The sequence below is a fragment of the Thermosynechococcus sp. genome, from assembly GCF_046299655.1.
Classification (GTDB): domain Bacteria; phylum Cyanobacteriota; class Cyanobacteriia; order Thermosynechococcales; family Thermosynechococcaceae; genus Thermosynechococcus.
On record NZ_JBKBHZ010000004.1, the window covers coordinates 54,831 to 110,331 of the forward strand.

57 protein-coding genes and 2 tRNA genes (2 of these 59 only partly in view) are annotated in these 55,501 nt (G+C 54.4%); 36 read left to right on the forward strand and 23 right to left on the reverse strand.

Going from position 1 to position 55,501, the window contains the following annotated elements:
• Nucleotides 1–679: the start of an ABC1 kinase family protein gene (locus ACK4HN_RS04055; protein WP_409868277.1), read on the reverse strand. The gene continues 965 nt to the left of window position 1, outside the view; 679 of the gene's 1,644 nt are visible here — the first part of the coding sequence; the start codon lies at nt 677–679; the stop codon falls past the left edge of the window.
• A gap of 136 nt (nt 680–815) precedes the next feature.
• Between ACK4HN_RS04055 and trxA the strand changes: the two genes are divergently transcribed.
• Both trxA and ACK4HN_RS04065 read left to right on the forward strand, forming a co-directional pair.
• The gene (gene trxA, locus ACK4HN_RS04060) at nt 816–1,130 is read left to right on the forward strand and encodes a thioredoxin (protein WP_409849629.1); all 315 of its coding nucleotides are present in this window, start codon (nt 816–818) and stop codon (nt 1,128–1,130) included.
• A gap of 39 nt (nt 1,131–1,169) precedes the next feature.
• Nucleotides 1,170–2,414, forward strand: a complete 1,245-nt coding sequence (locus ACK4HN_RS04065; protein ID WP_409868278.1) for a DUF445 domain-containing protein — start codon at nt 1,170–1,172, stop codon at nt 2,412–2,414.
• Here the strand turns inward: ACK4HN_RS04065 and ACK4HN_RS04070 are convergent.
• Nucleotides 2,411–3,001 carry a DUF3318 domain-containing protein gene (locus ACK4HN_RS04070; RefSeq protein ID WP_409868279.1) on the reverse strand — a complete coding sequence of 197 codons (591 nt, stop codon included), beginning with the start codon at nt 2,999–3,001 and terminating at the stop codon, nt 2,411–2,413. The two genes, ACK4HN_RS04065 and ACK4HN_RS04070, sit on opposite strands and share 4 nt — an antisense overlap.
• A 120-nt stretch (nt 3,002–3,121) precedes the next feature.
• Here ACK4HN_RS04070 and ACK4HN_RS04075 point away from each other — a divergent pair, with 120 nt between their 5' ends.
• Nucleotides 3,122–4,393: an FAD-dependent hydroxylase gene (locus ACK4HN_RS04075; protein WP_409877268.1), complete on the forward strand. Its 1,272-nt coding sequence runs from the start codon at nt 3,122–3,124 to the stop codon at nt 4,391–4,393.
• Nucleotides 4,394–4,472: 79 nt separating this feature from the next.
• Nucleotides 4,473–5,792: a class I SAM-dependent methyltransferase gene (locus tag ACK4HN_RS04080; RefSeq protein WP_409877270.1), complete on the forward strand. Its 1,320-nt coding sequence runs from the start codon at nt 4,473–4,475 to the stop codon at nt 5,790–5,792.
• Here ACK4HN_RS04080 and ACK4HN_RS04085 read toward each other — a convergent pair.
• Genes ACK4HN_RS04085 through dapF form a run of 4 tightly spaced genes read right to left on the reverse strand, consistent with a single transcriptional unit; the run spans nt 5,784 to nt 9,391 of the window.
• Nucleotides 5,784–6,899 carry a DUF819 domain-containing protein gene (locus tag ACK4HN_RS04085; protein WP_409868282.1) on the reverse strand — a complete coding sequence of 372 codons (1,116 nt, stop codon included), beginning with the start codon at nt 6,897–6,899 and terminating at the stop codon, nt 5,784–5,786. The genes ACK4HN_RS04080 and ACK4HN_RS04085 overlap by 9 nt on opposite strands.
• Entirely contained in the window at nt 6,892–7,611 is a 720-nt protein-coding gene (locus ACK4HN_RS04090; protein ID WP_409868283.1) for a peptidase, read from the reverse strand. Before ACK4HN_RS04090 ends, ACK4HN_RS04085 begins: the two co-directional genes overlap by 8 nt.
• Before the next feature lie 9 nt (nt 7,612–7,620).
• Complete coding sequence (locus tag ACK4HN_RS04095; RefSeq protein WP_409877271.1) at nt 7,621–8,523, reverse strand: vWA domain-containing protein; 903 nt, start codon at nt 8,521–8,523, stop codon at nt 7,621–7,623.
• Between the two features lie 7 nt (nt 8,524–8,530).
• Complete coding sequence (gene dapF / locus ACK4HN_RS04100) at nt 8,531–9,391, reverse strand: diaminopimelate epimerase (protein ID WP_409868285.1); 861 nt, start codon at nt 9,389–9,391, stop codon at nt 8,531–8,533.
• Between the two features lie 29 nt (nt 9,392–9,420).
• On the opposite strand from dapF, the gene ACK4HN_RS04105 reads away from it, so the two are divergent.
• Entirely contained in the window at nt 9,421–9,639 is a 219-nt protein-coding gene (locus tag ACK4HN_RS04105) for an Hfq-related RNA-binding protein (RefSeq protein ID WP_409849612.1), read from the forward strand.
• Here ACK4HN_RS04105 and larC read toward each other — a convergent pair.
• Both larC and ACK4HN_RS04115 read right to left on the reverse strand, forming a co-directional pair.
• Nucleotides 9,631–10,830 (reverse strand): nickel pincer cofactor biosynthesis protein LarC, encoded by a 1,200-nt coding sequence (larC, locus tag ACK4HN_RS04110; protein ID WP_409868286.1) that lies wholly within the window; start codon nt 10,828–10,830, stop codon nt 9,631–9,633. The genes ACK4HN_RS04105 and larC overlap by 9 nt on opposite strands.
• A gap of 20 nt (nt 10,831–10,850) precedes the next feature.
• Entirely contained in the window at nt 10,851–11,276 is a 426-nt protein-coding gene (locus ACK4HN_RS04115) for an MGMT family protein (protein WP_409868287.1), read from the reverse strand.
• A 325-nt stretch (nt 11,277–11,601) separates the two neighbouring features.
• Between ACK4HN_RS04115 and ACK4HN_RS04120 the strand changes: the two genes are divergently transcribed.
• The 8 genes from ACK4HN_RS04120 (at nt 11,602) to ACK4HN_RS04155 (ending at nt 18,372) form a co-directional block, all read left to right on the forward strand.
• Nucleotides 11,602–12,339: a V4R domain-containing protein gene (locus ACK4HN_RS04120; RefSeq protein ID WP_409877273.1), complete on the forward strand. Its 738-nt coding sequence runs from the start codon at nt 11,602–11,604 to the stop codon at nt 12,337–12,339.
• Nucleotides 12,320–12,916: a hypothetical protein gene (locus tag ACK4HN_RS04125; protein WP_409877274.1), complete on the forward strand. Its 597-nt coding sequence runs from the start codon at nt 12,320–12,322 to the stop codon at nt 12,914–12,916. The genes ACK4HN_RS04120 and ACK4HN_RS04125 overlap by 20 nt, the downstream gene beginning before the upstream one ends.
• Before the next feature lie 9 nt (nt 12,917–12,925).
• The gene (locus ACK4HN_RS04130) at nt 12,926–13,411 is read left to right on the forward strand and encodes a phycobilisome protein (RefSeq protein ID WP_409877276.1); all 486 of its coding nucleotides are present in this window, start codon (nt 12,926–12,928) and stop codon (nt 13,409–13,411) included.
• Between the two features lie 50 nt (nt 13,412–13,461).
• On the forward strand, nt 13,462–14,133 hold the full coding sequence (locus ACK4HN_RS04135) for a V4R domain-containing protein (protein ID WP_409868291.1): 672 nt from the start codon (nt 13,462–13,464) through the stop codon (nt 14,131–14,133).
• A gap of 56 nt (nt 14,134–14,189) precedes the next feature.
• Nucleotides 14,190–14,672, forward strand: a complete 483-nt coding sequence (locus ACK4HN_RS04140; RefSeq protein WP_409868292.1) for a 2Fe-2S iron-sulfur cluster-binding protein — start codon at nt 14,190–14,192, stop codon at nt 14,670–14,672.
• Between the two features lie 37 nt (nt 14,673–14,709).
• Nucleotides 14,710–15,495 carry a tetratricopeptide repeat protein gene (locus ACK4HN_RS04145; RefSeq protein WP_409877277.1) on the forward strand — a complete coding sequence of 262 codons (786 nt, stop codon included), beginning with the start codon at nt 14,710–14,712 and terminating at the stop codon, nt 15,493–15,495.
• A gap of 94 nt (nt 15,496–15,589) precedes the next feature.
• Nucleotides 15,590–17,380 carry a serine/threonine-protein kinase gene (locus ACK4HN_RS04150; RefSeq protein ID WP_409877278.1) on the forward strand — a complete coding sequence of 597 codons (1,791 nt, stop codon included), beginning with the start codon at nt 15,590–15,592 and terminating at the stop codon, nt 17,378–17,380.
• Between the two features lie 44 nt (nt 17,381–17,424).
• Nucleotides 17,425–18,372 (forward strand): metal-binding protein, encoded by a 948-nt coding sequence (locus ACK4HN_RS04155; RefSeq protein WP_409868295.1) that lies wholly within the window; start codon nt 17,425–17,427, stop codon nt 18,370–18,372.
• Here ACK4HN_RS04155 and cobT read toward each other — a convergent pair.
• Genes cobT through ACK4HN_RS04175 form a run of 4 tightly spaced genes read right to left on the reverse strand, consistent with a single transcriptional unit; the run spans nt 18,339 to nt 21,620 of the window.
• Nucleotides 18,339–19,439, reverse strand: a complete 1,101-nt coding sequence (gene cobT, locus ACK4HN_RS04160; protein WP_409868296.1) for a nicotinate mononucleotide-dependent phosphoribosyltransferase CobT — start codon at nt 19,437–19,439, stop codon at nt 18,339–18,341. The genes ACK4HN_RS04155 and cobT overlap by 34 nt on opposite strands.
• A gap of 1 nt (nt 19,440) precedes the next feature.
• A complete protein-coding gene (gene pgeF / locus ACK4HN_RS04165) occupies nt 19,441–20,205 on the reverse strand; it encodes a peptidoglycan editing factor PgeF (RefSeq protein ID WP_409849642.1) in 765 nt (254 codons plus the stop codon).
• Entirely contained in the window at nt 20,205–20,882 is a 678-nt protein-coding gene (locus tag ACK4HN_RS04170; RefSeq protein ID WP_409868297.1) for a DUF1345 domain-containing protein, read from the reverse strand. Before ACK4HN_RS04170 ends, pgeF begins: the two co-directional genes overlap by 1 nt.
• Nucleotides 20,883–20,906: 24 nt before the next feature.
• Complete coding sequence (locus ACK4HN_RS04175) at nt 20,907–21,620, reverse strand: phycocyanobilin:ferredoxin oxidoreductase (RefSeq protein WP_409868298.1); 714 nt, start codon at nt 21,618–21,620, stop codon at nt 20,907–20,909.
• An 87-nt stretch (nt 21,621–21,707) separates the two neighbouring features.
• On the opposite strand from ACK4HN_RS04175, the gene shc reads away from it, so the two are divergent.
• A complete protein-coding gene (gene shc / locus ACK4HN_RS04180) occupies nt 21,708–23,636 on the forward strand; it encodes a squalene--hopene cyclase (protein ID WP_409868299.1) in 1,929 nt (642 codons plus the stop codon).
• 6 nt (nt 23,637–23,642) lie between these two features.
• Here shc and ACK4HN_RS04185 read toward each other — a convergent pair whose 3' ends face one another.
• Together ACK4HN_RS04185 and ACK4HN_RS04190 are read right to left on the reverse strand one after the other, a co-directional pair.
• Nucleotides 23,643–24,500, reverse strand: a complete 858-nt coding sequence (locus tag ACK4HN_RS04185) for a M48 family metallopeptidase (RefSeq protein WP_409868300.1) — start codon at nt 24,498–24,500, stop codon at nt 23,643–23,645.
• 69 nt (nt 24,501–24,569) lie between these two features.
• The gene (locus ACK4HN_RS04190; RefSeq protein ID WP_409868301.1) at nt 24,570–25,559 is read right to left on the reverse strand and encodes a cysteine synthase A; all 990 of its coding nucleotides are present in this window, start codon (nt 25,557–25,559) and stop codon (nt 24,570–24,572) included.
• A 148-nt stretch (nt 25,560–25,707) separates the two neighbouring features.
• Between ACK4HN_RS04190 and ACK4HN_RS04195 the strand changes: the two genes are divergently transcribed.
• A tRNA-Ser gene (locus ACK4HN_RS04195) sits at nt 25,708–25,794 on the forward strand.
• A gap of 317 nt (nt 25,795–26,111) precedes the next feature.
• On the opposite strand, the gene pyrR is transcribed toward ACK4HN_RS04195, so the two are convergent.
• Entirely contained in the window at nt 26,112–26,654 is a 543-nt protein-coding gene (gene pyrR / locus ACK4HN_RS04200) for a bifunctional pyr operon transcriptional regulator/uracil phosphoribosyltransferase PyrR (protein WP_409868302.1), read from the reverse strand.
• A gap of 371 nt (nt 26,655–27,025) precedes the next feature.
• On the opposite strand from pyrR, the gene uvrB reads away from it, so the two are divergent.
• The 3 genes from uvrB to ispF all read left to right on the forward strand — a co-directional run bounded on the left by uvrB (nt 27,026) and on the right by ispF (nt 30,247).
• The gene (gene uvrB, locus ACK4HN_RS04205) at nt 27,026–29,035 is read left to right on the forward strand and encodes an excinuclease ABC subunit UvrB (RefSeq protein WP_409849578.1); all 2,010 of its coding nucleotides are present in this window, start codon (nt 27,026–27,028) and stop codon (nt 29,033–29,035) included.
• 159 nt (nt 29,036–29,194) lie between these two features.
• Complete coding sequence (apcB, locus tag ACK4HN_RS04210) at nt 29,195–29,704, forward strand: allophycocyanin subunit beta (protein ID WP_409849576.1); 510 nt, start codon at nt 29,195–29,197, stop codon at nt 29,702–29,704.
• Between the two features lie 60 nt (nt 29,705–29,764).
• Nucleotides 29,765–30,247 (forward strand): 2-C-methyl-D-erythritol 2,4-cyclodiphosphate synthase, encoded by a 483-nt coding sequence (gene ispF / locus ACK4HN_RS04215; RefSeq protein ID WP_409868303.1) that lies wholly within the window; start codon nt 29,765–29,767, stop codon nt 30,245–30,247.
• A gap of 8 nt (nt 30,248–30,255) precedes the next feature.
• Here the strand turns inward: ispF and ACK4HN_RS04220 are convergent, their stop codons facing one another.
• Entirely contained in the window at nt 30,256–31,002 is a 747-nt protein-coding gene (locus tag ACK4HN_RS04220; RefSeq protein WP_409868304.1) for a pentapeptide repeat-containing protein, read from the reverse strand.
• Between the two features lie 95 nt (nt 31,003–31,097).
• Between ACK4HN_RS04220 and ACK4HN_RS04225 the strand changes: the two genes are divergently transcribed.
• A complete protein-coding gene (locus tag ACK4HN_RS04225) occupies nt 31,098–32,054 on the forward strand; it encodes a LysR substrate-binding domain-containing protein (RefSeq protein WP_409868305.1) in 957 nt (318 codons plus the stop codon).
• A 1-nt stretch (nt 32,055) separates the two neighbouring features.
• Nucleotides 32,056–32,700, forward strand: coding sequence for an alpha/beta hydrolase (locus ACK4HN_RS04230; protein WP_409868306.1), 645 nt, complete (start codon nt 32,056–32,058; stop codon nt 32,698–32,700).
• Here the strand turns inward: ACK4HN_RS04230 and ACK4HN_RS04235 are convergent.
• Both ACK4HN_RS04235 and wecB read right to left on the reverse strand, forming a co-directional pair.
• On the reverse strand, nt 32,687–33,337 hold the full coding sequence (locus ACK4HN_RS04235) for a diacylglycerol/polyprenol kinase family protein (protein ID WP_409868307.1): 651 nt from the start codon (nt 33,335–33,337) through the stop codon (nt 32,687–32,689). The genes ACK4HN_RS04230 and ACK4HN_RS04235 overlap by 14 nt on opposite strands.
• A 5-nt stretch (nt 33,338–33,342) precedes the next feature.
• On the reverse strand, nt 33,343–34,482 hold the full coding sequence (gene wecB / locus ACK4HN_RS04240; RefSeq protein ID WP_409868308.1) for a non-hydrolyzing UDP-N-acetylglucosamine 2-epimerase: 1,140 nt from the start codon (nt 34,480–34,482) through the stop codon (nt 33,343–33,345).
• A gap of 125 nt (nt 34,483–34,607) precedes the next feature.
• On the opposite strand from wecB, the gene ACK4HN_RS04245 reads away from it, so the two are divergent.
• Both ACK4HN_RS04245 and ACK4HN_RS04250 read left to right on the forward strand, forming a co-directional pair.
• Entirely contained in the window at nt 34,608–35,123 is a 516-nt protein-coding gene (locus ACK4HN_RS04245; protein WP_409868309.1) for a bifunctional nuclease family protein, read from the forward strand.
• A gap of 1 nt (nt 35,124) precedes the next feature.
• Nucleotides 35,125–36,246, forward strand: a complete 1,122-nt coding sequence (locus ACK4HN_RS04250) for an aldo/keto reductase (RefSeq protein WP_409849562.1) — start codon at nt 35,125–35,127, stop codon at nt 36,244–36,246.
• 18 nt (nt 36,247–36,264) lie between these two features.
• On the opposite strand, the gene ACK4HN_RS04255 is transcribed toward ACK4HN_RS04250, so the two are convergent.
• Nucleotides 36,265–36,390: a hypothetical protein gene (locus tag ACK4HN_RS04255; protein WP_409868310.1), complete on the reverse strand. Its 126-nt coding sequence runs from the start codon at nt 36,388–36,390 to the stop codon at nt 36,265–36,267.
• A 94-nt stretch (nt 36,391–36,484) separates the two neighbouring features.
• On the opposite strand from ACK4HN_RS04255, the gene alaS reads away from it, so the two are divergent.
• From alaS to ACK4HN_RS04270, 3 genes are read left to right on the forward strand one after another with little or no spacing between them, the layout of a single operon-like run.
• On the forward strand, nt 36,485–39,160 hold the full coding sequence (alaS, locus tag ACK4HN_RS04260) for an alanine--tRNA ligase (protein ID WP_409868311.1): 2,676 nt from the start codon (nt 36,485–36,487) through the stop codon (nt 39,158–39,160).
• Nucleotides 39,161–39,193: 33 nt separating this feature from the next.
• The gene (locus ACK4HN_RS04265) at nt 39,194–40,429 is read left to right on the forward strand and encodes an LL-diaminopimelate aminotransferase (protein WP_409868312.1); all 1,236 of its coding nucleotides are present in this window, start codon (nt 39,194–39,196) and stop codon (nt 40,427–40,429) included.
• A 3-nt stretch (nt 40,430–40,432) separates the two neighbouring features.
• Entirely contained in the window at nt 40,433–42,925 is a 2,493-nt protein-coding gene (locus ACK4HN_RS04270) for an O-antigen ligase family protein (protein ID WP_409868313.1), read from the forward strand.
• Between the two features lies 1 nt (nt 42,926).
• On the opposite strand, the gene ACK4HN_RS04275 is transcribed toward ACK4HN_RS04270, so the two are convergent.
• Nucleotides 42,927–43,000, reverse strand: a tRNA-Met gene (locus ACK4HN_RS04275).
• A 194-nt stretch (nt 43,001–43,194) separates the two neighbouring features.
• On the opposite strand from ACK4HN_RS04275, the gene ACK4HN_RS04280 reads away from it, so the two are divergent.
• The 3 genes from ACK4HN_RS04280 (at nt 43,195) to leuS (ending at nt 47,202) form a co-directional block, all read left to right on the forward strand.
• Nucleotides 43,195–43,800, forward strand: coding sequence for a hypothetical protein (locus ACK4HN_RS04280; RefSeq protein WP_409868314.1), 606 nt, complete (start codon nt 43,195–43,197; stop codon nt 43,798–43,800).
• Between the two features lie 51 nt (nt 43,801–43,851).
• Entirely contained in the window at nt 43,852–44,550 is a 699-nt protein-coding gene (locus tag ACK4HN_RS04285) for a response regulator transcription factor (protein ID WP_409868315.1), read from the forward strand.
• An 84-nt stretch (nt 44,551–44,634) separates the two neighbouring features.
• Nucleotides 44,635–47,202 (forward strand): leucine--tRNA ligase, encoded by a 2,568-nt coding sequence (gene leuS / locus ACK4HN_RS04290; RefSeq protein ID WP_409868316.1) that lies wholly within the window; start codon nt 44,635–44,637, stop codon nt 47,200–47,202.
• Here leuS and ACK4HN_RS04295 read toward each other — a convergent pair.
• Nucleotides 47,199–47,786: a CpsD/CapB family tyrosine-protein kinase gene (locus ACK4HN_RS04295; RefSeq protein ID WP_409868369.1), complete on the reverse strand. Its 588-nt coding sequence runs from the start codon at nt 47,784–47,786 to the stop codon at nt 47,199–47,201. The two genes, leuS and ACK4HN_RS04295, sit on opposite strands and share 4 nt — an antisense overlap.
• Before the next feature lie 238 nt (nt 47,787–48,024).
• On the opposite strand from ACK4HN_RS04295, the gene ACK4HN_RS04300 reads away from it, so the two are divergent.
• Genes ACK4HN_RS04300 through nagA form a run of 6 tightly spaced genes read left to right on the forward strand, consistent with a single transcriptional unit; the run spans nt 48,025 to nt 52,859 of the window.
• The gene (locus ACK4HN_RS04300; RefSeq protein ID WP_409868317.1) at nt 48,025–48,246 is read left to right on the forward strand and encodes an adenylyl-sulfate kinase; all 222 of its coding nucleotides are present in this window, start codon (nt 48,025–48,027) and stop codon (nt 48,244–48,246) included.
• Between the two features lie 60 nt (nt 48,247–48,306).
• Complete coding sequence (locus ACK4HN_RS04305) at nt 48,307–48,513, forward strand: DUF2839 domain-containing protein (RefSeq protein ID WP_181494553.1); 207 nt, start codon at nt 48,307–48,309, stop codon at nt 48,511–48,513.
• Between the two features lie 7 nt (nt 48,514–48,520).
• A complete protein-coding gene (locus tag ACK4HN_RS04310; RefSeq protein WP_409868318.1) occupies nt 48,521–49,768 on the forward strand; it encodes a D-alanyl-D-alanine carboxypeptidase in 1,248 nt (415 codons plus the stop codon).
• Between the two features lie 3 nt (nt 49,769–49,771).
• The gene (locus ACK4HN_RS04315) at nt 49,772–51,403 is read left to right on the forward strand and encodes a helicase HerA domain-containing protein (RefSeq protein ID WP_409868319.1); all 1,632 of its coding nucleotides are present in this window, start codon (nt 49,772–49,774) and stop codon (nt 51,401–51,403) included.
• A gap of 50 nt (nt 51,404–51,453) precedes the next feature.
• Nucleotides 51,454–51,681 (forward strand): indolepyruvate ferredoxin oxidoreductase subunit alpha, encoded by a 228-nt coding sequence (locus tag ACK4HN_RS04320; RefSeq protein ID WP_409852451.1) that lies wholly within the window; start codon nt 51,454–51,456, stop codon nt 51,679–51,681.
• Complete coding sequence (nagA, locus tag ACK4HN_RS04325) at nt 51,678–52,859, forward strand: N-acetylglucosamine-6-phosphate deacetylase (protein WP_409868320.1); 1,182 nt, start codon at nt 51,678–51,680, stop codon at nt 52,857–52,859. The genes ACK4HN_RS04320 and nagA overlap by 4 nt, the downstream gene beginning before the upstream one ends.
• Here nagA and ACK4HN_RS04330 read toward each other — a convergent pair.
• Nucleotides 52,800–53,069 carry a CD225/dispanin family protein gene (locus tag ACK4HN_RS04330; protein ID WP_181494557.1) on the reverse strand — a complete coding sequence of 90 codons (270 nt, stop codon included), beginning with the start codon at nt 53,067–53,069 and terminating at the stop codon, nt 52,800–52,802. The two genes, nagA and ACK4HN_RS04330, sit on opposite strands and share 60 nt — an antisense overlap.
• 193 nt (nt 53,070–53,262) lie before the next feature.
• On the opposite strand from ACK4HN_RS04330, the gene ACK4HN_RS04335 reads away from it, so the two are divergent.
• Both ACK4HN_RS04335 and ACK4HN_RS04340 read left to right on the forward strand, forming a co-directional pair.
• Nucleotides 53,263–54,129, forward strand: coding sequence for a tetratricopeptide repeat protein (locus tag ACK4HN_RS04335; RefSeq protein ID WP_409868370.1), 867 nt, complete (start codon nt 53,263–53,265; stop codon nt 54,127–54,129).
• Nucleotide 54,130: 1 nt separating this feature from the next.
• Entirely contained in the window at nt 54,131–54,658 is a 528-nt protein-coding gene (locus tag ACK4HN_RS04340) for a GNAT family N-acetyltransferase (RefSeq protein ID WP_409852444.1), read from the forward strand.
• Here the strand turns inward: ACK4HN_RS04340 and recA are convergent.
• A protein-coding gene (recA, locus tag ACK4HN_RS04345) for a recombinase RecA (RefSeq protein ID WP_409868321.1) crosses the window boundary here: on the reverse strand, nt 54,625–55,501 show its 3' portion. 182 nt of this gene lie beyond the right edge of the window; the window shows 877 of its 1,059 coding nt (coding positions 183–1,059); the start codon falls outside the window, past its right edge — the gene reads right to left on this strand; it ends in the stop codon at nt 54,625–54,627. The genes ACK4HN_RS04340 and recA overlap by 34 nt on opposite strands.

Here is a 55,501-nt window from a genome sequence, read left to right on the forward strand (position 1 = left end):
AATAGACCTTGGGGATGCGAATATGGGGGTCTTGGGCAAAGTTGGCACGAAAGCGATCGGCATTTTGCCCCTCTTGAATGTAATCAATTTCCCGTAGCAGAATACTGAAGAATTCTTCATAGATCTCCTGAAGGGCATAGGGGCGTAGCCAGGGCAGCCAGCGATCGCCCCAATGAATGAGTTCCCCAATGGCCAGATAGTCCAGATACAGTTTCGCCTCTAGGTGTGGCCGTTGCACCTTCACCACCACCTCTTCCCCACTGTGGAGCGTTGCGCGATGCACTTGACCTAGACTGGCGGCGGCAAGGGGCTTGGGATCAAATCTGGCGTAGAGATCCCCAAGGGACTGCCCCAAGTGCTGCTCAATGAGGGCGATCGCCAGCTGCGAGTCAAAAGGCGGCACCTGATCCTGTAGTTTTCTCAAGGCCTCGATATAGGCGGGGGGCAACAGATCAAACCGCGTCGAGAGAAATTGGCCAATTTTAATAAAGGTCGGCCCTAAAACCAGTAATTGCCGCACCAGCCAGCGGGCACGTTGAGCTTGGGCGCGATCGCCCCGCCGCCAGACAGAGTCCCACAACAGTTGACCGCCAAAGCGCCCCACAACCCCCAGAATTTGGCTCACACGGCGCAACAGTAACCAGCAACTTGGACGATAGGGAGAGGCAGTCCTCAGCATGCAGCAGCCATCACAACACAGAGCCAACCTCAACAATACCCCCTTTCTTAGGGGCGTTCAGAGTGGCTTTGCCCGCCTCTCCCCGGTTGCCTTTGCCGTGTCTATGATGAGGATAGAGTCCTAATGGGAATTTGCTATGGCGACAACACGGCAATTCAGTAGCTTTAGCGATCTGTTGGCCACCACAGAGAAGCCGCTCCTCGTTGATTTTTATGCTGACTGGTGTGGCCCCTGTCGCATGATGGCGCCGATTCTGGAGCAGGTCAAACAAGTCTTGAAAGCAGGCGTTGAGGTCGTCAAAATTGACTCGGAGCGCTATCCCCAACTCTCCAGTCAGTACCGTGTGCAAGCGCTGCCCACCTTGATCCTCTTCCAGCGTGGGCGTGAAGTTCGCCGCTGGGAAGGGGTTCAACCGCCAGAAGTTCTCATTGATGCCATTCGCCGCCTGTAAAATGCTTCACAAGTAAGCGGTTCGAGGAATCACTCAGGATTGGCCGATATCAACTATTGGACACTGCTTGTACCACCGTTGGCGGGGGGCGTCATCGGCTACTTTACAAATGACTTGGCAATTACCATGCTCTTTCGCCCCTACAAGCCGATTTACGTGGGGGGCAAGCCTCTTCCCTTTACCCCCGGTCTTATTCCCCGCAATCAGGAGCGGCTGGCACGGCGTATTGCGGATGCCATCTTGGGTTCTCTGCTCACCCCAGAGGAGCTGCAAAACCTAGCGCGGCGGCTGTTGCAAGTACAACGAGTCAAGGCAGTCATCCACTGGCTGCTCCAAACCAGCCTGAGTCAAATTCAAGAGCAAAGCGAACAGCGATCGGCGCAAGTCTTGGCCAATATTCTGCGGGATTTTTTTGGCAGTGCCTTGCCCCGTTTAATCAAGGTGTGGTCGCGGCGGGAAGATTTTCTGGAGCTGCAACTGAATCAACTTTTCGATCAAGTCTTGGTGGAGCTGCAACTGAGTGAGGAACAGGCAGAGAAACTGGCAGATTGGTTGTTGTCGGTGATCTTACCCCCCGATCGCCTGCGACTGGCCATCATTGACTTTCTCACCGATCGCACGATTAATGTCCTCGATCAAGAGTTGCGGCAAAATACGAGTGGCACCTACTGGGTGGTGGCTAATCTGGTGGGGGTGCGCAATACTTTGATTCGCCTGCGGGAATATTGCCTCAATGAACGGGAGGCCTGTAACCGTCGCCTTGGAGAATTAATGACGGCATTGGCACTGCGGCAACGCTTGGTGGAAGCGCTGCAGAATATCACCCTGCAAAGTTTGCCCCTCGGTACGGTGCGGGAGCTACGGCAATTCTTTCGGCAGACAGTGCGCAGTTATCTTCAGGAGCAGGGCTATAGTGTCATTGAAACGGTGAGTCAAACGGTGGAGTGGGAAACGATTTCCCTGAGTATTTTGCGACGCCTGCGGGATTCGGCGAGTCTGGGTGCCTCCTTGGAAGTGGTCAGTGATGAGTTGGCTTTAGTACTCGATCGCTATCTGGAGCGGGATATGGAGGTGATTATTGAACGAGCCATCCCCATCTTGGATTTGGATCGGGTGATTGTGGATCGGGTGAAGGCCACCTCCCCGCAAAATCTGGAACTGGCGATTCAGGGGATTGTGCGCAGTGAGTTGCAAGCGATTGTCCGCTTGGGGGGGATTCTGGGCTTTTTAATTGGCCTCGTCCAAGCCGGCTTTTTGTACTGGCAAAGCCTGCAAGCCCCCTAAACCGAAACTTTGACCTCCGATTCCCCCGCCAACTGGCGCAGGTTTTGGCAGCGAATGAGTTCGGTGACATCGAGGAGGGGACGGCGTTCCAATTCTGCCACCTGAGCAATACCGGCAAGGAGGGCTTTGGCAGCCTCTTGTTCGCTATAGCCGCGCCGTTGAGCCAATTGCAGGGCTTGGCGATCCGCTGCCACTTCCACGGGAATGCCCCGCGTATTTTGCCACACTTGAAGGCCAGAAAAGGTGGTTAGCCCCCCTGCGACTACAATCCCTACGGGGTCTGCTTGGAGAACTTGCAAGATGGTACCCAGCAAGCCTGCCACCGTGAGTCCTTGGTAGAGGTCAAGTTTGATCAAACCAGTGGTGTTAAACCAAGCCACTGCCCGCAGCAATAAAAGATCACGCTCTGGGGTATCGAGATGCTGCCACAGGCGAAAGTTAATTTCAATCGGGCGATCGCCCCAAGGGAGAGCGGGCTGATAGCGCAGGACTTGGCTTTGTTGTGGACGCGAAACCAATTTACAGCGCATCCGTGCCGACGCCGGCATTAGATCAAGCAGACGACGAATCTCAGCCTCTGGGGTCATAGGGATAGTTACGCAATCAATGCTCTGCCCCTAGTCTGCCATTACGGTACCTTTTCGGCAATCTTCTGGATTCCTTAGAATAAAGGGGCATGTGTTTTTTGCGCCCAAATCAAAATGGTGATGACATCGACCTTTGCCCCCTCAGAACAATCGCTGGTTGCTTCTCCTCAAGAACTGCCCGCCGTGGATGTGGCGATTGTGGGCGCAGGGATTGTGGGTCTGAGTTTGGCCTGTGCTCTACGCAACAGTGGCCTAGCGATCGCCCTCATTGAGGCCATCCCCTACGCGCGGGAAAATACGAAAGGTCAAGCCTACGCCCTGCACCAAGTCTCCCGCCGCTTCTTTGAGTGGATAGGGGTGTGGAATCAGCTGCTACCCCATGTGCAGCCCTTTGAGCTAGTGCAACTTTCCGATGGGGAGTATCCCTTGCAGGTTTACTTTCATCCAGAAGATTTGGGCACAGAGGCCGTGGGTTATGTGGGTGAACATGCAGTAATTGCCGAGACCCTCCAGGGCATTTTACAGTCTGCTAGGAACGTCACATTTTACTGCCCGTGGCGAGTGGTCACTAATGAGGTGAAGGGTGATCGCGCTGAGTTGACACTGATCTCTGGTGACCCTGCCGCACCCAAAGTGGCTTACTTGACCACACGTTTAGTGGTTGGGGCAGATGGTGGTAAGTCTCCCCTGCGGCAGCAAATGGGCATTGAACCCAAGGGCTGGCAATATGGTCAGTCCTGTGTGGTGGCCACCCTCGATGTTACCCATCCCCAACCCGTGATTGCCTATGAACGCTTTTGGCCAACAGGACCCATGGGGGTACTGCCCCTACCGAGAAATCGCTATCGGGTGGTTTGGACGCTGCCCCACCCAGAGGCGCAAGCCGTTGCTGCCCTCGACGATCGCGCCTTTGTAGCGAAACTTCAGCCCTATCTTGACCCACGGATGGCGGAGATTACCGCTGTGAGCGATCGCTTTATTTTCCCAACGCAACTCATGCAGGTCACCTCCTACGTGGGCGATCGCTTTGTGGTGATTGGTGATGCGGCTCACCGCTGTCATCCGGTGGGAGGTCAGGGGCTAAATTTAGGTCTGCGGGATGTATGGGCACTGGCGCAACAGATTCTCGCCACTCCTTCTGAGAGACTGGGCGATCGCTCTTCGTTGATGCAATTTCACCGCCAACGCTGGTGGCAAAATGCCTTGACCCTTGCCTTTACCGATATGCTCAATCGGCTCTTTTCTAATGCGTGGTGGCCTGTGGTGGGGGTGCGCCGCTGGGGTTTGTGGCTGTTGCGAACTGTTTCCCCCCTCAAGCATCTGGTGCTGCGGTTTATGGCCGGTCTCCTGCTGCCTTTGCCGAGCGATTGTAAACTCCCCAGAGCGCGTTAAAACTTTCTACGCAATTATCTTCGGTGCAATCATTCTGTAGTATCAATTTGACAAAGAAATAAGCGCTTTGGAGAAAGGAATGGCTGCTACCGATGAGCTAGAGAAAGTTCGCCGCCAGTTTGACTACGGCCCCTATCCGCGGATTCCTATTGAGAAAACCCCCAAGGATGACCCCAATGTGCTTTTTGTCCACGATTTGGTCACTGCCTTTTATCGGCGAGATCATCGGGTGTCTGAAACAAAGGGGCGGCGGATTCTGGATGCCGGGTGTGGTACGGGCTATAAGTCTTTAGTACTGGCGATCGCCAACCCCGGCGCGGAAATTATCGGTATTGACCTGTCCCCTGAGTCGGTAAAGCTGGCAAGGGAGCGGATAAAGTTTCATGGGGTTGACAATGCCCACTTTGAAGTTCGCTCTATTTTAGATCTGCCCAGTTGGGGGGAGCAGTTTGATTACATTAACTGCGATGAAGTCCTGTATCTGCTCCCCGATCCTGTCGAGGGTCTTCAAGCCCTTAAAAGTGGGCTCAAACCCCATGGAATTCTTCGAGCCAATCTCCACAGTGCGCTGCAACGCTTCCCTTTCTTTCGTGCCCAAAGTCTTTTTAAGTTGATGGGCTTGATGGACGACAATCCCGAAGAAATGGAAATGGACATCGTCCGCGAGATTATGAAAGAACTTAAGGATGGCGTGGATCTCAAAGCTCGCACCTGGAACCCCCGCTACGAACAGGAGGAGAGCAATGAGGCCCTCTTGGCCAACCATCTGCTAGTGGGAGATAAAGGCAGCACGATTCCCCAACTCTTTCAATACTTAGGGGCAGCTGGTCTAGAATTCATTTCCATGGTTAACTGGCGCCACTGGAATCTGGTGGATCTCTTCAAAGACCCAGACAATCTGCCCACCTTTTTGGCGCTGAGCTTACCCGATGTGCCGCAGTCGGTGCAGTTGGAGATGTATGAGCTGCTGCATCCGGTACATCGTCTCTTGGATTTTTGGTGTAGTCCGCAACCCCGTGCCACTGTACCCGACCTAGGGGAATGGTCTGAGGAGCAGTGGAATCAAAGCACGATTTATCTGCATCCGCAACTGCGGACGGAAACTATTAAGGAAAAATGGCTGGGATACCTCAATGACCGCATCATTGTGGATCTGGGCACGTTTATGTCCTTCTCTAGTCCCGGCCCGGTCTATATTGATCCCCTTGGGCTGGCAACACTGCTGCCTCTGTTTGATCAGCCCTTGGCCTTTTCAGCGTTGTGCGATCGCTACCAACGCCTAGCCCCCCTTGACCCTGTCACACTGGAACCCATTGAGCCAAAAGTCGCACGGCAACAACTGCAAGCCCTCTTGACCCGCTTGGAATTGAGCTTATTTGTCTTGGTCAGCCTACCCTAGGCCGATCCAGCGAAGAGCTTCAGCCAGCGCCAGTCCCAAATAGTTGGCGATCGCGTAGCCAACCAGTCCCAAGGTAATCCCTACTCCCATTAACTGGGGCTGATGCCGACCCGTTGCTTGGGCAATGGCTGTGGTTGGTCCCCCGACGGCGGCTTGGGAGGCAAGGGCAATCAGTTCCACATCCAACTTCAAAAGTGCCCCAAGGCTGAAGGTGACAAGACCGTGGGTAAAGACAATCACCGTGGTAAAGAGAATCATTTCCAGTCCCACTGGAATCAGGGAGGGCACATGGGTACCGGCACCAATCACCGTAAAAAAAAGATTCAGGCCAAACATTCCCAAAGCGCCCGTACCCCGCAGATAGCGCATCCACTTAAATTGCGCCAACGCCAAGCTGAGGGTGGTGAGCCAGACAACAGTGGGAATCAGCGGCCAAAACTGATGCAGTGCCGTTGCCAGTACCAAGATAGCCACAGCCAAGCTGAGGAGAATAGCTAAATCTAGGGGGGTGATCGCTGAGGCCGTCGGCAGAGGGGTCACAGTAGCAGCTTCCTGGGCTTCGGCTTGGGGATAAAATCGCAATAACACTGAGGGTAGAGCTAGGGTTGTGCCTAACCAAATCGCCGTGAGCAGGTTGTCCGCCGTCGTAGCCGCACTAAAGAGTAAATCCGAAAGGTTGAGGGCACGCCCCACCCCTACAAAGTTGATGCTGCCGCCAATGTAACTCGCTGCCAGACTGCCCGCCAAGCGAGGGGTATCCTCTAGAAAGCGACTGTGAAACAGCACACTGGCAAGGAGAGCACCTACCAAGGTTCCAAAGCTGGCAAGGGCAAAGGCCAACAGGGCTGATCGCCCCAAGCGCCGCACATCCTGCAAATTCACCAGCAGCAGTAGCCAGACGATCGCCAAGGAGGTAATCGTGCCGTAGATCGTGTCATAGACCGGCGATTGTTGGGGAATAAGACCCAAATTTGCACAGAGGGCCGCCAACATCAAAATGATCAGTGAAGACCCCAAGCGAGCGGCCCAGCGGAAGCGATGCTCTAGCCATAGCCCTAGAGCTGTCAATGTCAATAGAATGCCCCAGAGGGTCAAGGATTCATCCATGGGGCGTTAACTCCGGTAGCCGCTGTCCCAACCGTGTGGGTTGCTCATAGACCCGCCGCAGGGTATTCACATCCCGCTGCGAAATCGGCGGTGGATCCGCCACTTGGGCAAAATAGAGGGCATCAGTGGGTAAAGGGCTATGTCCCCAAATGCCGAGGGCATGACCCAGTTCATGGCGCAGTGCTGCAAGGACAAACTTACGTGCTTGACTAGGACGCACCACAACACGGCAGCGATGGCGCAGCACGCCTTGACTATCCACAAAGAGTTCGTAGCTGGTTTCCGCAAAGCGGGCGCGGCGGTTGTGTTGATCCGTGGGTCGCTGCGAGAGCAGGCGAATATTGGCCGGTAAATGGGCATCCACAACTTCTAGGGGCAAATAGGCGGACCACTCCCGAATGGCCTGCTCTGCTGCTGCTTGCCACACATGGTTTGGATCCCACTGCGGCGGTTCAATGGCAACGGTGACTGGGAACTCTGTCCACAGCAGATAGCCTACTTCCACTGGTTGAACTTCATCAAAATAGTCTTCGCCTTTCCTAGGAATCTCAGCTAGGGAGGGGGGCAATGGATAGTGTACTGCCGCTGGCAATTGGATATTCTGGCGGGTCAGATTTGCGGTGCCTGCCAAGGACTCCCAATTCCCTTGGGTACCGCCCAGCATCAGTCCTAGAGCAACTATGCACACCAACAGCCACCAGCGATGCTTCATACTTGCTCCTCAACAGGTCTGTAGAAAGGGCCAGCCCGGAAATCGCCAGAGAATAATGGGAATTGCCACTGTCCAGAAAAAGGCATTGAGTAGGGCAATTTGACCCGCGAGATTCATCGGCAGATGCAACCATCCCTGCAACACCCAGCGATCCAAGGGCAAGACCAAGAGCCACATGAAACAAATGACGGCCATTCCGCCCCAAAAGATCGGCCAGCGGGCATTACTATTGAAGCCCTCAAAAAAGGTTTGACCCACCAGTTCTTCGAGAATGGCGACGGGGGCAGAGCGGTATTGCCCACCCGTGATTTGGGTGGCGGCAGCCAGTTGGGGGGCATGATCACCGACAACAATGGCATTGATTTTCACCCGCTGTTCGCGGGCATTGGCAACGACATCTGGATTGACTGGCGCTTCACCATCGGTAATGAGGAGCAGTTCGCGGCAGCGATTGGGAATCTGTTGCAGTTGTTGGGTGGCCATGGCGATCGCCCCCGAAAGATTGGTTTCCGTGGGATCGACTTGGGCGAGCAAGTCACTGCGATTCAGGGCTTGATCCAGTTGAGTGAGCAGGAGATCACCATTGGTCTCAAATCGGGGGGTGAGAAACACCACATTGCGGCCAAAGCCGTGGATCATCACCTCGTTAGGGTTCTTCAGCTCCCGTTGGTTGCGTTGCAAGTAGAGCTTGGCAGCAAGCACTTGCTGCGCCATCACGGTTTGCGGTTGATTAAATTGCAACGGATTATTGCCAAATGTGTTGCCACTAAGATCAAGGGAGAGCACCACGGCAACACTGGGGCGTCCCCAATTCAACAATGAAAAGAGCAGCGCTAGGAGCACACAGCCAATGAAAAGAATGAGGGGAATCTGAAAAAGAGGGTAATACCACAGTTGTTGCCGACGGCTCATAGCTCACCTAGGGCAGGGTACCACTAAAGACTGCGAGGGCAGGCCCAGTCATATACAGATGTTGGCTAGGTAAATCCCAGCGAATATGGAGGTCACCCCCCGGCAGTTCAACCGTGGCTTGGGCTTGATTGCCCACAGGACTGAGGCGATTGGTCAAAACGGCAGCGACCAAGGTGGCACAGGCGCCCGTTCCACAGGCAAGGGTCATACCAGCTCCCCGTTCCCAGACGCGCATCCGCAGGCGATCGCTCCCTAGGACTTGGACAAACTCAGTATTAGTACGCTGGGAAAAGACGGGGTGATGCTCAAACTGCGGGCCAAGGGTGGCTAGATCAACTGCCGCCACATCTTCAACAAACGTGACACAATGGGGATTTCCCATACTGACGCAGGTCACCAACCACGAGCGATCGCCCACCATTAGGGGCACATCAATCACCTTTTGATTTGCAGCTGACAAGGTGGTGGGAATCTGCTGCGCCAAGAGTTGGGGTTTGCCCATATCCACCGTCACCTGACCATCCGCCTGCACCTCGGGCACAATGAGACCGGCAAGGGTGTCAATGCGGTAGCGCACAATTTCGCCAGCAGCGCGCCCCTCAAGGGCAAAAATAAACTTGGCCAAACAGCGAATGCCATTGCCGCACATTTCGGCCACTGAGCCATCGGCATTGTACATCCGCATGCGGTAGTCACTTTCCCCTGTCCCTGCCAGCAAAAAAATGACGCCATCGGCGCCCACGCCAAAGTGGCGATCGCACCAGTGCTGGGCTTGTTCTGGGGTTAAGAGCAGCTCTTCCTGATGGCGATTGTCAATGAGTAGGAAATCGTTCCCTAACCCTTGGTACTTCTGAAAAGAGAGGCGCATAGAATTGAAAAGGTACAAGAGGGAAATCCATGACCGACGAATTCAATACGGCATTGCCCAGTATTCGCCAGTTGCAAACCTTCATTAAAGATAGCACTGAGGTTGAAGTCAAGCTCAGCACCAGTGATCTTGTCGTCGGCAAGGTGCGCTGGCAAGATGCGAATTGTCTTTGTGTTGTGGATCACTACGATCAGCCCACGATTATTTGGAAGCAAGCCATTGTTTTTATTAAACCCAAGCTAGCCTAGGGGCCACAGTTGCAGTGCCACTGCCAAGGCCTCTTGATAGACCACCTGCCAAGGTTGCTGATGCTGGCGGGCAAGGGCAGCACAGTCTTCGTATTCGGGCTGCACATTCAGCCACTGTCCTTGGTGTTCGGCCACTTTTACCCGTACTTCCCCAAAGGAGGTGGCGATGGTTTTGATTTGGCGTTCAAGGATATATCGCTCCTGTACCTGCCGCCGCAGCCCCAGTGTTGTGGTTTCCCGAAAGAGGGTCTGGACACAGGCGGCCTCAGCACTGGGGGGACACAATACCGTGAGTAAAGCCCCCAAGCGGGACTTTTTCATCGTAATGGGTTGATAAAACACTTCAATCGCACCAACGGCATAGAGTTGGTCGAGGGTATAGCTGAGGGCTTGGGGTGTCATGTCATCCAGTTGGGTTTGCAGTTCGATAATGGTTTTTGCTGTTGCTGTTTCCACTGAATCTGGCAGCCTGCCCAACCAGAGACGCAGGAGATTCGGTAGGGGCAACTCCTGACTGCCGGCGCCTAAACCCACCCGTTGCAATGTCATCGCTGGCGGCGCCCCAAAGCCCTCACTCAGGGCACAAACTAAAGCAGCCCCGGTGGGCGTGACCAGTTCTTTTTCAATACCATTGCTGTAGAGGGGGACTTGGTACATTTGGCACAGTTGCAAGACAGCGGGAACGGGGACTGGCAGTTGACCATGGGCGGCTTTGACCGTGCCGCCGCCGGTGGGTAGAGCCGAGCAGTAAATGTGACTAACATCGAGGTAATCTAACCCCAAGCAGGTGCCGACAATATCCACAAGGGCATCTACCGCCCCCACTTCGTGGAAATGCACTTTTTCTGGCTCAATGCCATGCACGGCTCCCTCAGCAATGGCCAAGGCCTCAAAGACCTTAAGACTCCAGTCGCGGGCGCGATCGCTCAGATCGGCAGCACGAATTTGCTCTGCAATGTCCGGCCAATGGCGATGGTGATGGGAGTGGCGATCGCGCAAATGCACCTGTGCTTTTAACCCCCGCTGTCCCTTGCGCTGCACCGTTTCCGTCGTCAACTCAAACTCATCGGCAATTCCGAGCTTTGCCAACTGGCTTTGGAGATAGTCGAGGGGAACCCCCAGATCAAGCAGAGCACCCAAGCACATATCCCCCGCCACCCCAGCAGGGCAGTCAAAATAGGCAACAGTCATGGTAGATTCTAGGCGCAACACTAAAAGTTATGGTAGCAAGGCGGGATTAAAAGTCTGTCTCTAGGAATTTTCTTGGGAGGAGGGGCAGTCTCAAATAACGGTTGATAAAAGGTTGCTGACGGTTGCCACTGGTAGCGCCTTAAGTCAATGCGATCGCCCGCCTCAAAAATAATCCCCTCTGCCTCTAGGCGCCAGCGCTGCAATTCATCCGTGCCTCGGCGTTGGGGCGCGTAGGAAATTTTGCCTTGGGCATTGACCACCCGATGCCACGGAATCTTAGAATTTGGTGCCACTTGATAAAGGGCATAGCCCACATAGCGCGCATGACGCGGCCAACCACAGAGAGCGGCAATTTGGCCATAGGTGGCCACACGCCCCAGGGGAATTTGCTTCACCAGCCAATAAATTTTTTGTTGAAACGTGAGTGTTTGAGCTGCCTGCGTCATAGGAAAGTAAATTTTTGCATTTTAGACTACATCCAGCCGCAGAAATCCGTATTTCCACGGAAAAAGTTTCAAGGGTAATCCTCTAGGAGAAACCTTAGATTTAAGGTTAAGGGCAGTAACAGAATTACTAAATTCAGTTAAGAATCTTTGCCGCCTCAGAGGAAGATGCGTCATGATTTAAGCAGTGATACTGTGGCGGCAAAAAGTTCAGTTCTCACCTGTTTTTTTATGCAATTCATTTTTTGTAAACGATACACTCCTATGCTTTTTTGAGGTTCAAATTGTCTTTGCCGACATCCTTGATGCTACTTGATGGAGTCGCCCTATGACCATAACTACTGCCCGACCCCAAGCCACTACTGGCGATCGCTACGGTGTGAACCATCTCCTCCGCAAAAAATACCCGAAACGTCACCATCACTACGCTTTTTGGGACTTCTTTCACTTCGATAGCGATCGCGGTACCTACACCGATTGGAACAATGCCCGTAACCTCTTGGTGACCGAAGATTTCATCATTGGCCTCATTGAGGGTCTTGAAGAGGAAGTTGGCCCTGCCGCCAGCGTCGTCATGTACAAAATTGGTGAAGAATGGGGACGGCGCGATGCCCAGTTTTTTGCTGAGTGGTTTCCCAGCGAATATGGCTATGAGCAGGGGATCAAGCAGATGCGGCTCCCCTACGTTCTTGAAGCTTGGTGGTGGCCCTGCACAACCCAAGGCTGGGGCAACTGGGAAGTGGATCTCAGCGAGCAAAAACACGGCTTCATGTTCATCAACATCTTTGATTCGGTGGTGGCGCGTACCTTGGGGGATGTGGGTCGACCCGTGTGCCACCTCTATGCAGGACTCTTTGCCGGTTTCTTCAGTGGCCTGATTCACAAAGAACTCAGTTGTATTGAAATCCAGTGCTACGCTATGGGAGAAACCTATTGCAAATTCCTGCTCGGCAAGCAGGAGCGCATTGACGCTGCGGCCTTCTGGCAAAATGAGGGCGCTTCCGCCAAGGATATTGAAAAACGGCTCCGCAGTGGAGAACTGGTCTATGAAAAACCTAAACGGTAATTGGCACAAGCAAGCTGTTGCCCAGTTTTTTGAGGGGTTGAACTGGCTGGGCTTGGTGCACCAGCAGCCGGTGGCAGAAGCGCGGGTGCTCAATTGGCAATCCCTGAAAGTGGGGGAATTCTGGCAGCGGGTCAATTGGCTGGGGCTTGAGGTCAAAGGGGCAACTGCCTACGGCACGCTACGCGAACGCCCCACTAGCCCTACAGAATGGCCCAGCTACCGCGTCAAAGACTTCTTTGGCCGCATGAACTGGGAAGGGATTGGGGGCATCTTGCCTGCCCTCTCAGCCCCTCCAGAGGGAGAAATTGTGGCTCCCCCGGCTGCTGCCCCTGCCACTCCTTGGGCAGCATGGTCTGTTGAAACTTTTTTCCGCCAACTCAATTGGGAAGGCCATCCTGAGCACGCCGTTTCCCTTCAACCGAACCTCTCCCTCTGGCGCCTATCGGTCAAAGACTTCTGTGCCAGTCTGCCTTGGGTCGGTCAGCCGGCGATCGCCCAAGTGAGTAAAGTAGAACCCGCACCACCGCCCCCCGTAGAACCGCAAGTTACCCTCTCAGACTTATCAAATCTGTTTTAGGAGATCCCTATGCACACCGAATTAATGAACCTCTACTACAAAGCCGAAGAAAACTACCTCAACAATGTGGACATCAAAGTCTTCCGCCACCACATCGAGTCGCTCCAGCAGCGGTTGAGTACCTATGAATTTCTGCGGGATCATGAAATTGAAATCTTTCAACCTGTCGCCGACGCCCTGCAAAAGCAATATCCCACCGAAAATCCCCAAACCCTTGAGCAAGTATTGCGGCAAGCGATCGCCCTGCTGCGCTATGCCGCCATGGCAATGCTTCTGAATAATCCCGAGTTTTTGCAGCATCGGCTTCTCGAGTGGCTCACGGAGGTGATCCATGCCCACCAAACCCAGACCCTATGGAGCAGTTGCCACGAGCTGCTCAGTGGCCGCCTCAAGGAAATGCTCCCCGATGCTGAGCAGGACTTGGTTTTGCCGCTATTGGAGCAGGCCCAAGCCACCCTTGTGGGCGTGCCAGCGGTGGTCTCTGTCCACGCCTAGGTTGGAAGTCTGCTGAAAGTGCTTGTCACGCCTACGAATGAGGATGTCCTATGATTTCCGTTGCTGATTTGGTTAAAGACCCCATCATCCCCGGCAATTACTATGCAGCTGATGCCTACGTTCAGGGGGATTTTGAAACGGGTCTGATTGAAAACCGCAAAGGCGCCCGTCTGATTGCCCTGCCCGATATTTTGCTCCAAGCCATCTATGCCGGTCTAGATCACGAAGTTGGGCAGGCCAGTGGCGTGGTGTTGTTTAACTGTGGTCGCTGGTGGGGGAAGAACTTTTATCGCCGTTTTGTTACAGAAGTTAGCGAGTACTATGGTCGTCCCCTTGCGGAAATGGAAATGGTGGAGTTCCTGCAGTGCCTTAAGGAATGCTGGAAGACCCACGGCTGGGGCACCATTGATCTCGATGTCAGCTTCTACCAACAGGGCTTTTTGGTGGTGAAAACGTGGGATTCTCCCTTTGCGGCGGCGGCTCCCAAAAATACGGGGCAGCCCCAATGTGCTGCCGAAGCGGGAATTTTAGAATCCTTCTTTAGCCAATTGACAGGGCGTGACCTGCACTGTGTGCAAACCGCCTGTGAAACCCTAGGGGCAGCCAATAATCTCTTTGTCTTGGGCTTGCGGGAGCGGCTCGAACCGGCCAAGGCGTGGCTGCAAGAGGGACAGGATCATGACACGATTATGGCGCGGCTATGTCGCGCTCAAGCCGCTTAAGTATGAGTATGATTCAAAAGTAACTCCCTATACGTCATTGAAAGGAGAAAAGAGCAGTGGCCAAAGTTGTCAAACTGGAACCCATCTCGCGGGAAACCACGATTAATACCAATGACAATTTGCTGTCTGCTCTATTGGATTCTGAACTCCATGTGCTCAAGGAGTGTGGCGGGCGGGGATTGTGTGCCACCTGTCATGTCTATATCAAAGAGGGGATGGAGAGCCTCTCCCCCATCAATAAGCGGGAGCAACGCACCCTTGAGGTGATTACTACGGCAAATGCCACCTCTCGCTTGGCCTGCCAGGCACGGGTACTGGGGCCAGGAGTAGTCGTGGAGTTACCCTCAGGGATGTATGTCAATGCCATTGAGGATCTTGAGTCTTTGATCGGACGGCGGGCGGAGCAGGATATTTTGCACCCCCTCGATGGCCGCGTCTTAGTGGAGGCAGGCAAGCTGATTACCCGCACCATGATTATGCAGTTGAAAGATACCCAAGTGCAGGTGGGGCAATATCTCGCCAATACGTCGGAGGCCTAACCAACCACTTCATTTTCATCCTCAGGGAGGCACCATTATGGAAGACCGTCCTTTGAATTCTCGTAGGGGACTTGAACCCCTAGAATGGAGCGCAACGGGCTTAACCGTTGTCTTGTCGATGGCGGCGGCTGCGACCCAGCAGACCATTTTGACAGCGATCGCTCCTTTGCCCCTGTCGTTGGCGGTGGGGTTGAACTTAGTCAATCGCAAAAAACTAGAGGCTCAGTTCCAAGGCGTTGTGCAGCAACAAGAGGCGAAAATTGCTGAACTGGTTGCGTCCCAAGGGCAACAGCAGTCAGAGTTGGGCAACCTCACCCTTGCCCTTAGCCAAGTGGGCGATCGCCTTGAGGATGTGCAGAAACAGGTCATGCAGCTCAACCAAGGGACACAGCATCTCCACGACTACACCCGCATTCTCAACACAGAGCAAAAACAAATTGAAGAAGTGCTGGATTGCTTGCGGGAAATCGAGAAAAATACCCACGTGATCCAAGTGGATCCCAGCCATGCCAAGGCGTACTACAATCGCGGTCTGACCCATCAGCGTCTAGGGGATGCCGAAGCGGCGATTCTCGACTACTCCGAAGCCATTCGCATTAATGAGAACTATGCCAAGGCCTACCACAATCGCGGCGTTGCCCGCTCCACCCTTGGCGATCGCAAGGGAGCAGTAGAGGATCTGCGCACAGCGGCGAAGCTGTTCTTTGAACAAGGGGACATTAGCAGTTATCAGCGGGCACGGGATCTGGCCAAGCGTATCCATGAAGTGGGGAGTATTGAACAGGACAGTAAAGAGGTGCCCTTAGAAATCCTCTTCCCCTAGGGGACAATTCATTTTGCTGCTGACCCTGCATTGACAAGGCCGAGATTGCGAATCATTCTGAGAACTGTTTTTCGTTGATGGTTGAGGCTCGTTGTTGGCCACGGCTCGTCCTGCCCAAACCTCCCGTTACCGACTGGTGGATCTAGCCGGTCAAGGCCAGTATGGACAAGTTTATCTAGCAGTCAATCGCGAGTCAGGTGAACTGGTGGCGATTAAGGTGCTCAACGAGCGGCAATTGCTGACCCGTGGCTTTTTGCGGGAGTTAAATTTTCTCCTGACGCTTCAGCATCCCCATGTGGTGGGTTGTCAGGCGATTGACTATATTCGCGTGCACCATAGCCCCCAAGTAAGCCGCAGTTTGGTGATGGACTATTGTGCCGGGGGGACATTGCGATCGCTCCTAGAGCAAGAACAGGCCTTACCCCTGACCACCGCTTTGCGCCTCACCTTGGATGTGCTGGCAGCTTTGACCTATGCCCACCATCGCGGCATTCTCCACTGCGATCTCAAACCGGAAAATATCCTGCTGGAGGTGACGGCGACCGGCTGGCAGGCCAAAGTGTCGGATTTTGGTGTTGCACGCCTCATTGAGGATGTCAAGGGCAGCGGCCAAACGGGATCCCCTGCCTATATGGCGCCGGAGCGTTTCTACGGTCAAACAATGCCCGCTTCAGATCTTTATGCGGTGGGAATCCTGTTGTACGAGATGATTGTTGGCGATCGCCCCTTCCACGGCACACCTGCTGAACTTATGGTTGCCCACCTCAGCCGACCCTATCCCCTTCCAGAGGAATTGCCCTTTCTGGTGCGGAGTATTATTGCTAAGGCGTTGGATAAATTACCGCAGCGCCGCTATAAAAGTGCAGCGGAAATGACGATGGCGGTGCAATTAGCCCTAGAGGTGATCGAAGCAGAGCGTCATGAGCAGCCGCTATTGTTCTCTAGGTCACCGGCAGCGGTTTGGCTGGGGGAACCCCAGGGCTATTCTTTAGCAGGACCGCCCCAACAATTTGCCAGTACGGCCACAAAGTTCTATGGAGTGGTGGGCGATCGCCTCTGGGTTTGGCAAGCTAGGGAGACTGTGCCCGCAGAGATCGGTCAGTGGCCGCTACCACCGTTGCCCACTCAACTTTATAGCGGTGAAGTGAGTGCTTGGTTGCGAATCAATGGGCTGCCCCCGCAGCTTTTCTGCATCCATGACCAGCTTATCCCCCTAGACTGTCATCTTCGCTCTGCTCTGAGCCGCTTAGCCATTGACGCCACTGGTTATTGGTGTGCAGAAACCCAGATTGATAGTGCAGCAGCAGAATTACAGCTTCATGTTCAACTGATCAATGGTCAAGGGCAGCGGACTCTCCGTTGTCAATGGCATGGACGAACTTTTGTGGATACCCTGCTCCTCAGTCGTCGCTATGGCGTGGTGATTAGTCGATCGCAGCATCCTGAGACGGCGCATGCCACCACCCACTTTCAACTCTTTGACCGCCGCGGACACTGGCGGCTATACATCCAACTGCCTGCCCACCTGACATTGTTTACTCCTGCCCACCACCAGCCATGGCAACTCGCAGCGTTTGAGGACCATCCACAGCAACCCCTCTTGGTTCTTTTGCATTTGCGGCCTTGGCGTGTTCAACGCTTGGGGCTGGGGTTTCGTCCCCAATTTCTCTGTGCTACGCCCTGGGGTTACGTGGTGGCGGGTCGCCATCGTTTGCATTTAGTCACCCACCGCGGTGAAATTGTCGGTACAGCAGAAAGTGAACAGGAGATTGATGGCCTCGGCTTTACGGGCGATCGCCACCTGTGGTTGATTCGTCAGCACCAAGGGGGGTCTGTATTGCAGACTTGGGATATTACCACGTGGGAGATTGATCTCATCCTCTAGACCAGCAGCCTATGATAGTAAACAATAGCGGTGGGATGTAGCCCATGAAACAGCCTCAGATTCTCAAAATTACCCGCAAAGCGGCCAGTCTCAAACAAAAGCAAAAGCAACAATCCTCGCCGCTTACCCTTGATGTCACGGCGACAACGGCAGCCTCTGAACCCATCGTTGAGGTGCCAGGGGGCGATCGCGACAGTGCTCAAGGGCGTCAACATTGGTGGAGCGAACGCTGGATTGGTGTCCTAGAGTCCTTTGGCTGGCGCCGCCGCCTAGAGCGGGCACGCAATTATGTCCGCGAAGGACGGGTTCTCACCTTGGAATTTAAGGGCAACCAAGTCCACGCCCAAGTGCAAGGCACAGCTCCTCAACCCTATCAGGTCAAACTGCATTTGGATGCCTTTAGCGAAGAGCAGTGGCAATATGCCATTGACGGCATGGCACAAAAAGCCTTCTACGCCGCGAAGCTCCTAGCGGGTGAACTGCCCCCCAGTATTGAGGAAGTCTTTACCCAAGCTGGACTGAGTTTATTTCCCTTTACCAAGTTCGACATCCATAGCCGCTGCAATTGCCCTGACCCCGTGAATCCCTGCAAACACATTGGCGCGGTCTATTACCTGCTGGGTCAGTACTTCAACGAAGACCCCTTTTTACTCTTTCAATTGCGGGGTAAAACCAAAGAGGAGATTCTCCAACGCCTGCGCCACTTGCGGGCAACGATCACGACTGCCATCGCCATTACCCCTACCCTACCCCCCCTCTATGAGCCGCCCCAAACCGATGCTATGTTTTGCCAATATCATCAGCCTTTACCGCCAGAGTTAGTGGTGCTGGTTCCCAGCGGTCACCCCCATGCCGTGCTGTCAGTATTACCTCCCTTTCCCCATGAGATGCCCAGTGAAGGGGCACAGTTAATGGCCACCCTAGAGCAGATGTATAGCCGTGCCAGTCTGGCGGCCTGTCAGTTAGCCATGAGTGAACCACCAGAGGCGTGATAGCGATCGCCTAATCGGTCAATAATATTCACCATCTCTAAATTGCGCCAGCCCATCAGCAGATGGGCAGCAATGGCACAGCCCCCTGCACCCACGCCTTCCTTGACAAATCCCTGTTCATAGGCACGCAGGGCAGGATGACGAGATGAGCGAAAGTCCAGCTGAGTGTAGAGGAGTGGACACTGGACACGCTCTGCCAAGCGCTGAATTTGAGCCGTTTGATCTTCAATAAGCCAACGAGTGGTACCCACTACAATTTGGGCGGGATGCCAAGGAAGCTGACGCTCTTGGGCGATCGCTCGCGCCAAGGCATAGACCGCCATCATTTGCGACCCCCCTGCCAGCAAAACGCCACAGGTTTGACTCGCCCGCAGCGCCATAGCTGCCGCCACCACCTGCATTGGATCCCCAATCGCTGCGACACAGGTGAAAGGATCCGCATCAGCAGGCAGATGAGCCAGCCCCTGTTGCACCAGTTGCCACTTTTGGGCATGGTTACTGTGGCGATGGCTACTGCCGACACAATCGCGAGCGACAATCCCCAAACTTTCACAGAGGGCAAGGGCAGTGGTTGTGCCCCCCACCACACATTCAGCGATGATCAGCCACGGATATTGGCGGCTGAGCTTGGCTCCCCAAGACCATCCCTGTTCCCAGAGGTGAGCCACGGTTTGGGCTGTCATGGCTTGACCTGTGGTTAGGCAGCGCGCCGGTGCGCCCCCCAAGTCAATCATCTCTGGCAAACGCGGCAGGGGTAAGCCGGCATCAAAAACATAGAGGGGCAATGCCAAAGCTTCAATGAGGGCACGACTAATCAGAGCAGGGGAAGCACCCGCTGTTAGGGGTGGCAGCGCGTAGTGGTAGTGGGGTTGAATGCCCCGCAGCAGGAACTCGCCGTCGGCTAAGGCTGTGATCTGGCGATCGCTGGGGGTTTGACCCGCCGCTGAGATGCCGGGAATCAAGGCCGTCTCCGTAAAGCCAAGAACGCAAGCAATCGCAGGACGTTGGCAGTGATAGCGATCGCCCCACAATCGGGCGATGGATTCTCCTGTTGCAACGCCAATCATACTAATGACTGACAATTCCCGACCACTGCACCTGCTTCAGGTGTTCACGGCGATAGGAGAAAAAGAACCCAGCATCACGAAACGTACAGTAGGGACACAGGGCAATTTGCTCCTCCTTTAGTCCCAATTGCAGCAATTGCAAACGATTCACCCGTGCCACATCCACCCGCAGTCGTTCAGGATCAGGATCAAGAAAGATGGCCTCTGGGTCTAGGGCAGCGAAACGCTGATAGAGATCATCGCGCTCTGTGGTTTCCGTTATCCCTTCAAGAATGGTCTGTCCCAAAGCGCGAGCCACATTCAGCCCCACTTGATAGACTTCACCGCGAATGGCAGGCCCCATGGCAACCCGTAAATTGCCAAGAACACTGCCGAAGGCTTGCATCTGCTGGAGCGTGGCCTTAGAGATTTGGATCGCTGTCCCCCGCCACCCCGCATGAATGGCTGCGACCCGACCGCTGGCCACATCGGCAATCAGCAAGGGGACACAGTCAGCACTACACACCCAGAGGGCTTGATCAGACCCTGTGGCCACAAGAGCATCCGCTGCCAATCGTTCATCACTGGCCAAAACTTCTCCTGCCAAAGCAACGCGATCGCCATGCACCTGTTGTGTCCGCAGCGGTGTTGCTGTGGTTCCTAAGGCGGCGGTGAGGGTGCTGAGGTCTTGTCCTTGCCAATCGCGAGTAAAGAAGCCATGGGGAAACCCCTGCAAGAGATCGCAGGTGAGAAAGCGCCCAAGCTCAGTGGTTTGCCAGTGCCACATCACCACAGATCTGCAATTACGTTGATTACCAAGCCGACAATGACACTGTAGAAGAAGAAGGAAACAATTTGGTGAAACAACACCAGGCGGCGAATACGGCGCTCTTCAATGGCCACATCAGAAGTCTGTGAGGCCAAACTAATCGTGAAGGAAAAGTACATAAAGTCTAAGTAGTCCGGTTCCCCTTCCCCCGGAAAGTCAAGGCCGCCAGCATAACCAAAGTCATTGACCTTGGTCAAGTTGTCATCGTAGTAGTAGCGAGCATATTGCAGCACAAAACTAGTGTGGGTCAAAAACCAAGCTACTAGAACTGCCCAAGTGGCCAAGCCCACATCCAAGGAGAGTTGAGGATTGTTGGGGGTTTTGCCATAGGCCAAGATCAAGGCAGTGGCAATCCTACTGGCAATGGCTGTCAAGACAACAATCACCAGAATTGTTAGTGCGTTTGCTTCCCCCACTCGCGATCGCCGCTCGGTAGCGAGGCTATTGGCACTAACCATCGTCTGCAACAGCAAGACTAAATAGGTGCTGACTCCTACATCCCACCCTAACATCCATCGCTGTCCCACACTGAGCCAGTGACTTGTGACCCCAAGGGCGATCGCCCCTGCAAGAACGGCCAAGAGAATGCGCATTCCCAACGACATTTGACTGATCCACGGGCTGATGCAGTTCATCGGGGAGAGAGTCCTCAAGGGGGTCTAGGCAGCAGGGGGCAAGTCAAAGAGAACGGTGGTCATATAGCGTTCTGCCCAAGCGCTGCCAAAGGCTTTTTCAAGAACCCGGCGGGTTTTATCGTTCTGCTGTTGCTGGTGACAGTACTGTCGTTGCCCGGCAATGACCGCTGCCGGCTGATCCGTGGGCACCGCCTGCTGGCTCAATTGACAGTGGAGTGTGAGGTACTCACCAATGCGATCGAGAAATTGCTGTTCCTCAGTTTCTCCCTGTGGCCGAATAAAAATGCAAAAGGGTGAGAAGATATGTCCCCAGGGGGGCAAGTCACGGGGTTGGCTAAAGGTGAGCTGTGGCAACGCCCTTAAGGCCGATGTATAGGCAGCGGGCAACTGACCCGTCACCGGAGAGAGATCCACAATCGCGGCACTAATTTGCCCCCGCCCCCCCACGAGGTCACAGCCAAACATGGGTAGATCGTAGCGCGGCTCTGGAAACATGACGCAGTGCAAAATATCCAAACTTTCCCCCACCCGTGCCAGTTCAAGGTGGAGTTTGCGAAAGGGCGGCGCTTGGTAGCAGTGGTTCTCTATCGTTAGTCGCTCCCCCTCCAGTTTGCCCTCCACATAACCAAGATCCTCAGGTAGGGTGTAGGGCGCCAAGGCCAGAAAAGTTCGCCAAATCTGCTCAATGCGATCAGCGAGCCGCTGAATCAGGGGATGCTGGTGTTGACGGAGAGACATAGCCTTAATCCTAACCCAAGTCTGTGCCGCTTGCGAGGGAGCGATCGCCCCCGCTAAACTAACCAAGAGTCTAACAGCCGAGGAATCATGCCAACTCCACTTGCTGCTGCCATTGACCCAAAGCAACTCCAACAGGCAATTCGTGCCAGCCAAGACTTTCTCTTTTCACAGCAATATGCCGAGGGCTACTGGTGGGCGGAATTGGAGTCCAATGTGACCATGACCGCAGAGGTGATCCTCCTCCACAAAATCTGGGGCACCGAGCAGCGGCTCCCCTTGGCTAAAGCAGAACAGTATTTGCGCAACCAGCAGCGGGATCACGGCGGTTGGGAGCTGTTTTATGGGGATGGGGGCGATCTCAGCACCAGTGTGGAAGCCTACATGGGATTGCGGCTCTTGGGGGTTCCCACAGATGATCCAGCCCTAGTGAAGGCACGGCAATTTATCCTTGCGCGGGGGGGCATTAGCAAAACCCGCATCTTTACCAAACTGCACCTTGCCCTCATTGGCTGCTACGACTGGCGCGGCATTCCCTCTCTGCCCCCTTGGATCATGCTTCTGCCCGAGGGGAGTCCCTTCACCATTTATGAGATGTCCAGTTGGGCACGCAGCAGCACCGTGCCGCTGTTGATTGTCATGGATCGCAAGCCCGTTTATGGGATGAACCCACCCATGACCCTCGATGAACTTTACGCCGAAGGGCGGGCAAATGTGATCTGGGAACTACCTCGCCAGGGCGACTGGAGTGATATCTTTATTGGTCTCGATCGCGCCTTCAAACTCTTGGAAACCTTGAATATCAATCCCCTTAGGGAACAGGGGCTAAAGGCCGCCGAAGAATGGGTCATAGAGCGTCAAGAAGCTAGTGGTGATTGGGGGGGCATTATTCCAGCAATGCTTAACTCCCTACTGGCATTGCGTGCCCTCAACTACGCTGTGGACGACCCCATTGTGCAGCGGGGCATGGCGGCGGTGGATCGCTTTGCCATTGAAACCGAGAGCGAGTATCGCGTGCAGCCCTGTGTCTCTCCAGTTTGGGATACTGCCTTGGTCATGCGCGCCATGGTAGATTCCGGTGTGGCTCCCGATCATCCCGCCCTAGTCAAAGCTGGCGAATGGCTGCTCTCCAAGCAAATCCTCGACTATGGGGACTGGCACGTAAAAAACAAAAAAGGCCAGCCGGGGGGATGGGCCTTTGAATTTGAGAACCGCTTCTATCCCGATGTGGATGATACAGCGGTGGTGGTGATGGCGCTCCACGCGGTGAAGCTACCGGATGAAAACCTAAAACGGCGCGCCATAGAACGGGCGGTGGCTTGGATTGCTTCTATGCAATGTCGTGCGGGTGGTTGGGCGGCCTTTGATGTCGACAATGATCAAGAGTGGCTGAATGCCATTCCCTACGGCGATCTCAAGGCAATGATTGACCCGAATACTGCTGATGTCACGGCACGGGTACTGGAGATGGTGGGGCGGTGTCAGTTGGCCTTTGACAGGGGTGCCCTCGATCGCGCCCTCGCTTACTTGCGCAATGAGCAGGAACCGGAAGGCTGTTGGTTTGGCCGCTGGGGAGTGAACTATCTCTATGGCACCAGCGGGGTTTTAGCTGCCCTCTCCCTTGTGGCTCCTCGCTACGATCGCTGGCGCATTCGCCATGCCGCTGAGTGGTTGGTGCAGTGTCAAAATGCTGATGGCGGTTGGGGTGAGACCTGCTGGAGCTACAATGACCCTTCCCTCAAGGGCAAAGGGGATAGCACTGCGTCCCAAACGGCGTGGGCAATTATTGGCCTTTTGGCCGCTGGCGATGCCACGGGGGACTATGCCACAGAGGCGATTGAACAGGGGATTGCCTACCTTCTTCAGACCCAGCGCGTCGATGGCACTTGGCATGAGGATTACTTCACTGGCACTGGCTTTCCTTGCCACTTTTACTTGAAGTACCACTACTACCAGCAGCACTTTCCACTGACGGCCTTGGGGCGCTATGCCCGCTGGCGCAATCTGTTGGCCAGTTAGGCGAGATTAGAAGGAGCGCAGCTGTTGCTGATAGGCCAAGGTATCCGTCCCACACTGGGGTTGGGGATTAGTCATGCATTCATTGCTTAGGCCAGAGCGGATTAAGTTTTCCAGCAGCAATTGGCGATCGCGGGGTGACGGGTGGGTACTCAAAATCGTGGGTGGAGTTCCTCCCTCCTGTTGTAATTTCTGGAGAAATGTCACCATGGCCCGTGGATCATAGTTGCTGCGAGCCAACAGCCCTAACCCATAGCGATCGGCTTCTAGCTCCTGCTCCCGACTGCGGGGACGCCGAAAGGCGAGTTCCATGGCTATCTGTAGCCCGCGATCGCGATCCAAGCCGGCAACTGTCATTAGCCCTTGGGCGATCGCCATTTCTTGCAGTTGGCGGATCACATGGCGCCGCTCAATATGGCCAATTTCGTGGGCAATGACGCTGGCTAGTTCTGCCTCATTTTCTGCCCGCCGCATTAGTTCTGTGGTGACATAGACAAAGCCCCCCATCGTCGCATAGGCATTCACTTGGCGGTCTTGGATGATGTGGAATTGGTAGGGAAGTCCCCGGCGTTCGCCAACACTCACCAAGCGCGCGCCGATGCTACTCACATAGTTTTGAGCCGCAGGATTCTGCACAAGGCGCATCCCTTGACGTAGCATCTGCTCATGAATTTGTTGCCCCAAGGCCACCTCTTGGCGGGGCGAGATATTTGAGAGTTGGATGACCTGAATTCCCTGCAATAATAACCGCTGCCAGAAATGTTGTGCCTGTGCAGCCACAGGATGCAGGGCGATCGCCACTCCGCAGACCAGGCTGATCAAGAGGAGAAACCAACGTTGTTTTTTCACAGCTACTGTTCGCGTCAAGTCCACACCCACGCCTAGCGGCTACTTGCCCTCTTCTGACCCCTCGATTTTAGACATTGTTCCCAAAGCTTAATGTTTTTTAATCTCTGGCACCCGTAGTCCTTTGCTAGCCAGCCACTCGGGGTTAAAGAGCCGCGACTGATAGCGCGAACCCCCATCGCACAGCACCGTGACAATCGTATGGCCGGGACCCAGTTCCTTTGCAAGGCGTACTGCAGCCCCCACATTAATGCCCACCGAGCCACCCATAAAAAGGCCATCGTAGTGGAGTAGTTGGTAAATAATCTCAAGGCACTCTTGATCCCCAATTTGAATTGCATCATCAATGGGAGCGCCCGCTAAGTTGGCAGTAATGCGGCTATTGCCAATGCCCTCTGTAATGGAACTGCCTGTGCTACACAGTTTGCCTGTTTTCACATAGCTATAGATGGCACTGCCCATGGGATCCGCAATCACAGTACGAATGGCAGGATTTTTTTCCTTGAGGTATATTGCCACCCCTGCATAGGTGCCCCCCGTGCCAGTTGCCGCTACCCATGCATCAATTCGACCATCGGTTTGCTGCCAAATTTCAGGTCCAGTAGTTTCGTAATGGGCTTGGCGATTGGCAAGGTTATCGAACTGGTTGGCCCAGATCGCATTTTCCATTTCAGCGGCAATGCGGCCAGAGAGCTTCACATAATTATTGGGGTCTTTGTAGGGCACCGCAGGAACAGGACGCACCTCAGCCCCCAGAGTACGCAGTAGGTCAATTTTTTCTTGGGATTGAGTATTAGGAATAACAATTAGACACTTGTAGCCCTTGGCATTGCAGATGTGGGCGAGGCCAATGCCCGTATTGCCCGCTGTGCCTTCAACCACCGTACCACCGGGCTTGAGCAGGCCTTTTTTCTCCGCATCTTGAATTATGTAAAGAGCTGCTCGATCCTTCACAGAGCCACCGGGATTGAGAAACTCTGCCTTACCGAGAATTTCACAGCCCGTGAGGTCACTAAAGTAGTTAAGGCGAATCAGCGGCGTCTGGCCGACGGTACCCACAAAACCCTGTTTGATATCCATGCCGTCGTTGTTTTAAGTTGACTGAATACTTTTATGGTAAAGGGGTTTGCCGCCAGAATTTCCTTGGGGGGGAGCGATCGCGAAGCGTGACGGAGTCAATCGCGAAGCGTGCCTTTGGCATTTACTTTTGCTATGATTGGAGATCCTTGGAGAGGTGGCAGAGTGGTTGAATGCGCTTGACTCGAAATCAAGTTTAGGGTAACACCTAACGGGGGTTCGAATCCCCCCCTCTCCGTTGACTTTCCGAGTGGCTTAGAAAAGGGCAGACTCTTGCCCTAGGCAGCTTCAAAGTAGGGCCATGACTGGTTTATCGTTGAGCCAAAAAAGTTGTGAAGAGGAAAAATCTCTGAATTGACTGCATCAAATAGCGTAATCTCATTCAGGAGGCTCTTCTGGGCTAGTTCTGCATATCGAGGATCAATTTCGACAGGCCTGCACCGCCACTCCTCTTGTCCTGAGCGATATGCAAGACCGACCTCATAGGGGCAGTCACAATCAAGTCACTAAAAGGCTCAGCAAATAAATGAGACTAATTCCAGTGATTTTCCTGAATCAATAGGGTTTCCGCAACTCTACTCCATCCCGCTGATCAATCTCTTGCAAAAGTACCTTCACCACTTCATCGCGAGCTGTGGGCAGCACTTTACCAATAAAGTCGGGGTGAATGGGCAATTCCCGGTGCCCGCGATCAATCAGCACCAGTAACCAAATGGCATTGGGGCGACCATAGTCATGGACAGCATTCAGGGCGGCGCGAATCGTGCGGCCACTAAAGATCACATCATCCACCAAGACCACAATCCGCCCAGAGAGATCTACGGGAATCAGGGTTTGACGCGGTGTGCGCGGACCAATGCGATCCAAGTCATCCCGATAAAACGTAATATCCAACTCACCGATGGGCAGGCTCACCCCCTCCAGTTGTTCAATGTGTTGCCCCAATAGCTTGGCGAGGGGAACCCCACGGGTATGAATCCCCAACAACACCAATTTGTTGAGGGCATCGCGCGCCTTCTCCACCACTTGGGAGGCTAAGCGCGTAACAGTGCGCCGCAGGTCATCGGCACTGAGAATTTCAACGACTTCACCAGCCATGGTCGTCAGGGTGGGGAATTTACAGATTTTAGCGAAATTTCCGCAAAAAGAGACCCTACGCCAAGCGGGTAGGGCCAAAGACGCAGTTAGGAGGTATCTTGCTTCCCTACGATACTGCCGATATTTTGGGAGAGCAAAAGCTTTTACCAATTCTTTAGATTTAGCGCAATTAACTGCTACAATTCATGAGAAACTGTTATTTAGAATACCAAACTCACCAACCCTATTTTCAACTGGGGGGGGACGTAGTTCTGATGGTTTGCAGTACCTTCCATCCTTCTGAAATCCTTCTGAAAAAGACTGTAGGTGGCTTGCTCTGCCGTCGCTGCATTACCCTGAAAAGCTAAGACAAAATTCTTCAGAATTGGGCAATGAGCAGCACTCCCTTTCGCATTCATGCTCCCTTTGAACCTACGGGGGATCAACCCCAAGCCATTCAAAAACTGGTCGCTGGGGTACGGGCAGGACATCGCTTCCAGACCCTGCTAGGGGCAACGGGCACGGGTAAAACCCATACGATCGCCCGCGTGATCGAGGCCATTGGTCGCCCGACCCTAGTCTTGGCTCACAACAAGACCCTTGCAGCACAACTGTGCAATGAACTGCGCTCCTTTTTTCCTGAAAATGCCGTTGAGTACTTTATCTCCTACTACGACTACTACCAGCCTGAGGCCTACATTCCTGTTACCGACACCTACATCGAAAAAAGTGCCTCCATTAACGAGGAAATTGATATGCTGCGCCACTCGGCCACCCGCTCTCTCTTTGAACGGCGGGATGTGATTGTGGTCGCCTCGATTAGCTGCATCTACGGCTTGGGCATTCCAGCGGAGTATCTAAAGGCCGCCATCCCCCTTGAGGTGGGTCGTGAAACGGATCTGCGGCAACTCCTGCGGCAACTGGCCATGATTCAATACACTCGCAACGATGTCGAGCTGGGGCGGGGGCGCTTTCGCGTGAAGGGGGATGTGCTTGAGATTGGCCCTGCCTATGAAGATCGCCTCATTCGCGTTGAGTTCTTTGGGGATGAGATTGAAGCGATTCGCTATGTGGATCCGCTGACGGGCGAAACCCTGCAAAGTGTGGAACGCCTGAATATCTATCCTGCAAAGCACTTTGTCACCCCTGCGGAGCGTCTTGAAGCAGCCTGTGCCGCTATTGAGGCAGAACTCAAAGAGCGGGTTGCCCAGTTAGAGGCAGAAAACAAGCTACTGGAGGCACAGCGCCTCAGTCAACGCACCCGCTATGACTTGGAAATGCTGCGGCAGGTGGGCTACTGCAGCGGGGTGGAAAATTACTCACGCCACCTAGCAGGTCGAGCAGCCGGAGAGCCACCAGAGTGCTTGATTGATTACTTTCCAGAGGATTGGCTCCTCATTGTAGATGAATCCCATGTGACGGTGCCCCAAATTCGCGGCATGTACAATGGCGACCAAGCGCGCAAAAAGGTGCTGATTGACCACGGCTTTCGGCTCCCCAGTGCCGCCGATAATCGCCCCCTCAAGGCGGAGGAATTTTGGCAAAAGGTGAAGCAGTGCATTTTTGTTTCGGCTACCCCCGGCGATTGGGAGTTGGCCGTCTCTGAAGGGCAGGTAGTGGAGCAAATTATTCGCCCTACAGGGGTGGTGGATCCAGAGATTGTTGTCCGTCCCACCCAAGGACAGGTGGATGATTTGTATGCAGAGATTCGCCTGCGGTGCGATCGCCAGGAGCGAGTACTGGTGACCACCCTCACCAAACGCATGGCCGAGGATCTCACAGAATACTTCCAAGAGCGGGGCGTGCGAGTACGCTATCTGCACTCAGAAATTAATGCCATTGAGCGCATCGAGATTCTGGAAGCCCTGCGCCAGGGGGATTTTGATGTGCTAATTGGGGTGAACCTGCTGCGGGAGGGACTGGACTTACCAGAGGTGTCGCTAGTGGCAATCCTAGATGCCGATAAAGAGGGCTTCCTGCGGGCGGAGCGATCGCTCATTCAAATGATTGGCCGCGCAGCGCGGCACGTGCGGGGGCAGGCCATTCTCTATGCGGACACCCTCACCGACAGTATGCAAAAAGCGATCCAAGAAACGGAGCGCCGCCGCGCGATTCAACTGGCCTACAACGCCGCTCATGGGATCACCCCTCAGCCCATTGTCAAGAAAACTAGCAATGCCATCTTGGCCTTTTTGGAGGTCTCGCGCCGCCTCAATGCAGAGCACTCAGCGGTGCTCTCTCCTCAAACTCTTCAGGAGCTGAGTCTAGAGGATATTCCTCAACTGATCCAAGACCTTGAGGCAAAAATGAAGGCGGCTGCCCAAGAATTAGCTTTTGAGGAGGCTGCCCGCTACCGCGATCAAATTAAGCGCTTGCGCGATCGCTTGGTGGGGCATGCCTAGAATTATGAACTTTTGTAATAGTTCGCAACAGTCCGTAAAGGGAAGCGAAGGGGGAGAAACCCTGCCGTGATAAGCTAAGTACGACTTTATATCCGCGCAATTTCGGCTGGCGTTCGGGTTGACGCTAGTTTTACCAGTTCTATGGAGTAAGAAAAACCTATGCGTGATGCCGTCACCACACTGATTAAAAACTATGACTCCACCGGTCGCTACCTCGATCGCGATGCTGTTGAGCGCTTGCGCTCCTACTTTAACTCCGGTGCGGCACGGGTTAAAGCGGCGGCAGTAATCAATGGTGATGCCGCAGCCATCGTTAAGGAAGCCGCTTCGGCCCTCTTCACAGAGCAGCCGGAACTGATTCAACCCGGCGGCAACGCCTATACCACCCGCCGCTATGCCACCTGCTTGCGGGATATGGACTACTACCTGCGCTATGCCAGCTACGCCATTGTGGCTGGAGATGTGGATATTCTCAATGAGCGTGTCCTTGAAGGGTTGCGGGAAACCTACAACTCCCTTGGGGTGCCCATTGGACCTACGGTGCGGGGCATTCAAATCATGAAGGAGATTGTGCGCGATCGCGTGGCTGCTGCTGGCATTGCAGACACCAGCATTGTTGAGCAGCCCTTTGACTATATGTGCCGCCAACTGAGCGAAGTCAATATCTAGCAGACTCTGCAAGAATGGAGGGTGCGGGCGATCGCCCCTTCGTTATTTTATGCAGCAGCCATGAAAATCCGCATTGGCAATGGTTACGACATCCACCAATTGGTGGCCGGACGGCCTCTCATTTTAGGCGGTGTCAAACTAGAACATTCCCTAGGACTCTTAGGACATAGTGATGCCGATGTCCTAACCCATGCAATCATGGACGCCCTCTTGGGAGCCCTCAGCCTGGGGGATATTGGCCATTACTTTCCCCCCGATGATCCGCACTGGGCAGGGGCAGATAGTCAGGTTCTGCTGGCAAAGGTGGCGGCATTGATTGCAGAACGCGGCTGGCAGGTGGGCAATATTGATGCGGTGGTGGTGGCAGAGCGTCCCAAACTCAAACCCTACCTCGATCAGATGCGCGATCGCTTGGCAACGACTCTTGGCATTGACCGTGAGCAGATTAGTATTAAAGCCACCACCAATGAAAAACTGGGGCCTGTGGGGCGCGAAGAGGGGATAGCTGCCTATGCGGTGGCACTCCTGCACTCAGCAGCCTAGGCTCGGTCTTATCTGACATAGAGGCTATGGTGAAAATTCGTTTGCTCACACCGGCTTGCCTCTAAGTTGGCATGGCGAAAGTTGGCCCAGCAACAGGTTGCCCCCTGCAGGTTAGCGCGCACAAAAAGGGCACGGGCAAAGTAACCCCGCGTCAGCCCCGCATGGGCGAGGTTGGCCCCATAGAAGTTGCAGCGATAGGCTTGCACCCCCTCAAGGGAGGCCTGCACCAGTTGCGCAAAACGCAGCGTGGTCTCATTTAGACTCGCTCCCATCAGCAGAGCAAAGGAAAAGTCACTCGCCATAGCGCGGGCATGGCTCAAATCCGCTTCAGACCAATTGCTGTGGCGACAATCCGCCTGCTCAAGGGTCGCCCAAGAGAAATCCGCATAGGTAAACCGCGCGTACTGGAGGTTGGCGAGTTGAAAATTGGCCCGCTGGGCAGTGGCGCGATCGCCCACCGTTTTCAAAAACAACGCCCCCCGGCAATCGGCATCATTGAGGTTAGCTGCTGTTAAATCTGCCTCATAGAGGTTGGCAAAGCGCAAATCCCCATGGGCAAGGTTCACCTCCCGCAGACAGGCCCGGCTCAGGTTACACCCCCGCAGGTCATAGCCCCGCAGATCCATGCCTGTCAAATTCATATCACTGAAATCTACAGTAAGCTGAGGATAAGTTCGCCGCCACTCGTTCCAGCGGTGTTTTCCTCCTCGCAGGCGATCGCTCAATAGCTGATTTAAGTGCCCTTTGATCATCATTCTTGCCTTGAGATTCTTCACATTTCGTTATCGTGGCGCAAAATTTGATAGAATTAAATCTATGTAGCCCTATCGCTGACGAAAGGAGAATGGGTTTGAAACAGGCAACCCTACATCAGCTTAAGGTTTTTGAGGTCACTGCTCGCCATGGAAGTTTTACACGTGCTGCTGAGGAACTCTTTCTGACGCAGCCCACCGTCTCAATTCAAATGAAGCAGTTGACCCGTGTGGTGGGCATGCCTCTCTTTGAGCAAGTGGGCAAGCGACTCTACCTCACGGAAGCTGGCAAGGAACTGTTGGCCACCTGCCAAGACATTTTTGAGCGGCTGGAGCGGTTTGAAATGGCCATTGCCAACCTCAAGGGTCTGAAGCAGGGACACTTGCGGCTGTGTGTCATTACCACAGCTAAATACGTAATTCCCCGACTGCTGGGGCCGTTTTGCCAGCGCTATCCGGGGATTGATGTGGCGCTTACAGTCACTAACCACGAGCAGGTGGTGGAGCGCATCCGAGGCAATATGGATGATCTTTATATTCCCAGTTATCCGCCAGACAATGTAGATGTGGAGTGCCACCGCTTTTTGGATAACCCCTTGGTGGTGGTTGCCCCCAGTCACCATCGCCTCAGTGGCCGCAGTAAAATCCCGATCCAAGAACTGGCCGGAGAACCCTTTATCATGCGGGAGCAGGGGTCAGGCACCCGCCAAGCGGTGGAGAAGCTCTTTGCAGAGCACCATGTGCCCATCAATATCCGCCTTGAACTGGGGAGTAACGAGTCCATTAAGCAGGCGATCGCGGGCGGTTTGGGGATTTCTGTACTTTCCCATCACTGCTTAGCCCTTGACCGTGAGTCCAGCCAATTGACGATTCTTGATGTCGAGCACTTCCCAATTCAGCGGCACTGGCATCTGGTTTATCCTGCGGGCAAGCAGCTGTCGGTGGTGGCTCAGGCCTTCTTTGACTATGTGTCCACCGAGGGGCGGCAGATGATTGAAGCCAGCCTCGCCTATCCCGGTGGGGCGGCTCCTGCCAAGGAACTCAACCCGGTCTAGGATGGTCAAGCTGCAATTTCTCACCCTTCCCGATCCGCCGATCGCGGCAGCGCACAGTCTTTTACTGCTCCATGGCTGGGGAGCCAATGCCGCAGATTTAATTTCCCTTGGGCCATTACTGGCGCCCCAAGCCCAAACCTATGCCGCGGAAGCCCCCTTTCCCCATCCCTACGTTGCCCAAGGGCGGATGTGGTATGACCTCAATCAACACCATGCCCTCAGTGGTTCATTACTCCTCGATGAGCGGGCTACGGATCTGGCCACTAGCGAAGCTGCACTGCGGGACTGGATTGGCAGCTTGCCCATTGATCTCAGCCGTACGATTTTAGGAGGCTTCTCCCAGGGTGGCGCACTGACCTTGGCTGTGGGGTTAGCGTTGCCCTTGGCGGGCCTAGTGGTCTTTAGTGGCTATTTGGTTCGTCCGCCAGTGGTCGCAGCCACCTCACCACCCGTGTTGATGATCCATGGCACAGCGGATCCGGTGGTACCCTTTGCCAGTGCCCAAGCCAGTTGGCAAGCCCTGCAGGCAGCGGGGGTGAAGGGAACGTTTCATGCCCTACCCATGGCCCATGAAATTAATGGGGAAGCCATCGCGATCGCCCGCCAGTTTATTGAGAAGACCCTTCCTAACATCAACTCAAATTGAGTAACCCATAGGCAAGCAAAGCGCTACCGATCGGCACTGTGAGATTATCAATCCCTCGCCAAGCAATCAGTTCCAAGAGGGTCGCCCCCAGACCAATCAGGGGGGCAATCCAGAACCACTCTAACGCGGCAATGGGGGTAAGGGATAGAGCCGCCACCAAGGTACTCACACAGAACATGGTCAGGGTTCCTTCCCAACTTTTACTCGTTCCCAGCAAGCGATGGCGTCCCCAGTGAATCCCCACAAGGGCAGCCAAGCCATCTCCCCAAGCCATGACTAAAATTCCCAGAACTGCCAGTTCCGGCAGTGTGTCCCAAAAGAGTGCCATTAATGTGCCAATACTCACCGCATAAAAAAACGTGCCCCAACTGTGGCGCCCCACGGCACTAATACTGGCAAAAATCGGCACCCAATGGGACACAAGGGTAATCACACCAGCGATCGCGGCGGCCACAATTCCCCAACTGGTGGGTACCCCTAGGGCATAGGCAATGAGGACTACTTGACCTGCACCAATGTGCACCACTTTCCGCGACCATTCCTTGACATTGGGAAACCAAGCGTGAACCAGTTCTGCGGTTAACAGCACCAAGCCCAGCCAACTTGTAATCAAGATGCCTGCCCAGAACATGGTCATTCTTGTCATTCCTTCCTCAGGGGGGATAAGTCCTGGGCAAAAAACTGCGTCACAATCTCAAGGATGCGATCGCTGGCATGACCATCGCCAAAGGGATTGATCGCCGTTGCCATGCGCTTGTACGCCGCTGCATCTGTGAGTAACTCAATGGCTGCCGCTGCAATTGTATCCGCAAAGGTGCCCACCAGTTTGGCGGTGCCAGCAGTGACCGCTTCTGGTCGTTCGGTGGTTTCCCGCAACACCAGTACTGGCTTACCCAGGCTAGGCGCTTCCTCCTGGAGGCCACCGGAATCTGTCAGCAAGAGCGTTGATCCCTTAATCGCTGCCACAAGGGCAGGATAGTCCAGTGGTTCTGTCAGAAAAACGCGAGGATGATGCCCCAAATAGGCCTTGAGGGGGTCACGCACAGTGGGATTGCGATGCAGGGGCAAAAGCAAGGCAGTGTCGGGCAGGGTGTTCAAAATTTTTAAGAAGCCCTTGGCAATGTCCTCAAGGGGGGCACCCCAGTTTTCACGGCGGTGCACGGTGGCAAGGAGTACCCGATACTTCTGCCAGTCAAGGCCAAGAACAGGGCACACCGGCTGGCGATCGGCCACCTGTAGGAGGGCATCAATGACGGTATTGCCCGTTAAGTGAATGCTGCCCGTAACGCCGGCGGCTTGAAGATTCTTGACCGCTTGTTCCGTAGGGGCAAAATGGAACTGCGCCAATTGGGAAATCAGGCGGCGGTTGGCTTCTTCTGGATAGGGATTATAGAGATCGTCGGTGCGCAAGCCCGCTTCCACATGACCGACGGGAATTTGCTGATAAAAGGCGGCAAGGGTAGCGGCAAAGGCAGTGGTCGTATCCCCTTGGACTAACACCAGACGGGGCAGGAGTTCTTGATAGAGTTGCTCAAGTCCTTGGAGAGCGCGACAGGTAATTTCGGTGAGGGTTTGCTGCGGCTGCATAATTCCTAAGTCCCGATCCGCCCGCAATTCAAACAGTGCCATTACCTGATCCACCATTTCGCGGTGCTGCCCCGTGAGGACAATGTAGGGTTCAAAAAGGGGCGATCGCTGGAAAGCTTGAATGACCGGTGCCAACTTGATTGCCTCCGGGCGCGTACCCAATGTAATGCAGATCGGGATGGGGGAAGCAACCATAGCTGTCTAGATGCTTGGAGTAATCACTTTTAGTGTAACCAGAAGGGAGTGTGTCACCCCTGTGAAAAGAACTGTATGTTAATAATAGAAGGGAATGCACCGCCATTGCGCTCGCTGAGGTGGCCATGATTGAAATGACCGTTGCTGGAATTGCCCTTGATGCCACTAACCGTCGCACGCCAATTGTGTTGCTTAAAGACGGTGCTGGACGGCGAGCACTGCCCATCTGGATTGGCGATAATGAGGCGCGGGCAATTTTAATGGCCTTGGAAAATCAACGGGCACCGCGACCCATGACCCATGATCTCATGGCGAATATTCTCAATGAATGGAATATGACCCTAGAGCGGGTGGTGATCCACTCCCTTGAAGACAACACCTACTATGCGGTGCTGACGCTGCGCCAAGGAGAAACTCGCAAAGAGATTGATGCTCGTCCCAGTGATGCCATTGCCCTTGCTCTGCGCTGTGATTGCCCGATTTGGGTGATGGAAGCGGTGGTGGCCGATGCTTCGATTCCCGTTGATCGCGAAGCTGATGAGGAAGAGCGCCAAGCCTTTCGCCGCTTTTTAGATTCCATTCGCCCCGAAGATTTTATTCAGCAGGGACGGGGAATGGAAGAGGATTCCTCCGCCGGCTAGGATGCGCTATCGCCGCTTTGGTCGCACGGGTCTAAACCTCTCGGTGTTTTCCCTCGGCACGATGCGCGCCTTGGGCAGTCCTGAGGTGATGCAGGCGGTCATTGAGGGGGCGATCGCCCAGGGGATTAACCATATTGAGACCGCCGCTGCCTATGGCGCCAGCGAAACCTACATTGGTCGTGCCCTCGAAGCCCTAGGACATCCCCCTGTTTTTATTACCACCAAGCTATTGCCCCAGGGGGATGCGGATCAGATACAGCGGCAGATTAGCCAATCCCTTGAGCGTCTCCAAGTCTCACGGTTAGACGGTGTCGCCCTGCATGGACTCAACACCCCCGATCATCTCGCATGGCTCAATAGTGAGGGCATGGCCATGCTACGCCAGTTGCAGGCGGAAGGGGTGATTGGTGCTCTGGGCTTCTCCAGCCATGGATCGCTGCCGGTGATTCTGCAGGCGATCGCCAGCAATCAATTCGACTTTGTTAATCTACATTACACCTACTTTCAGCAACGCAATGCGCCAGCGATCGCTGCCGCTGCCGAGCGGGATATGGGCATTTTCATCATCTCTCCGGCCGATAAGGGGGGACAACTCTACCAGCCTTCCCAACGGCTCCAAGACCTCTGTGCGCCTTTTCACCCTCTCCATTGGAGCTATCGCTGGTTACTGAGTCAGCCTGCCATCACCACGCTGAGTATTGGGCCTGCCACCGTTGCCGAGTTGGCCTTTCCCCTAGCCGTGGCCGATCAGGTGGCACCCCTGAGCGCTGAAGAGCAAGCGGTGGGCGATCGCCTACAAGCGGTGATGCAGGAAACCCTAGGCAGAGATTTGTGTCAACAATGTTATGCCTGTCTGCCCTGCCCTGAGGAGATTCATATCCCCGAAGTGTTGCGGCTGCACAACTTGGCCGTCGCCTACGACATGAGGGAGTTTGGCAAGTATCGCTATGGCATGTTTGGCCGCGCCGGGCATTGGTTTCCCGGTCAGCCCGCGAACCGTTGTACTGAATGTGGCGATTGTCTGCCCCGCTGTCCCAGTGGTTTGGAGATTCCCCGGCTATTGCGTGAAACCCATGAACAGTTGCACGGCACCTCGCGATCGCGCCTTTGGCAGAATATTTGATGGAAAATAAAAAACTTCCTATAGGGTATTGAATTTCTCGTTGGTGGTTGTTTGATTGGTTTTCACCTCAAGGGTCAATTCGTAGGTGAGAATCATGCTGTCAATTATAGTCTGAGTCTCAAGGACAAAACTGCAATTACCCACACCACTAAGCTACCCTATAGTGGCAGTACCCTTGCGAGGTTTATGATGGAATAGTATTTTGCTGTTTGTTGCGCTCCGTTGAGACTTTGTTCCAATGACTTCGTCCCCTTCTGCGTCGGCAACAACTGCCCTCACAGGTGATCAAATTCGCCAAAAATTCCTTGACTTCTATGCCGCCAAGGGGCACACGATTTTGCCCAGTGCCTCGCTGATTCCAGAGGATCCGACGGTGCTGCTGACGATCGCCGGCATGCTCCCCTTCAAACCGATTTTCCTCGGTCAAGAAGCCCCCAAAGTGCCCCGCGCCACTACTGCCCAGAAATGTCTGCGCACCAATGACATCGAAAATGTAGGCCGCACCGCTCGCCACCACACCTTCTTTGAAATGTTGGGTAACTTCAGCTTTGGCGACTACTTCAAGGCGGAGGCCATTGCTTGGGCTTGGGAGCTGATGACCACGGTTTATGGTTTGCCCCCCGACCGGCTCTTGGTGAGCGTCTTTGAAAATGACGATGAGGCCTACGAGATTTGGCATCGCCAAGTGGGCTTGCCCAAGGAGCGCATCCAGCGCATGGGGGAGGAGAGCAACTTTTGGACGGCTGGGCCAACGGGTCCCTGTGGCCCCTGTTCTGAGATTTACTACGACTTCCATCCTGAAGAGGGGCTTGATACTGTTGACCTTGAGGACGATCGCCGCTTCATCGAACTCTACAACTTGGTGTTCATGGAGTTGAACCAGGACGACCAAGGGCGCCGCACTCCCCTTAAGGCAAAAAACATTGATACAGGCATGGGGCTAGAGCGGATGGCACAGGTTCTCCAAGGGGTGCCCAACAACTACGAAACGGATTTAATTTTCCCGATTATTGAGGCGGCAGCGCAGCGAGCCGGGATTCAGTACCGCAAAGCCAATGCCAGCACCAAAACCTCCCTCAAGGTGATTGGCGATCACACCCGTGCAGTGGTGCATCTCATTGCCGATGGCGTCACCGCCAGTAATGCGGGACGTGGCTATGTGCTGCGGCGATTGATTCGGCGCATTGTCCGCCATAGTCGCCTGTTGGGGATGAATGAACTGGTGACCCCTGCCTTGGCTCAAGTGGCGATTGATCTAGCTGCCAACGTCTATCCCAATGTGCGCGAGCGGCAGGCAGTGATTCTCAGCGAACTCCAGCGGGAGGAGGAGCAATTTCTCAAGACCTTGGATCGGGGTGAGAAGCTCTTGGCGGAAATGCTGGCTCCCCTGAAGACAGCTAAGGGTAAAAAACGCAGTAAACCGCAATTGGCGGGACGCGATGCCTTTGTTCTTTTTGATACCTATGGCTTCCCCTTGGAGTTGACCCAAGAGATTGCCGCCGAGCAAGGCATTGGTGTGGATGTGGCTGAGTTTGAAGCCTGTATGGCCGAGCAGCGGCAACGCTCCCAAGCAGCCCATGAAACCATTGATATTACGGTGCAAGAGGGGATTGACTCCCTAGCGGATCAACTGCATCCGACGCAATTTCGCGGCTACGACGAGTTTAGTTTGACCACGATAGTGACAGCGATTTTAGTGGCGGGTCATCCAGTGACAACGGCAACGGCGGGGACAGAGGTGCAGGTCATCCTTGAGGAAACCCCCTTCTATGCTGAATCCGGCGGCCAAATTGGCGATCGCGGGTACTTGGCCACCAGTGATGCCCTCGTGCAAATCCACGATGTGCAAAAGCAAAAAGAATTGTTTGTTCACTATGGCAAAGTGGAGCGGGGCAGCCTTAGTGTCGGCGATCGCGTCAGCGCCCAGATTGATCTCAGTTGTCGGCGCCGAGTACAAGCACACCACACGGCAACGCACCTCTTGCAGGCCGCCTTGAAAAGGCTCATTGACGAGAACATTTCCCAAGCAGGGTCGCTAGTGGCCTTTGATCGGCTGCGGTTTGACTTTAACTGCCCCCGTGCCCTCACTCGTGAGGAGCTGCAACAGATTGAAGATCAAATCAATACGTGGATTAGTGAAAGCCACCCCACCCACACCAGTATCATGGCGCTCAATGAAGCCAAGGCCAAGGGGGCGATCGCCATGTTTGGCGAAAAATACGGTGAGCAGGTGCGCGTTCTCGACATTCCGGGCGTTTCTATGGAACTCTGTGGTGGCACCCATGTCCACAACACCGCTGAAATTGGCCTCTTTAAGATCATTAGTGAGAGTGGGGTGGCCGCTGGCATTCGCCGCATTGAAGCCATTGCTGGACCGGCGGTGCGGGACTATTTGCAACAGCGTGATAGCATTGTCCGCGAGCTGTGCGATCGCTTCAAAGCGAAACCAGAAGAGGTTCTCGATCGCGTTAGCCAACTCCAAGCGGATCTCAAAGCCCAGCAAAAGGAACTAGAACACCTCAAAGCCGAATTGGCCCTTGCCAAAACCCAAGCCCTCTTGGAGCAGGCGGAAGCCGTCAGCAATACCCATCTTCTCATTGCCTCCCTAGCAGGCGTGGATCCCCAAGGACTAAAAACGGCTGCCGAATGGCTCCTGAATAAATTGGGTAGTGGTGCTGTGGTGTTGGCCACTCAGCCTGCTGCTGATAAGGTGAACCTTTTAGTTGCCGCCAGTCAAGACGTTGTGCAGCGGGGGGTTCATGCCGGTCAACTGGTGGCAGAACTCGCCCAAGTCTGTGGTGGGCGCGGTGGCGGGCGTCCCAACTTTGCCCAAGCGGGGGGATCTCAACCTGAAAAATTGCCCGCGGCGTTGGAATTGGCGCACTCTCGCCTCAAAGGGATCCTTGAATCCTGATATATTGACCTTCTGTTCTCACTCAGCAGCACTATGGCTTTTGTTAACGCAAACTACCTCAAACTCAAGGCAGGGTATCTCTTTCCAGAAATTGCCCGCCGTGTCAATCAATTCTTGCAGAGCCATCCCGATGTCCCCCTGATTCGTCTCGGCATTGGGGATGTCACTGAACCGCTGCCAGCAGCCTGTCGCCAAGCGATGATTCAAGCCGTCGAAGAAATGGGCGATCGCGCCACCTTCAAAGGCTATGGCCCTGAGCAGGGGTATCCTTGGCTGCGGGAAAAAATTGCCGCTCACGACTTCCAAGCCCGAGGCTGCGACATTGATGCCAGTGAAATTTTTATCTCCGATGGCTCTAAGTGCGACACGGGCAATATCCTCGACATTTTTGGCGACGGCAACCGCATTGCTGTGATAGACCCCGTCTATCCCGTCTATGTGGATACTAATGTGATGGCAGGGCACACGGGCGAAGCCAATGAACGCGGCGAGTACGCAGGACTGGTTTATTTGCCAATTACCACTGAAAACCACTTTACTCCCACCCTGCCCAGTGAACCTGTGGATTTAATCTACCTCTGCTTCCCCAACAACCCCACCGGTGCCGTGGCCACACGGGAGCATTTACAGGCGTGGGTGGACTATGCCCGTGCCCACAACGCGATTATTTTCTTTGATGCCGCCTACGAAGCCTTTATTACCGATCCCGCTATTCCCCACTCCATCTATGAAATTCCCGGTGCCCGCGAGTGCGCCATTGAATTTCGCTCCTTCTCGAAAAATGCCGGATTTACGGGAACCCGCTGTGCCTTTACCGTAGTGCCCAAGGGTCTCAAGGGACAAACCCCCAGCGGTGAAGCGGTAGAACTCTGGTCGCTGTGGCAGCGGCGGCAATCCACCAAGTTTAATGGCGTTTCCTACATTGTGCAGCGGGGTGCTGAGGCGGTTTACTCTGAAGCGGGTCAAGCCCAAGTACGGGAGCTGGTGGCCTTCTATATGGAAAATGCCCGTCTCATTCGCGAAAAACTCACCCAAGCAGGCTTTGAAGTTTATGGTGGGGTCAATGCCCCCTACGTTTGGCTAAAAACCCCCCAAGGCATGGGCAGTTGGGACTTTTTCGATAAATTGCTGCACACCTGCTATGTTGTGGGTACTCCCGGTGCCGGTTTTGGGGCAGCCGGTGAGGGTTACTTGCGCCTTTCAGCCTTTAATAGTCGCGAAAATGTCCTTGAGGCTATGGCTCGCATTGAGCAGGTCTGGCGGGGATAGGCAATGGCAGCAGAGCGAGCCATTCGGCAAGAGGGTGTTCTTTTAGCCCTGCTGACAGCAGCGGGGTATGTTCTATTTACCTTGTTGCCCAACAGCCATAGCCTCATGACCACTTGGCCGTGGATTCTGCTGTGGCAAGCTGCTGTCGGTGCGCCGTTGCTCTGGTTGCTTTACTTTTTTGCCTATCAACGCCGCTTACCCCCCCTCGGCAATGGGGCTGATGGCGTGGTCGGTTTGCTATTGGTGGGATTGGTGGTTTCGATTCCCTTTAGCCGCTTTCCACAGCAAGCTCTCTGGTACAGTTGGGCAGCCTTGGGAGAGTTGGCTGTCCTCTATCCCCTCAGCAGTTGGTTGCGCACCCCCGAACGTCGCCGCCGCTGCCTCTACTTTCAAGGGTATGTGGTCGCCGCCCTCATTGTGCTCAGTGCTGGCCTTTGGCTGGGGAGACAAATTCTGCCATCACTGTGGCAGGGCACATTGGTCTTTGATCCAAATGGGCTAGAGTTTCGCAATGGGGAGCCGTTTGGCCATCAAAACTACCTTGCTGGCTATCTGCTTTTGGGATTGCCCCTGCTGGCGCTATTGACTTGGACCGCGCCTCCTCAGGCTTCTTGGTGGCGATCGCGCCCCTTTTGGCTTGGACTCTTGCTCTTGGGACTCGTGGATTTGTACACCACCTTTTCCCGCGGCGCGGCCTTGAGTGTCCTGATTACGGCAATTCCCTTGGCTTGGCTGGGGTTGAAGGGCAGCCGTTGGCGGCGCTCTTGGCCGTGGATTGCCCTCGCATTGGGAAGTGCTGCTGTCTTGGCCATTGCCAATGCACGATTGCGCCAGACGGTACTGAGTCTATGGCGAGGGGAAGCGGCCGGGGAAATGGCCTATCGCTGGATCACCCACCTCACTGCTTGGGAAATGGGTAAAGCACATCCTTGGACTGGCCAAGGCTTGGGGAGTGTGCCACTTCTTTACCAAGCTTACCGTCCCGACTGGGCAGGGGAGGAGGCGGCATGGATCTATCAACTCCACAGCACACCGGGGCAACTGTGGGCAGAACTGGGGGTTTGGGGCATTGGCGCTTGGCTTTTGGCCATTGGCCTTCTGGGTTACTGGACCCTGCGGTATCGCCGTTGGCTGGTTCCTCTGGCCACGGAAGATCAACAATTGGCCTTCACCCTGCTGGGGGCGCTCTGGGCCTATGGGCTATTTAGCTTGAGTGATTTTCAAGTGGACAATGTGGGGATTGCTGGGCTATTGGCCACAGAAGTTGCCCTTCTAGCTGCCCTGCTGCGCACGGGCCAAGGCCAAGCCCCGCAAGGGCGTCTGTTGCCGCGCTACACTTTGCCCTTAGTTGCCCTAGGCTTGGTAGGCCTTATTGCAATGGGCGTTTGGCTTGCCCCCATTCACCGCGCCCGTGCCCTCAGCAGCGAAGGATTCTGGGCATTGGCCATGCGGCCTGTGCAATGGCAACGCTTTACGGAGTTCCTCTTTCGCGCCCAAGAACTAGTGCCTTGGGAACCTTTTTACCCCCTACAGTTGGGCTGGAACTATGGCCACCGCGGCTTCCAAACGGCCAATCCGTCAGCTCAAGCCAATCTGTTCCAGACGGCGGTTGCCGAACTTGAAAAAGCTGCCAAGCGCGCCCCTGCTCTTGAATTTGTCCACACGTGCCTAGGCTGGCTGTATTGGCAGCAGCGACGCTGGTCCCTCGCGGCTTCCCACTTTGCTCAAGCGATTGAACTCGATGGCAGGCAGCCGGGCAACTTTTTGGGTCTTGGCTTGAGCCTTCTTGTCCAAGGGAAAGAGTCCCAGGCAGTGGATGCCCTCACTTTGGAAATCCTCACTTTTCCCCACGTGAGCACCAGTCCTTTTTGGCGATCGCCCCTCCTAGCGCCCCACTACCCAAAAGTTCTAGAGCAGGCCAAACAGCGCTATGCTGCCCTAGAGCAAACCCTTGCCCCCCATCGTGCAGCAGCTAGTTACGCCCGCCAAGTGCATGGCCTTCTGGCTTGGTGGCAGGGGGACTGGTCAACCGCAGCGCCGCGCCTACCGCAAACTCTCCAACCCGCCCTTTTGGCTTTACAAAACCCCACAGCAGGCACCGATTCCCTACCCCAGTCACTGCAACAATTTCTTGACGGGTGGCGTCAGCCAGCGAAACGAGCAGAATTGTGGGCCCGTCTTTGGCAGGGAGAGCAACTCACAGCAATACTCCGTTCGAGTAAGGACATTTCACCAACGACACCCCCACTGGCGTGGCTGCGTTCCCAAGCACCGGCTACAGCGATTCAATTTGAGCGGGTCGGCTTTAACTTGAATATGCGCCATGCCTTTGGCTCGGTACCGGTGGACTTTTACCGCGAGCTGCGCAATTTGCCCTTGACAACGCTGCTCCCAGACCTCTGGCCGTCACGGGTCTTCCTTCCAGAGCTGGAAAAAGCGCTTCTAGAAGACCGCCAACAACTTTTTAGGAGTCTTGCTCTACCGCCAAAAAAATGAATGGCGGGGCATGGATTTGAACCATGGACCTTCGGGTTATGAGCCCGACGAGCTACCAGACTGCTCTACCCCGCGTTGCTCTAGCTTATCTAACATAGCGTATGGGCTAGAGAATTGGCAAGCGATCGCCAAAGGCTTTATAAAGCGTTATCAAAATGTTCAGTTTTTTTTAGGTGAACTGTAGCAGAGTTTACTTGCATTTTTGCGAAAAACAAATATAAAGAAATTATTAAAATTCGTCGGGGTTGCCTAAATTCACTTCCTCAGCAATGCTCCTACCTCCTCTCCTCCTAAATGTCCTCAGGGAAATTTATCAGCGTCAAGCCTCACCGCTCTCTGACAATCCCCTGCGAACTGAAAATCAGCTTCTTCTCTTGATTGAGGCACTTCCAGAAGCAACCGGTGCCACCCTAGAAACCTTGGTGGTTGCCTATTGCCGGGCTAAAGCGTCTCTCCCTCTTAACTTCGCTTACCTCTTGGCACTAGAGGGTGAAATCCTTAACCTGCTTGGCGTGACATTCGCAGTACGCCCCTTGTTTACGCCACCAGTGGTACAGACGCTGCAAAACTATCTGCCATGGTTTAGAAAGGCCAGTCAGATCGTCCAAAATCACCTTGATCGCGCCCTTGTGCGTAACTACTGGTTGATTACCCGCCCGACTCATCCTTGGCTGCGCACCATTCAGGTTGAGATATTCTATAGCGAGCAAATGCCCTCTCGCGATCGCTACCTCAACGAGGAGCAGCAAGACCTGCTACAAACATGGTTAGAGCAGTTTATTCTCTACTGCTATCGCCTTGTACCCGCACTGCCAGCCGAGGCGATCGCAGCGGGGATTCCTGTGCCGGCTCAGTTGCTACAAGCAGCGGCCTAACTCAAGAGGATTTCGCTAAAATTTTGGTGTCCATCGGCCATTACTGCAGTTGTGGAGCACATTCTGCTGCTAGAGGATGAAACGGAGCTAGCCGATCCCTTGGGTCACATCCTGCGCCAAGAGGGCTATCACGTTGACGTGGCCTACGATGGTGAAACGGCTCAAACCTACTGGCAAACGCAGCGCCCCTACCACCTCCTGATTTTGGATTGGATGGTGCCACCGCCCACGGGGCTAGAACTCTGTCAACGACTGCGCCAAGCCGGTGATGAGACTCCCGTTCTTTTTCTCACTGCTCGGGATACAGTGGATGACCGGGTATGTGGTCTGGATGCCGGTGCTGATGATTACTTGGTTAAGCCCTTTGAACTGCGGGAACTATTAGCACGGGTACGAGCGCTCCTGCGACGGCGGCATCCCACAGGATGTACAACCCCGCTTCTCTGCTGGCAGGATTTGCGTTTAGATGTCGAAGGTCGTCTGCTCTACCGGGGGCAACAGTGCATCGGTCTCTCGGAAAAGGAAACGGCACTTTTGGCGCTGTTCCTTAAGCACCCAACGGAACTCCTCAGCCATGAATTCATTGCCAGCCATCTGTGGCCAGATCAGCCCAATGTCAATCGCAACCTATTGGCAGCCCAAATTCGGCTCCTACGCCGCAAAATTGAGCATGCGGATGAACCCTCCCTGATTCAAACAGTCTATGGTCAAGGCTATCGGCTACGCCCCGTTGCTGCCCCTGATGGCTAAGACTCCTGTTGCAACATCTTGAGGGGCAGGGTGCCAGATACAATGCAGATACAATAGACAAGTTGTGCTTTTGGGAAAACTGTTGTGGACGATCGCTACGACCCCCAAGTGATTGAGGCCAAGTGGCAACAGGAATGGGCTGCCCGGCAGCTTGATCGCACCGACACCGATCCGCAAAAGCCCAAGTTCTACGCCCTCTCGATGTTTCCCTACCCCTCTGGGAATCTGCACATGGGGCATGTCCGCAACTATACGATTACCGATGTCATTGCCCGCTGTCGGCGGATGCAGGGCTATCGCGTTCTCCACCCGATGGGCTGGGATGCCTTTGGCCTACCGGCGGAAAATGCTGCCATTGAACGGGGGATTCATCCTCGCGTCTGGACACAGCAAAACATTGCCCAAATGCGCCAAGAACTGCAACGCCTTGGCCTTTCCTACGACTGGGAACGGGAAGTGACCACCTGTCACCCCGACTACTACCGCTGGACGCAATGGCTATTTTTGGAGTTTTTTGAGGCAGGCTTGGCCTACCAGAAGGAAGCGGCAGTCAACTGGGATCCCGTAGATCAGACGGTTCTGGCCAATGAGCAGGTGGATAGCGAAGGGCGATCGTGGCGATCGGGTGCCTTGGTGGAGCGGCGATTGCTCAAGCAATGGTTCCTGAAAATTACTGCCTACGCCGAGGAACTGTTGAATGATTTAGAACAGCTGACGGGCTGGCCAGAGCGGGTGAAATTGATGCAGGCCAACTGGATCGGCAAGTCCAGTGGCGCCTATTTGGAATTCCCAATTGTGGGGAGTGATGAAAAAATTGCCGTTTTTACCACCCGTCCCGATACCGTCTATGGGGTGACCTACGTGGTGCTAGCACCCGAACATCCCCTCACCCTCAAGGTGACCACTAGCCGCCGCCGCAAAACGGTTGAGGCCTTTATTGCCAGTGTGCAACAGGAAAGTGAACTGGAACGCACCGCCGGCGATCGCCCCAAGCGCGGTGTAGCCACCGGTGGCAAAGCCCTGAACCCCTTTACTGGTGAAGAAATCCCCATCTGGATTGCCGATTATGTCCTCTACGAATACGGTACCGGTGCTGTAATGGGCGTACCTGCCCACGATGAGCGGGATTTTCAGTTTGCCAAAGCCCACAAGCTCCCCATTCGCCAAGTGATCATCCCCCCAGACGGCAAAGCCAGTACCCGCCTTAAGGCTGCCTATACCGAGCCGGGAAGATTAATCAACAGTGGTCCATTTGATGGCATGGACTCCGCCGCAGCTAAAGCAGCGATTACCGAGTACGCGGCCACCCAAGGCTGGGGACGGGAGCAAGTGCAATATCGGCTGCGGGATTGGCTCATTTCCCGCCAGCGCTATTGGGGTGTCCCCATTCCCATCATTCACTGTCCGCAGTGTGGAGCCGTACCTGTGCCGCGCTCAGAATTGCCCGTGCTGCTCCCAGAGGAAGTGGAGTTTACCGGTCGCGGGCCTTCGCCGCTGGCCAAACTGGAGGCGTGGCGCAATGTTCCTTGTCCTAAGTGCGGTGCCCCTGCCCAGCGGGAAACGGATACGATGGACACTTTTATTGACTCCTCTTGGTACTACTTCCGCTATGCCGATGCTCGCAATAGTGAAGCCCCCTTTGACCCCGCAGCCATCAAGGACTGGTTACCGGTGGATCAGTACGTGGGGGGGATTGAGCATGCCATTCTGCATTTGCTCTACTCGCGCTTTTTCACTAAAGTGTTGCGCGATCGCGGGCTAGTGCAGGTGAGTGAACCCTTTCAACGTCTCCTCACCCAAGGCATGGTGCAGGGACGCACCTACAAAAACCCCCGCACGGGTAAGTATGTGACGCCCTCTCAAATTGCCGACCTCAGCCAACCCACTGACCCCGAAACTGGCGAACCCCTAGAGGTGGTCTATGAAAAAATGTCCAAGTCCAAGTACAACGGCGTTGCCCCCAGTGAGGTGATTGAGAAGTACGGTGCCGATACCGCACGCATGTTTATCCTCTTCAAGGCGCCGCCCGAAAAAGACCTAGAATGGGACGATGCCGATGTTGAAGGCCAATTCCGCTTCCTCAACCGTGTTTGGCGACTGGTGCAAACCTTCAAAGCCAACGGCGGTCAACTGGGTCAACCCCTGCCTACGACCCTGACAAAAGCGGAAAAAGACCTCCGCCGTGCTGTTCATACCGCTATCAAAGAAATTAGCGACGATCTTGAAGGGGACTATCAACTCAACACCGCTGTCGCCGAACTCATGAAGCTTGCCAATGCCCTTGGCGGCGCCGACTGCTACACCTCAGGGGTCTATGGCGAGGGCATTCAAACTCTGCTGACTCTGCTAGCCCCCTTTGCTCCCCACCTCAGCGAAGAACTCTGGCACCAACTGGGGGGAACAGACTCCATCCACCGCCAACCTTGGCCCAAGGTTGATCCTACGGCACTGATTGCCGAGGAAATGACAGTGGTGATTCAGGTTATGGGGAAGACCCGTGGCACCATTCAAGTCCCTGCCGGTGCTAGCCAAGCTGAACTGGAGGAAGCGGCAAAACAGTCAGATCTGGGCCAACGCTACCTAGCGGGTAAAACCATCAAAAAAGTGATTGTTGTTCCCGGCAAGTTAGTGAACTTTGTCTTAGCCCCCTAAACACTCACTGGTTGCCGCAGTCCATCGGCAGGAATATCCGATTCTTGCTCCCGCTTTGCAGTGGTTTTGGGTGGGGGTGCCCCATTGACTACAATCCCCAGAAGCTTGTTGGGAAAACTGAGACTATAGTCCTTGCAGACATTCGTGAAGGCTTCCCGCTCCGTGTGGTTGAGCCGCAAGGCCAAGAGAGCACCATCAACAACGGTTAACAGGCGATGGGTCTCCGAATCAGTCAACTGCGGCGGCGTATCCAGAATCACCCAGTCAAAGGCTGCTTTCATCTCCTGGAGCAGTGCGACACCCACTTCCGAACTCAAGCGACCACTGCCTTGCCCTGCCGTCAATACCCACAAACGCTCTGAATGCTGCTGTAGGAGTCCTTGCCAGTAAGGATGGGGCGTAGTTCCCGCCAGTAGTTCTCCCACCCCCGATGTATTGGCAATTCCCAAGGCAGTATGCAGTCCCGGTTCCCGCAGACTGGCATCGACTAGAAGCACCCGCTGTCCCAGAGAAGCTGCTGCTAGTGCCAAATAAAGGGCGATCGTGGTTCGTCCTGCGCCTAGCTCTGCCGATGTAATCGCAATTAGACCTCCCTGTCGTTGCTGTCATCTTCATGACTATCTTTATCTAATAATTTTGATATTGATAAATTTTAATGCCCTGCTAATACCAAAATCAAACAGCGTAAAATATCCTACACCCATCCAAATAATACTTAATCATCCAAACTTATCAGCACCAATTTGTTGGATCAGAATTGGTATTACGAAAATTGAAACCAGCATTGGTAATGCAAGACCAGTCATATTCCATAAAAAGAAAATGGTACACCACTCCCAAGGCTTAACTCTCTGGTTTACTGGTCTCTCTGGGGCTGGCAAGACAACGCTGGCTCCCTATGTTCAGAAGCAGCTTCAGGCGGCGGGCCATGTTCCTGAACTTCTGGATAGTGATACGGATTTGGAGACGATTGAGGAGAGTGCGGCTAAGGTGTCGCACAAGCTGGCGGAGTTTGGTGTGATGTGCTCAATCGTTGAGTCCTAGGGGGTCGATCGCCCCCTAAAAGCGTCTAGGATAGGGACTGTAACCGTTCGAGCAGCGAGTATGGGTGAGGCAAAACGACGCAAAGAAACCCTCGGTGATGCCTACGGTCAAGAAAAGGGGAGCTGGCTCAAGAAGGAGCAACTGCTGCTGATTCAGAAGTGGGTGACGCGGGGCACTTGGGTGGGCATTGGCCTACTGGTGCTCATTTGGCTCACGGTTCGCTTTATTGGCCCAAGTCTGGGATGGTGGCAATTGGCAGCAAATTAGGACGGAGATGTTAGAGCTTTTGGCAACGCTGGTATGGTACTGGGGACAGCCGCGCATTGAGGAACTCCAGCTACTACTTTTTCCGCCGGAAGTGGCATTGCATCAGTATCGCGATCGCTACCTGCAAACGCTGGCTCAAGAAGGTTTCTCCCCCAGTCAACAGGGGATTTGGGTTCAAAGTACACAACAGCTCCTCGTGAATCACCAAGGCGATCGCCCCCTTTCTGCTGCCTCGGTCACCAAAATCGCCACGAGCCTCGCCGTTCTGGATCAATACCCCTTTGACTATCAGTTCCTGACCCGCATCGGCACCACGGGCACGCTGGAAAATGGCGTCCTCAGGGGGGATTTGGTCTTGATTGGCGGCAATGCTCCCCTCTTTGTCTGGGAGGAAGCGATCGCCCTCGGCAATGCCCTCAATCGCTTGGGGATTCGTCAAGTGGCAGGGAATTTAGTCATCGTTCCCCCTTTTATGATGAACTTTTACCGTGAGCCGCAAACTGCCGCAGCGCTATTCAGACTGGCTTTGGATCAGCGCCGCTGGACACCTGAAATTGAAGCGGCCTACACGTACCACCTCAAGGGGCAACCCCGCCCCCAAGTGAAAATTCTAGGGGCAACTCGCTTCCAAAGCACGATCCCCCCTCAGGTCACCCTTCGCCTAGAGCATCGCTCCCTTCCCTTGGGGGAAATTGTGCGGCAAATGAATATCTACAGCAACAATGAGATTGCGGAAACCCTAGCAGAAATGGCAGGGGGTCCTGCAACCGTGGCTCAAGTCGCCGCTCGTAAAGCCAATGTGCCCCCCAGTGAGATTCAACTGGTTAACGGCTCCGGTCTAGGCGAGGAAAATCGAATTTCTCCGCGGGCGGCTTGTGGGATGCTCTTTGCGTTTCAACAGATGCTTGCCCAGAAAAACCATAGCCTAGCGGATGTGCTCCCCATGGCGGGGCGCGATCGCGGGACACTAGAGTTTCGTCAACTGCCGGCGACAACCCTTGCGAAAACCGGTTCCCTGTGGAATGTGAGTGCTTTGGTCGGCGTCTTGCCTACGGCGAGATACGGCACCGTGTGTTTTGCCCTCTTTAATCGGGGGGATAACCTCGAAGGGTTTCGACGGGCGCAGGATCGCTATGTGCAGCACCTGCGTCAAATCCTACAGGCGGCTCCCCAGCATGGGGCTGAATTCCGCCGCCGAGCTACAGACTCTCGCCTAGGGGATCCGCAGCGAATTCAAGTGGTGACGGTTCAATAGGCCATGACGACTCAACAATTGGGAATTGTCGTGCAAGGCTCTCTTAGTCAAGGCCTTGAAGTGCGACTCAGGGGCGGTGTCTCTGTAGAGGAATTGCGGGTAGGCCAATTTTTAGTGGTCCAAGGCCAGCGATCCCGCTTCTTTTGCCTGCTGACGGACGTGGTGCTTGGGACAGCCAATCCCCGCATTCTCCTCAATCCTCCTGCCCTTGAGGATACGTTTTTACAAGAGGTGCTAGCGGGTACAGGTACGTTTGCGACGCTGAGTGTGGCACCGATGTTGATGATTCTCAAGGATGAGCAGGATTTACTGCCGGTGAAAACCATCCCTAGCCATTTTAGCCCCGTCTATGAAGCAAGTGAGCGGGACTTTCGGGCCGTATTTGGCTGGGAAGATGACCCGCAGCGGCGCAACTTTGCCATCGGTACCCCCTTGGATATGGCGGTGCCCATTTGTTTGGATTTGGATCGTTTTGTGGAGCGCAGCAATGGGGTCTTTGGCAAATCAGGCACGGGAAAATCCTTTTTGACTCGCCTATTGCTGGCGGGCATTATCCAGAAACAGGCGGCGGTGAACCTGATTTTTGACATGCACTCAGAATATGGCTGGGAGGCGACCCGGGAAGGCCAACAGGTAACCACTGTTAAAGGATTGCGGCAACTATTTCCGCGGCAGGTGAAAATTTACACCCTTGATCCTGAATCCACTCGCCGACGCGGAGTGCGCGATGCGCAGGAACTGTACATTGGCTTGGATCAAATTGAGGTCGAGGATTTGGCGCTGGTGCAAGCTGAACTCAACCTTTCGGAGGCCAGTCTTGAGAATGCCATGATTTTGCGCAATGAGTTTGGCAAGGACTGGATTAGTCGCCTCTTGGTGATGACAAATCAGGAGATTCAGGAGTTTTGCGAAACCAAGATGGGCAGCAAGGCCTCGATCATGGCGCTGCAACGGAAACTGACACGGCTGGAACAACTGAAGTATTTGCGCCACACCTGTAGTAAGAACTACATTGGCCAGATTTTGGAGACACTGGCTGCGGGTCAGCACGTGGTAATCGAGTTTGGCTCCCAAGCCAACATGCTCTCCTATATGCTGGCAACAAACATTATTGCCCGCCGCATTCACCAAGCCTATGTGCAGCAGTCGGAGATATTTCTGCAAACCAAAAATCCCAGCGATCGCCCGCGTCAACTGGTGATTACCATCGAGGAAGCCCATCGCTTTTTGGAGCCGGCCACGGTAAAACAGACAATCTTTGGCACGATCGCCCGCGAAATGCGCAAATACTTTGTGACGCTCCTCGTGGTGGATCAGCGACCTTCTGGGATTGACAGCGAGATCATGTCGCAAATTGGCACCCGCATCACTGCCCTCCTCAATGATGAAAAGGACATTGAGGCCATTTTCACGGGGGTGGCAGGCTCGCAGCAGTTGCGATCGGTGTTGGCCAAGTTAGATTCTAAACAACAGGCGCTAGTGCTAGGTCATGCGGTGCCGATGCCCGTGGTGATCCAGACCCGCAGCTATGACGAAAGCTTTTATGCTGAGATTGGCGATCGCGATTGGCAGGAACTCCCCACCCCCCTGCTCCTAGAGGCAGCGCAAGCAGCAAAGTCAGATTTAGGGATCTAGCCGAGGGCTTTAGAATTGATCCTGAATCAACACTCAGTGAGGAGAACACTGTGGCGCACACCATTGTCACGAATACCTGCGAAGGGGTTGCCGATTGTGTAGAGGCCTGCCCAGTGGCCTGTATCCATCCGGGGCCGGGCAAAAATACCAAGGGCACCGATTGGTACTGGATTGATTTTGCCACGTGTATTGACTGCGGCATTTGTTTGCAAGTGTGCCCTGTCGAGGGGGCAATTGTCCCCGAAGAACGCCCTGATCTGCAAGCAACGCCGACATGAGGACGGTGCAGTGGCTGGATCGCGTGCGGCTTGCGGGAAGCGATCGCTGGCAACAGGTACAGCTCACAAATGGCAAAGTGACGGCGATCGGCACTGACCTCATTCCCGCCGATGGCGCTACAGTGGTAGACTTCCACGGCAATTATCTCTCCTTGGGGGGCGTGGATCTGCAAATTAATGGTGCCTTGGGCATGCCCTTTCCTCGGTTAAAGACCGCTGCACCCCTGTCCAAAATTGGCCGCTACCTTTGGCAACAGGGAATTGATGCCTACGCCCCCACCCTTGTGACCGCTCCCCTTGAGGAAATTCACACTGCTCTGAAAGCAATTCAAGAGTACACTCCCAAAGCGTCAGAGCCTGAAGCGGAGATTTTGGGGGTGCACCTAGAAGGGCCGTTTCTGAATCCCCAGAAGTGCGGTGCCCATCCCGCCTCTTATCTTCAGCCCCTCACCCTAGAAAGGGTGGAAACGGTTCTAGGGGAGTTTAAGGCATCTGTCAAGATTCTCACCCTTGCTCCCGAATTAGACCCCAAGGGTGACGTGCTGCCCTTGCTGCGGCAGTGGGGGATCACCGTCAGTTTGGGGCACTCTATGGCCACCGTGGAGGAAGCACAGGCGGCCTTTGCTGCTGGTGCCACAATGATCACCCATGCCTTTAATGCCATGCCGCCCCTGCATCATCGCGCGCCGGGGTTGTTGGCTGCCGCCTTAACAGATCAACGGGTGTGGTGCGGCGTGATTGGCGATGGGGTTCATGTCCATCCCCAGATGCTGAAGGTCTTGTGGCAGTGTGCGGGCGATCGCCTGTTTTTGGTCAGCGATGCCTTAGCACCCCTTGGCTTGGGGGATGGCATTTATCCATGGGATCAACGGCACATTGGAGTGAAAAATGGCACAGCACGCCTTGAGGATGGCACCCTCTGTGGTACAACTGTTCCCCTCTTGGCCATGGTGGGGCGGCTTGTGGATTGGGGCGTGTGTGATTTTGAGGCGGCCCTTGCCTTGGCCACAGTGAACCCGCGCCGCGCTATGGGATTGAGCACAGCGTTAGTCGGACAACCCCTAAGCCATCTGTTGCGTTGGCGATCGCCCCACCATTACGAGCGCTTGGTCAATAATCTAGATGCCACCTTGCTCAGCGACGATCGCGAGAATCATGAGGATGGCATAAATCGCTGAGCCAAGAAATCCCAAGATAAAGGCAATCAATGTGAATAGCTTTGCTTTATTCGAGGCATCCAATGCCCCAGCGCGATCGCCTGCCGCTAACCTTGAATTCACTTGGGCAGCAAAAATAATAGCGACAATACCGAAGGGCAAACAGCAGCAAATCGTGGACAGAATCGCTGGAACCATATAATTGGGAATATTTTCATTGGAAGGGTTCATTGTTAAATTTCCTTAAAAAAATCAGGTTTGAAAGGGTTTAGAAAATTGCCAGCAATTGATTAGCTATCTAAAGGCAATCCTCTGCCTTCCACTTTTGCCAAGAGCCGCCCCCAGTCGCCGCAAACGTCGGTAGAGTATGGCAAACTAAAGAGGAATTCACTTAGTTGGCAACACGGAAACTATCGTGCTTAAAATGCTTGCCCGTTTAACCTTGGGTCTGGGTCTCGTGCTCCTGAACGCTAGTCTGGCAGCGGCACAAGTGGTGTTACCGCGCACCCTTGAACTCAATGCCAAGGAGATGGAGCAAAATGGCTTTATCGTGGCGCAAGAAGCCCTGCAACTGGCGCAGTTCCAGCAATTTCAAGATGCCCTAGCGCGGGCAAAACTAGCCGTGCAGTTAGCTCCTCAAGCCTACGAAATTTGGGCATTGCTGGGGGGACTCTACCTGACCGTTAATCAACCTAAGGATGCGGTGCCAGCCCTAGAGCAGTCTTTGAAGCTAAATGATAAAAATGCGGGGGCGTATTTCAACTTAGGTTCTGCCCATTTTCGCTTAGGACAGTATGGAGCATCGGTGCGGGCGATCGAGCAGGGATTGGCACTGAAACCCGATGCCACAGAGGAATGGTTTAACCTTGGCAATGCCTATCTCAAATTGGGACAAAAGGATCGGGCGATCGAACAATATCGCCGCTCATTACGCTTGGATCGACGGTTTTGGCCAGCCTACACCAACATTGGTCTTGTGCTCTACGAACAGGGGAATATCCGCCAAGCCGCCAAGAACTGGGAGCAGGCGGCAAACATTGACCCCAAGGCGAGTGAACCGAAACTGGCTCTAGCCACTGCCTTGCTGCAACTAGGGAATGAAGCAAGAGCACTACAACTAGCGGAGGAAGCCCTGCGCCTTGATAGCCGCTATGGCACGGTGGAGTTTCAACGGGAAAACCTCTGGGGCGATCGCTTGGTAGCAGATACGCAAGCCCTATTGGCCAAGCCCCCCCTGCGGGCACTGATGAGCCAACTCCAACCTGAGCAATCTGCCCTGCCTCAGCCCTAGGATGATTGAAATTCGCCTAGCAGAGATTACCGACTTACCCAAGGTGGCTCAACTTGTAGCGCTGAGTTTTCATCCGGGTGGCGGTTGGCAAGCCCTTTGGCGCAGTTTTGTCCAGTTGGGGATTGAGCAGGATTTGCGCGATCGCTGGCAACGTGAGCGTCCCCACTACCACTGTTGGCTAGCCGTCCTATCCACGGGTAGATCTACTTTATGTGTGGGAAGTGTTGAAGTACAGCTCCGCGAGATCAAGGGTAAACCAAAACCTTATCTTTCTAATTTGGCAGTTCACCCTGACTATCGGCGTCGAGGGATTGGCCGGCGACTATTGCACACTGTTGAAGCTAGCCTTTGCGCCACCTATTCCGATCTCTATCTTCATGTCCTCGCGCAAAATGAAGCGGCGCAGCAGTTATATGCCCGCTGTGGCTTTGAGGTCGTTGAGGAAGGCTTCACGTTTTGGCGAGAGCGGAAGTTGCTCCTCCGCAAGTTCCTTGCCTACGCCCCTTCACCCATTTCATCGGGAGCATGAGTCACACGGTTTGCCGAGACAGCTGCCCCTTGATCGAGCTTTTGCCGCACCTGCTGCTCCACCTCTTGGGCAAAAGCAGGGTTTTCTTCCATGTACTTAATGGTGTTGTCGCGGCCTTGGGCAAGATTTTCGCCGTTGTAGGCATACCAAGCCCCTTTGCGGGTAATGACACCCGTTTCTTCGGCCATATCGAGAATGCAGCCGAGATTGGAAATGCCCTTGCCAAAAATGATGTCAAATTCGGCAATGCGAAAGGGCGGTGCCACCTTGTTTTTGGCCACCTTGACTTTGGCGCGAATACCAAATTCCTCCGTTCCCTTTTTCAGGGTTTGCACCCGCCGAATATCCAAACGTACTGAGGCATAGAACTTGAGGGCGGTTCCCCCTGTTGTCGTTTCTGGGTTACCGTAGGTGACGCCAATCTTTTGCCGCAATTGGTTGAGGAAAATCACGGTGCAGCCTGTTTTAGCGATATTGCCGGTAATTTTGCGCAGGGCTTGGCTCATGAGGCGGGCTTGCAGCCCCACGTGGCTATCCCCCATGTCCCCCTCAATTTCGGCACGGGGCACCAAGGCGGCAACGGAGTCCACTACTACAATATCCACTGCTGTGGAGCGCACCAGTTGATCAACAATTTCTAGGCCTGCTTCTCCCGTGTCGGGCTGGGCAACTAGCAGGTTTTCAATGTCTACCCCTAGGGCAGCCGCATAGGTGGGATCAAGGGCATGTTCGGCATCCACAAAGGCCGCTACGCCACCCGCCTTCTGGACTTCGGCTACAGCGTGGAGCGCCAAGGTGGTTTTCCCCGAACTTTCAGGGCCATAAATTTCAATGATTCGCCCC

What these genes read in the sequence shown, in the direction of transcription:
- trxA (WP_409849629.1), top strand. Translation starts at nt 816, where the DNA reads ATGGCGACAACACGGCAATTCAGTAGCTTTAGCGATCTGTTGGCCACC.
- ACK4HN_RS04070 (WP_409868279.1), bottom strand. Translation starts at nt 3,001, where the DNA reads ATGACCCCAGAGGCTGAGATTCGTCGTCTGCTTGATCTAATGCCGGCG.
- ACK4HN_RS04075 (WP_409877268.1), top strand. Translation starts at nt 3,122, where the DNA reads ATGACATCGACCTTTGCCCCCTCAGAACAATCGCTGGTTGCTTCTCCT.
- ACK4HN_RS04080 (WP_409877270.1), top strand. Translation starts at nt 4,473, where the DNA reads ATGGCTGCTACCGATGAGCTAGAGAAAGTTCGCCGCCAGTTTGACTAC.
- ACK4HN_RS04085 (WP_409868282.1), bottom strand. Translation starts at nt 6,899, where the DNA reads ATGGATGAATCCTTGACCCTCTGGGGCATTCTATTGACATTGACAGCT.
- ACK4HN_RS04090 (WP_409868283.1), bottom strand. Translation starts at nt 7,611, where the DNA reads ATGAAGCATCGCTGGTGGCTGTTGGTGTGCATAGTTGCTCTAGGACTG.
- ACK4HN_RS04095 (WP_409877271.1), bottom strand. Translation starts at nt 8,523, where the DNA reads ATGAGCCGTCGGCAACAACTGTGGTATTACCCTCTTTTTCAGATTCCC.
- dapF (WP_409868285.1), bottom strand. Translation starts at nt 9,391, where the DNA reads ATGCGCCTCTCTTTTCAGAAGTACCAAGGGTTAGGGAACGATTTCCTA.
- ACK4HN_RS04105 (WP_409849612.1), top strand. Translation starts at nt 9,421, where the DNA reads ATGACCGACGAATTCAATACGGCATTGCCCAGTATTCGCCAGTTGCAA.
- larC (WP_409868286.1), bottom strand. Translation starts at nt 10,830, where the DNA reads ATGACTGTTGCCTATTTTGACTGCCCTGCTGGGGTGGCGGGGGATATG.
- ACK4HN_RS04115 (WP_409868287.1), bottom strand. Translation starts at nt 11,276, where the DNA reads ATGACGCAGGCAGCTCAAACACTCACGTTTCAACAAAAAATTTATTGG.
- ACK4HN_RS04120 (WP_409877273.1), top strand. Translation starts at nt 11,602, where the DNA reads ATGACCATAACTACTGCCCGACCCCAAGCCACTACTGGCGATCGCTAC.
- ACK4HN_RS04125 (WP_409877274.1), top strand. Translation starts at nt 12,320, where the DNA reads ATGAAAAACCTAAACGGTAATTGGCACAAGCAAGCTGTTGCCCAGTTT.
- ACK4HN_RS04130 (WP_409877276.1), top strand. Translation starts at nt 12,926, where the DNA reads ATGCACACCGAATTAATGAACCTCTACTACAAAGCCGAAGAAAACTAC.
- ACK4HN_RS04135 (WP_409868291.1), top strand. Translation starts at nt 13,462, where the DNA reads ATGATTTCCGTTGCTGATTTGGTTAAAGACCCCATCATCCCCGGCAAT.
- ACK4HN_RS04145 (WP_409877277.1), top strand. Translation starts at nt 14,710, where the DNA reads ATGGAAGACCGTCCTTTGAATTCTCGTAGGGGACTTGAACCCCTAGAA.
- ACK4HN_RS04155 (WP_409868295.1), top strand. Translation starts at nt 17,425, where the DNA reads ATGAAACAGCCTCAGATTCTCAAAATTACCCGCAAAGCGGCCAGTCTC.
- cobT (WP_409868296.1), bottom strand. Translation starts at nt 19,439, where the DNA reads ATGATTGGCGTTGCAACAGGAGAATCCATCGCCCGATTGTGGGGCGAT.
- pgeF (WP_409849642.1), bottom strand. Translation starts at nt 20,205, where the DNA reads ATGTGGCACTGGCAAACCACTGAGCTTGGGCGCTTTCTCACCTGCGAT.
- ACK4HN_RS04170 (WP_409868297.1), bottom strand. Translation starts at nt 20,882, where the DNA reads ATGAACTGCATCAGCCCGTGGATCAGTCAAATGTCGTTGGGAATGCGC.
- ACK4HN_RS04175 (WP_409868298.1), bottom strand. Translation starts at nt 21,620, where the DNA reads ATGTCTCTCCGTCAACACCAGCATCCCCTGATTCAGCGGCTCGCTGAT.
- shc (WP_409868299.1), top strand. Translation starts at nt 21,708, where the DNA reads ATGCCAACTCCACTTGCTGCTGCCATTGACCCAAAGCAACTCCAACAG.
- ACK4HN_RS04190 (WP_409868301.1), bottom strand. Translation starts at nt 25,559, where the DNA reads ATGGATATCAAACAGGGTTTTGTGGGTACCGTCGGCCAGACGCCGCTG.
- pyrR (WP_409868302.1), bottom strand. Translation starts at nt 26,654, where the DNA reads ATGGCTGGTGAAGTCGTTGAAATTCTCAGTGCCGATGACCTGCGGCGC.
- uvrB (WP_409849578.1), top strand. Translation starts at nt 27,026, where the DNA reads ATGAGCAGCACTCCCTTTCGCATTCATGCTCCCTTTGAACCTACGGGG.
- apcB (WP_409849576.1), top strand. Translation starts at nt 29,195, where the DNA reads ATGCGTGATGCCGTCACCACACTGATTAAAAACTATGACTCCACCGGT.
- ispF (WP_409868303.1), top strand. Translation starts at nt 29,765, where the DNA reads ATGAAAATCCGCATTGGCAATGGTTACGACATCCACCAATTGGTGGCC.
- ACK4HN_RS04220 (WP_409868304.1), bottom strand. Translation starts at nt 31,002, where the DNA reads ATGATGATCAAAGGGCACTTAAATCAGCTATTGAGCGATCGCCTGCGA.
- ACK4HN_RS04230 (WP_409868306.1), top strand. Translation starts at nt 32,056, where the DNA reads ATGGTCAAGCTGCAATTTCTCACCCTTCCCGATCCGCCGATCGCGGCA.
- ACK4HN_RS04235 (WP_409868307.1), bottom strand. Translation starts at nt 33,337, where the DNA reads ATGACCATGTTCTGGGCAGGCATCTTGATTACAAGTTGGCTGGGCTTG.
- wecB (WP_409868308.1), bottom strand. Translation starts at nt 34,482, where the DNA reads ATGGTTGCTTCCCCCATCCCGATCTGCATTACATTGGGTACGCGCCCG.
- ACK4HN_RS04245 (WP_409868309.1), top strand. Translation starts at nt 34,608, where the DNA reads ATGATTGAAATGACCGTTGCTGGAATTGCCCTTGATGCCACTAACCGT.
- ACK4HN_RS04250 (WP_409849562.1), top strand. Translation starts at nt 35,125, where the DNA reads ATGCGCTATCGCCGCTTTGGTCGCACGGGTCTAAACCTCTCGGTGTTT.
- alaS (WP_409868311.1), top strand. Translation starts at nt 36,485, where the DNA reads ATGACTTCGTCCCCTTCTGCGTCGGCAACAACTGCCCTCACAGGTGAT.
- ACK4HN_RS04265 (WP_409868312.1), top strand. Translation starts at nt 39,194, where the DNA reads ATGGCTTTTGTTAACGCAAACTACCTCAAACTCAAGGCAGGGTATCTC.
- ACK4HN_RS04270 (WP_409868313.1), top strand. Translation starts at nt 40,433, where the DNA reads ATGGCAGCAGAGCGAGCCATTCGGCAAGAGGGTGTTCTTTTAGCCCTG.
- ACK4HN_RS04280 (WP_409868314.1), top strand. Translation starts at nt 43,195, where the DNA reads ATGCTCCTACCTCCTCTCCTCCTAAATGTCCTCAGGGAAATTTATCAG.
- ACK4HN_RS04300 (WP_409868317.1), top strand. Translation starts at nt 48,025, where the DNA reads ATGGTACACCACTCCCAAGGCTTAACTCTCTGGTTTACTGGTCTCTCT.
- ACK4HN_RS04305 (WP_181494553.1), top strand. Translation starts at nt 48,307, where the DNA reads ATGGGTGAGGCAAAACGACGCAAAGAAACCCTCGGTGATGCCTACGGT.
- ACK4HN_RS04310 (WP_409868318.1), top strand. Translation starts at nt 48,521, where the DNA reads ATGTTAGAGCTTTTGGCAACGCTGGTATGGTACTGGGGACAGCCGCGC.
- ACK4HN_RS04315 (WP_409868319.1), top strand. Translation starts at nt 49,772, where the DNA reads ATGACGACTCAACAATTGGGAATTGTCGTGCAAGGCTCTCTTAGTCAA.
- nagA (WP_409868320.1), top strand. Translation starts at nt 51,678, where the DNA reads ATGAGGACGGTGCAGTGGCTGGATCGCGTGCGGCTTGCGGGAAGCGAT.
- ACK4HN_RS04330 (WP_181494557.1), bottom strand. Translation starts at nt 53,069, where the DNA reads ATGAACCCTTCCAATGAAAATATTCCCAATTATATGGTTCCAGCGATT.
- ACK4HN_RS04335 (WP_409868370.1), top strand. Translation starts at nt 53,263, where the DNA reads ATGCTTGCCCGTTTAACCTTGGGTCTGGGTCTCGTGCTCCTGAACGCT.
- ACK4HN_RS04340 (WP_409852444.1), top strand. Translation starts at nt 54,131, where the DNA reads ATGATTGAAATTCGCCTAGCAGAGATTACCGACTTACCCAAGGTGGCT.